50 protein-coding genes and 2 tRNA genes (1 of these 52 running past the window's edge) are annotated in these 57671 nt (G+C 69.8%); 37 read left to right on the top strand and 15 right to left on the bottom strand.

What is annotated here, in order from left to right; genetic code table 11:
• From ligA to NE236_RS21105, 8 genes are all read left to right on the top strand, one after another.
• Positions 1-1025 carry the final stretch of an NAD-dependent DNA ligase LigA gene (gene ligA / locus NE236_RS21140; protein ID WP_252843778.1) on the top strand. The gene continues 1141 nt to the left of window position 1, outside the view, so only the last 1025 of its 2166 coding nucleotides appear in the window; its start codon lies beyond the left edge, outside the window; the stop codon is at positions 1023-1025.
• A 226-nt stretch (positions 1026-1251) separates the two neighbouring features.
• Entirely contained in the window at positions 1252-3348 is a 2097-nt protein-coding gene (locus NE236_RS21135; RefSeq protein ID WP_252843777.1) for a putative bifunctional diguanylate cyclase/phosphodiesterase, read from the top strand.
• A gap of 433 nt (positions 3349-3781) precedes the next feature.
• Positions 3782-4135 carry an Asp-tRNA(Asn)/Glu-tRNA(Gln) amidotransferase subunit GatC gene (gatC, locus tag NE236_RS21130; RefSeq protein ID WP_252843776.1) on the top strand — a complete coding sequence of 118 codons (354 nt, stop codon included), beginning with the start codon at positions 3782-3784 and terminating at the stop codon, positions 4133-4135.
• A 7-nt stretch (positions 4136-4142) separates the two neighbouring features.
• Positions 4143-5633: an Asp-tRNA(Asn)/Glu-tRNA(Gln) amidotransferase subunit GatA gene (gatA, locus tag NE236_RS21125; RefSeq protein ID WP_252843775.1), complete on the top strand. Its 1491-nt coding sequence runs from the start codon at positions 4143-4145 to the stop codon at positions 5631-5633.
• A gap of 24 nt (positions 5634-5657) precedes the next feature.
• Positions 5658-7157 carry an Asp-tRNA(Asn)/Glu-tRNA(Gln) amidotransferase subunit GatB gene (gene gatB, locus NE236_RS21120; protein WP_252843774.1) on the top strand — a complete coding sequence of 500 codons (1500 nt, stop codon included), beginning with the start codon at positions 5658-5660 and terminating at the stop codon, positions 7155-7157.
• 374 nt (positions 7158-7531) lie between these two features.
• The gene (locus NE236_RS21115) at positions 7532-8440 is read left to right on the top strand and encodes a 2-hydroxyacid dehydrogenase (protein WP_252843773.1); all 909 of its coding nucleotides are present in this window, start codon (positions 7532-7534) and stop codon (positions 8438-8440) included.
• A gap of 443 nt (positions 8441-8883) precedes the next feature.
• Positions 8884-11598 carry a putative bifunctional diguanylate cyclase/phosphodiesterase gene (locus tag NE236_RS21110; protein ID WP_252843772.1) on the top strand — a complete coding sequence of 905 codons (2715 nt, stop codon included), beginning with the start codon at positions 8884-8886 and terminating at the stop codon, positions 11596-11598.
• A gap of 254 nt (positions 11599-11852) precedes the next feature.
• The gene (locus tag NE236_RS21105; RefSeq protein WP_252843771.1) at positions 11853-13763 is read left to right on the top strand and encodes an N-acetylmuramoyl-L-alanine amidase; all 1911 of its coding nucleotides are present in this window, start codon (positions 11853-11855) and stop codon (positions 13761-13763) included.
• 67 nt (positions 13764-13830) lie between these two features.
• Here NE236_RS21105 and NE236_RS21100 read toward each other — a convergent pair whose 3' ends face one another.
• Positions 13831-14268, bottom strand: coding sequence for a hypothetical protein (locus NE236_RS21100; protein ID WP_252843770.1), 438 nt, complete (start codon positions 14266-14268; stop codon positions 13831-13833).
• A gap of 143 nt (positions 14269-14411) precedes the next feature.
• Between NE236_RS21100 and NE236_RS45110 the strand changes: the two genes are divergently transcribed.
• Positions 14412-14864, top strand: a complete 453-nt coding sequence (locus tag NE236_RS45110) for a transposase (RefSeq protein ID WP_372494399.1) — start codon at positions 14412-14414, stop codon at positions 14862-14864.
• Between the two features lie 25 nt (positions 14865-14889).
• Here the strand turns inward: NE236_RS45110 and NE236_RS21095 are convergent, their stop codons facing one another.
• Complete coding sequence (locus tag NE236_RS21095) at positions 14890-15792, bottom strand: LysR family transcriptional regulator (protein WP_252843769.1); 903 nt, start codon at positions 15790-15792, stop codon at positions 14890-14892.
• Between the two features lie 107 nt (positions 15793-15899).
• Between NE236_RS21095 and NE236_RS21090 the strand changes: the two genes are divergently transcribed.
• The 7 genes from NE236_RS21090 (at position 15900) to NE236_RS21060 (ending at position 23081) form a co-directional block, all read left to right on the top strand.
• Positions 15900-16742 carry an LLM class F420-dependent oxidoreductase gene (locus NE236_RS21090; protein WP_252843768.1) on the top strand — a complete coding sequence of 281 codons (843 nt, stop codon included), beginning with the start codon at positions 15900-15902 and terminating at the stop codon, positions 16740-16742.
• Positions 16743-16759: 17 nt separating this feature from the next.
• A complete protein-coding gene (locus NE236_RS21085) occupies positions 16760-17713 on the top strand; it encodes a zinc-binding dehydrogenase (protein WP_252843767.1) in 954 nt (317 codons plus the stop codon).
• Positions 17714-18039: 326 nt separating this feature from the next.
• Positions 18040-19887, top strand: coding sequence for an acetolactate synthase large subunit (locus NE236_RS21080; protein ID WP_308209133.1), 1848 nt, complete (start codon positions 18040-18042; stop codon positions 19885-19887).
• Between the two features lie 3 nt (positions 19888-19890).
• The gene (ilvN, locus tag NE236_RS21075; protein ID WP_252843765.1) at positions 19891-20415 is read left to right on the top strand and encodes an acetolactate synthase small subunit; all 525 of its coding nucleotides are present in this window, start codon (positions 19891-19893) and stop codon (positions 20413-20415) included.
• A gap of 30 nt (positions 20416-20445) precedes the next feature.
• Positions 20446-21429, top strand: a complete 984-nt coding sequence (gene ilvC, locus NE236_RS21070; RefSeq protein WP_252844004.1) for a ketol-acid reductoisomerase — start codon at positions 20446-20448, stop codon at positions 21427-21429.
• Between the two features lie 315 nt (positions 21430-21744).
• Entirely contained in the window at positions 21745-22452 is a 708-nt protein-coding gene (locus NE236_RS21065) for a hypothetical protein (protein ID WP_252843764.1), read from the top strand.
• A gap of 2 nt (positions 22453-22454) precedes the next feature.
• Complete coding sequence (locus NE236_RS21060; RefSeq protein ID WP_252843763.1) at positions 22455-23081, top strand: thymidylate synthase family protein; 627 nt, start codon at positions 22455-22457, stop codon at positions 23079-23081.
• Positions 23082-23160: 79 nt separating this feature from the next.
• Here NE236_RS21060 and NE236_RS21055 read toward each other — a convergent pair whose 3' ends face one another.
• Entirely contained in the window at positions 23161-23835 is a 675-nt protein-coding gene (locus tag NE236_RS21055) for a hypothetical protein (protein WP_252843762.1), read from the bottom strand.
• Between the two features lie 187 nt (positions 23836-24022).
• Between NE236_RS21055 and serA the strand changes: the two genes are divergently transcribed.
• Positions 24023-25606: a phosphoglycerate dehydrogenase gene (gene serA / locus NE236_RS21050; protein ID WP_252843761.1), complete on the top strand. Its 1584-nt coding sequence runs from the start codon at positions 24023-24025 to the stop codon at positions 25604-25606.
• 497 nt (positions 25607-26103) lie between these two features.
• On the opposite strand, the gene NE236_RS21045 is transcribed toward serA, so the two are convergent.
• Positions 26104-27000, bottom strand: a complete 897-nt coding sequence (locus NE236_RS21045; RefSeq protein WP_252843760.1) for an ROK family protein — start codon at positions 26998-27000, stop codon at positions 26104-26106.
• Positions 26997-28394, bottom strand: a complete 1398-nt coding sequence (locus tag NE236_RS21040) for an APC family permease (protein ID WP_252843759.1) — start codon at positions 28392-28394, stop codon at positions 26997-26999. Before NE236_RS21040 ends, NE236_RS21045 begins: the two co-directional genes overlap by 4 nt.
• A 138-nt stretch (positions 28395-28532) precedes the next feature.
• Here NE236_RS21040 and NE236_RS21035 point away from each other — a divergent pair, with 138 nt between their 5' ends.
• From NE236_RS21035 to NE236_RS21025, 3 genes are all read left to right on the top strand, one after another.
• Entirely contained in the window at positions 28533-29765 is a 1233-nt protein-coding gene (locus NE236_RS21035; RefSeq protein ID WP_252843758.1) for an ROK family transcriptional regulator, read from the top strand.
• Between the two features lie 47 nt (positions 29766-29812).
• Complete coding sequence (locus tag NE236_RS21030) at positions 29813-30859, top strand: 3-isopropylmalate dehydrogenase (RefSeq protein WP_252843757.1); 1047 nt, start codon at positions 29813-29815, stop codon at positions 30857-30859.
• Positions 30860-31004: 145 nt separating this feature from the next.
• On the top strand, positions 31005-32108 hold the full coding sequence (locus NE236_RS21025) for a branched-chain amino acid aminotransferase (protein WP_252843756.1): 1104 nt from the start codon (positions 31005-31007) through the stop codon (positions 32106-32108).
• Positions 32109-32183: 75 nt separating this feature from the next.
• Here the strand turns inward: NE236_RS21025 and NE236_RS21020 are convergent, their stop codons facing one another.
• Positions 32184-32768: a Uma2 family endonuclease gene (locus tag NE236_RS21020; RefSeq protein ID WP_252843755.1), complete on the bottom strand. Its 585-nt coding sequence runs from the start codon at positions 32766-32768 to the stop codon at positions 32184-32186.
• 357 nt (positions 32769-33125) lie between these two features.
• On the opposite strand from NE236_RS21020, the gene cimA reads away from it, so the two are divergent.
• Positions 33126-34697: a citramalate synthase gene (cimA, locus tag NE236_RS21015; RefSeq protein ID WP_252843754.1), complete on the top strand. Its 1572-nt coding sequence runs from the start codon at positions 33126-33128 to the stop codon at positions 34695-34697.
• A gap of 16 nt (positions 34698-34713) precedes the next feature.
• Here cimA and NE236_RS21010 read toward each other — a convergent pair whose 3' ends face one another.
• Positions 34714-35076: an antibiotic biosynthesis monooxygenase family protein gene (locus NE236_RS21010; protein ID WP_252843753.1), complete on the bottom strand. Its 363-nt coding sequence runs from the start codon at positions 35074-35076 to the stop codon at positions 34714-34716.
• 487 nt (positions 35077-35563) lie between these two features.
• Here NE236_RS21010 and NE236_RS21005 point away from each other — a divergent pair, with 487 nt between their 5' ends.
• The 6 genes from NE236_RS21005 to NE236_RS20980 all read left to right on the top strand — a co-directional run bounded on the left by NE236_RS21005 (position 35564) and on the right by NE236_RS20980 (position 39833).
• Positions 35564-35812: a hypothetical protein gene (locus NE236_RS21005; protein WP_252843752.1), complete on the top strand. Its 249-nt coding sequence runs from the start codon at positions 35564-35566 to the stop codon at positions 35810-35812.
• Positions 35813-35820: 8 nt separating this feature from the next.
• Entirely contained in the window at positions 35821-36021 is a 201-nt protein-coding gene (locus NE236_RS21000) for a hypothetical protein (RefSeq protein ID WP_252843751.1), read from the top strand.
• Positions 36022-36133: 112 nt separating this feature from the next.
• On the top strand, positions 36134-37105 hold the full coding sequence (locus NE236_RS20995; protein WP_252843750.1) for a cellulose binding domain-containing protein: 972 nt from the start codon (positions 36134-36136) through the stop codon (positions 37103-37105).
• 75 nt (positions 37106-37180) lie between these two features.
• Positions 37181-37945: a fumarylacetoacetate hydrolase family protein gene (locus NE236_RS20990; RefSeq protein WP_252843749.1), complete on the top strand. Its 765-nt coding sequence runs from the start codon at positions 37181-37183 to the stop codon at positions 37943-37945.
• Between the two features lie 31 nt (positions 37946-37976).
• Entirely contained in the window at positions 37977-39371 is a 1395-nt protein-coding gene (gene gltX, locus NE236_RS20985) for a glutamate--tRNA ligase (protein ID WP_308209138.1), read from the top strand.
• A gap of 78 nt (positions 39372-39449) precedes the next feature.
• Positions 39450-39833 carry a VOC family protein gene (locus tag NE236_RS20980; RefSeq protein WP_252843748.1) on the top strand — a complete coding sequence of 128 codons (384 nt, stop codon included), beginning with the start codon at positions 39450-39452 and terminating at the stop codon, positions 39831-39833.
• A 3-nt stretch (positions 39834-39836) separates the two neighbouring features.
• Here the strand turns inward: NE236_RS20980 and NE236_RS20975 are convergent, their stop codons facing one another.
• Entirely contained in the window at positions 39837-40979 is a 1143-nt protein-coding gene (locus NE236_RS20975; RefSeq protein WP_252843747.1) for an MFS transporter, read from the bottom strand.
• Positions 40980-41139: 160 nt separating this feature from the next.
• On the opposite strand from NE236_RS20975, the gene NE236_RS20970 reads away from it, so the two are divergent.
• A tRNA-Gln gene (locus NE236_RS20970) sits at positions 41140-41211 on the top strand.
• A gap of 186 nt (positions 41212-41397) precedes the next feature.
• Positions 41398-42048 carry a hypothetical protein gene (locus NE236_RS20965; RefSeq protein WP_252843746.1) on the top strand — a complete coding sequence of 217 codons (651 nt, stop codon included), beginning with the start codon at positions 41398-41400 and terminating at the stop codon, positions 42046-42048.
• Positions 42049-42139: 91 nt separating this feature from the next.
• Here NE236_RS20965 and NE236_RS44570 read toward each other — a convergent pair whose 3' ends face one another.
• The 5 genes from NE236_RS44570 to NE236_RS20940 form a co-directional block, all read right to left on the bottom strand.
• Entirely contained in the window at positions 42140-44134 is a 1995-nt protein-coding gene (locus NE236_RS44570) for a DNA/RNA helicase domain-containing protein (protein WP_252843744.1), read from the bottom strand.
• Positions 44135-44555: 421 nt separating this feature from the next.
• Entirely contained in the window at positions 44556-47300 is a 2745-nt protein-coding gene (locus tag NE236_RS20955) for a bifunctional YncE family protein/alkaline phosphatase family protein (RefSeq protein WP_252843743.1), read from the bottom strand.
• Between the two features lie 3 nt (positions 47301-47303).
• Positions 47304-48659 carry an ABC transporter permease gene (locus NE236_RS20950; protein WP_252843742.1) on the bottom strand — a complete coding sequence of 452 codons (1356 nt, stop codon included), beginning with the start codon at positions 48657-48659 and terminating at the stop codon, positions 47304-47306.
• Between the two features lie 65 nt (positions 48660-48724).
• The gene (locus tag NE236_RS20945; protein WP_252843741.1) at positions 48725-49687 is read right to left on the bottom strand and encodes an ABC transporter ATP-binding protein; all 963 of its coding nucleotides are present in this window, start codon (positions 49685-49687) and stop codon (positions 48725-48727) included.
• A 364-nt stretch (positions 49688-50051) separates the two neighbouring features.
• Positions 50052-51215 carry a membrane-associated oxidoreductase gene (locus NE236_RS20940; RefSeq protein ID WP_252843740.1) on the bottom strand — a complete coding sequence of 388 codons (1164 nt, stop codon included), beginning with the start codon at positions 51213-51215 and terminating at the stop codon, positions 50052-50054.
• A gap of 667 nt (positions 51216-51882) precedes the next feature.
• On the opposite strand from NE236_RS20940, the gene NE236_RS20935 reads away from it, so the two are divergent.
• The 4 genes from NE236_RS20935 to NE236_RS20920 all read left to right on the top strand — a co-directional run bounded on the left by NE236_RS20935 (position 51883) and on the right by NE236_RS20920 (position 53499).
• On the top strand, positions 51883-52239 hold the full coding sequence (locus NE236_RS20935) for a hypothetical protein (RefSeq protein WP_252843739.1): 357 nt from the start codon (positions 51883-51885) through the stop codon (positions 52237-52239).
• Positions 52240-52344: 105 nt separating this feature from the next.
• A complete protein-coding gene (locus NE236_RS20930) occupies positions 52345-52608 on the top strand; it encodes a DUF7161 family protein (RefSeq protein WP_252843738.1) in 264 nt (87 codons plus the stop codon).
• Positions 52605-52853: a hypothetical protein gene (locus NE236_RS20925; protein ID WP_252843737.1), complete on the top strand. Its 249-nt coding sequence runs from the start codon at positions 52605-52607 to the stop codon at positions 52851-52853. The genes NE236_RS20930 and NE236_RS20925 overlap by 4 nt, the downstream gene beginning before the upstream one ends.
• 418 nt (positions 52854-53271) lie before the next feature.
• Positions 53272-53499 (top strand): hypothetical protein, encoded by a 228-nt coding sequence (locus NE236_RS20920; RefSeq protein WP_252843736.1) that lies wholly within the window; start codon positions 53272-53274, stop codon positions 53497-53499.
• A gap of 138 nt (positions 53500-53637) precedes the next feature.
• On the opposite strand, the gene NE236_RS20915 is transcribed toward NE236_RS20920, so the two are convergent.
• The gene (locus NE236_RS20915; protein ID WP_252843735.1) at positions 53638-54093 is read right to left on the bottom strand and encodes a peptidoglycan-binding domain-containing protein; all 456 of its coding nucleotides are present in this window, start codon (positions 54091-54093) and stop codon (positions 53638-53640) included.
• Between the two features lie 267 nt (positions 54094-54360).
• On the opposite strand from NE236_RS20915, the gene NE236_RS20910 reads away from it, so the two are divergent.
• The 4 genes from NE236_RS20910 to NE236_RS20895 all read left to right on the top strand — a co-directional run bounded on the left by NE236_RS20910 (position 54361) and on the right by NE236_RS20895 (position 57424).
• Complete coding sequence (locus tag NE236_RS20910; RefSeq protein WP_252843734.1) at positions 54361-54642, top strand: hypothetical protein; 282 nt, start codon at positions 54361-54363, stop codon at positions 54640-54642.
• Positions 54643-54746: 104 nt separating this feature from the next.
• Entirely contained in the window at positions 54747-56720 is a 1974-nt protein-coding gene (locus NE236_RS20905; RefSeq protein ID WP_252843733.1) for a DUF4132 domain-containing protein, read from the top strand.
• Positions 56720-57112 (top strand): alkaline phosphatase family protein, encoded by a 393-nt coding sequence (locus NE236_RS20900; protein ID WP_252843732.1) that lies wholly within the window; start codon positions 56720-56722, stop codon positions 57110-57112. Before NE236_RS20905 ends, NE236_RS20900 begins: the two co-directional genes overlap by 1 nt.
• Before the next feature lie 239 nt (positions 57113-57351).
• Positions 57352-57424 (top strand) — tRNA-Glu (locus tag NE236_RS20895).
• A 33-nt stretch (positions 57425-57457) separates the two neighbouring features.
• Here the strand turns inward: NE236_RS20895 and NE236_RS20890 are convergent.
• A partial coding sequence (locus tag NE236_RS20890; RefSeq protein WP_252843731.1) for a hypothetical protein occupies positions 57458-57671 on the bottom strand: 214 nt, incomplete at its 5' end.

The following is a 57671-nucleotide window of genomic DNA, read 5'->3' as shown; positions in this document are numbered from 1 at the left end:
GCAAGGCGGGCGACGTCATCCCGGAGATCGTCGGGCCGGTCGTCGCCCTGCGCGACGGCGCGGAGCAGGAGTTCGTCATGCCGAGCCGGTGCCCGGAGTGCGGCACCGAGCTGCGGGCGCAGAAGGAGGGCGACGTCGACATCCGCTGCCCCAATGCGCAGAAGTGCCCGGCGCAGCTGCGGGAGCGGCTCTACTTCGTGGCGAGCCGCAACGCCCTGGACATCGAGGCCCTGGGATACGTCGCGGCGACCGCGCTGACCCAGCCGCTGGAGCCGGAGGACCCGCCGGTCAAGAACGAGGGCGACCTGTTCCACCTGACGGTCGAGCAGCTTCTGCCGATCAAGTCGGTGGTCCGCGAGCAGCGCACCGGTCTGCCGAAGATCGACCCGAAGACGGGCGAGGAGAAGGTCGTCACGTTCTTCGCGAACAAGGCCGGTGAGCCGAAGAAGACGGTCGAGAAGCTCTTCGAGGAGCTGGAGAAGGCCAAGAAGCAGCCGTTGTGGCGGGTCCTGGTCGCGCTGTCGATCCGGCACGTCGGGCCGACGGCGGCCCAGGCGCTGGCGCGGGAGTTCCGCTCGCTCGACCGCATCGTCGCCGCGTCGGAGGAGGAGCTGACGGCGGTGGAGGACGTCGGCCCGACGATCGCCGCGTCGGTGACGGAGTGGTTCACCGTCGACTGGCACCGCGAGATCGTCGAGAAGTGGCGCGCGGCGGGCGTTCGGATGGAGGACGAGGGCGCGGCCGAGGGGCCCCGGCCGCTGGAGGGTGTCACCGTCGTCATCACCGGGTCGCTGGAGGGCTTCAGCCGCGACTCCGCGACCGAGGCCGTGCAGAACCTCGGTGGCAAGGTGTCCAGCTCGGTTTCCAAGAAGACCGGGTTCGTCGTCCATGGCGAGAGCCCGGGGTCGAAGTACGACAAGGCGGTGAAGCTGGGGGTCCCGTTGCTCGATGAGGCGGGGTTCCAGGTGCTGCTGGAGAAGGGGCCGGATGCGGCCACGGAGATCGCGGTCGTCGGCGAGGAGTGATTACCGAAGAAGGTGGTCATGCTGACCTGCAAGGCGATACTGTACGGTATCGATTGATTACCGAGGGGGTTCTCGACGTTCGGGTGCAGGCGTAACGCAACGTGCGCAATCGGTTCCGCGAAGTTGCTTGGACGTCGTAGTCTCCCCTCAGTACTACATGTGTCCGTCCAAACACCATCGCCTCCCCCCAAAGCGCAAGGTTTGGGTGTAACCCCCCGAGGACGTGATGAAGGACCCGAACAACACGCGGGACACGATCCCCCGGCATGGCTCTCCTCTGTGGAGCTACGTCGTCTGTGTCACGGTGGTCGGCGTCGCGGCCCTTGCCACCTCGCTCGCCTTCCTGAGCGTCGGCGACCTTCGGGCGCTGGTCGGCGCCCCACTCTTCTGGATCCTGGCCTGTCTGATCGTGTGCGGTGAGCTCAAGCCGATCATCACGCCGGGCTCGACCGAGACCACCGGCGCGACGGTCTCCACCGCCTTCACCTTCGCCACCATGATCTACGCGGGCCTGCCCACGGCGCTGCTGCTGCAGGCCATCGCCACGGTGGCGACCGGGATGCTGCGCCGGCGCGCGCTGCACCGCACCGCCTTCAACGTCGGCCAGTACACCCTGAGCTTCACCGCGTCGGGCCTGGTGCTGCTGATGTTCGGCATCACGGCGTCGCCCTCGCACCCCTGGACCCCCCACGGCCGGGACCTGCCGATCATGCTGCTGGCCGGCGTCGCGTACTTCGTCGTCAACCTCGCGCTGGTCAACGCCGCGATCGGATTGCACGAGCGCACGTCCGTCCTGAAGGCCATGCGCTGGAACCTCGGCCTGCAGCTCCTCGTGCACAGCGCCCTGCTCGGGCTGGCGCCGCTCGTGGTGGTGGCGATGAGCTGGTCGGCGGCGTTCGTCCCGCTGTTCGTCCTGCCGTTCATCGCGGTGTACATCAACGCCTCGGTCTCGGTCAGCCGCGAGCACCAGGCCCTGCACGACGGCCTCACCGGCCTGCCGAACCGCAAGCTCCTGATCATGCGGACCGAGGAAGCGCTTGCACAGGCGCGACACCACGCCGAACGGGCCCTCACCGCGCGCGACGGGGACGGCGAGCCGCCCCGGCGCGTCGGCCTGTTCCTGCTCGACCTGGACCGCTTCAAGGAGGTCAACGACACGCTCGGGCACCCCACGGGCGACCGCCTCCTGCAGCTCGTCGCGCACCGTCTCACCCACAGCGTGCGGCCCGGCGACCTGGTCGCACGGCTCGGCGGGGACGAGTTCGCGATCCTGCTGCCGACCGTGCGCGACACGCGCGGCGCCCGCGAGGTGGCGGCCCGGCTCCGCGCGGCGCTGAACGAGCCGGCGCGCCTCGACGGGATGTCGTTCGATCTTGAGGCCAGCGTCGGCATCGCCCTCCATCCCGACCACGCGCCCGACTTCGAACTGCTGCTGCAGCGCGCCGACGTCGCGATGTACGTGGCTAAGGAAAATCGCACCGGGGTAGAGATTTATTCACCGGACCGCGATCGCAACTCGCCGGAGCGCCTCGGCCGCCAAGGGCAGCTGCGGCGCGCCATCGACCGCCGCGAGCTGGAGCTGTTCTTCCAGCCCAAGCTGTTCCTCGGCAACGGCCAGCCGGTGGGCATGGAGGCGCTGCTGCGCTGGCGGCATCCGCAGAAGGGGCTGCTCACCCCGGAGCAGTTCCTGCCGATCGCCGAGCAGACCTACCTCATGCGTGGCATCACCGATTTCGTGGTCGACGCCGCGCTCGCCCAGGTGGCGCGATGGTGGAAGGCCGGGTTCCGCGTCCAGGTCGCCATCAACGCCGCCGGCCGTGACCTGCTCGACTCGGCGCTCACCGAGATGATCGCGTCGGGGCTGCTCCGGCACGAGATGCCGCCGCGGGCCCTCCAGCTGGAGATCACCGAGCGGATCCTGATGAACGAGCCCGCCTACGCGTCCGACACCGTCGAGGCGCTGGCCGCTCTGGGCATCCCGCTCAGCCTCGACGACTTCGGCACCGGCTACTCCTCGCTCGTCCGGCTGAAGAGCCTGCCGGTCGAGGAGATCAAGATCGACGCTTCCTTCATCAGCCGGCTCCGGGAGGCGGGCGACGACGCCGTCATCGTCCGGTCGATCATCGATCTGGCGCGCACACTGGGCCTGCGCTCGGTCGCCGAGGGCGTCGAGAACGCCGAGACGGAGCACCTCCTGCGCAACCTCGGCTGCGACGCCGCCCAGGGCTACCACTTCCAGCCGCCGATGACCGCGGCCGAGGCGACCGCCTGGCTGCGCGAGCACTTCTCCCAGCTCCAGGCGCCGGAGGGAGCCGCCCTCTGAGGGCGCCTCCGAGCGGGAACATCCACGGTTGCGGGCGCCGACGATGCCGCCCCCCGACGAGATGCCCGAGCGACGATGTCCCAGGCCGCGGACGCCGACGATGCCGTCCTCCGGTGAGACGCCGAGCGATGATGTCTCAGGTCGCGGGCGCCGACGATGCCGCCCCCCGACGAGATGCCCGAGCGACGATGTCCCAGGCCGCGGACGCCGACGATGCCGTCCTCCGGTGAGACGCCGAGCGAGGACGTCTCAGGTCGCGGGCGCCGACGATGCCGCCCCCCGGCCCCGCTCGTGCCCATGGAGCGGCGCTGTGATCACCTGGGTAACGATCCTGCGATCATGCCTGGGTAAACCGCCCGTTAACCGGTCGTGGCCGGTTTCCCGCGCCCTCTAGGATGGCTGGGAACCCATCGATCGCAGAAACGGTTTCGACATGCTTAACGAGCACGCCGCCCATGGCACCGCCGCCGCGGGCCAGGCCCGCGGCGGCGGAGCCATCACCCGCGAGGAGGTCGCCCACCTCGCCCGGCTGTCCCGGCTGGCGCTGCGCGAGGATGAGCTCGACCACCTCGCCACCCAGCTCGATGACATCATCTCCGCGGTCGCGCGCATCCAGGAGGTCGCGGCGGAGGACATCCCGCCCACCTCGCACGCGCTGCCGCTGACCAACGTTTTCCGCACCGACGAGGTACGGCCCTCTCTCGCGCCCGACCAGGCGCTCTCCGGCGCGCCCGCCGCCGAGGAACAGCGTTTCAGGGTCCCGCGGATTCTGGACGAGGAGGCCTGAGCGACCGATGACCATCATCAAGAAGACCGCGGCCGAGCTGGCCGCGCTGATCGCCTCCGGTGAGGCGTCGGCGGTCGAGGTCGCCCAGGCGCACCTGGACCGCATCGCCGCCGTCGAGGGCTCCGTCAAGGCGTTCGTGCACGTCGAACCCGAGACGACGCTCGCGCAGGCGCGCGCGGTCGACGACCGCCGCGCGGCGGGGGAGACGCTCGGCCCGCTGGCCGGCGTCCCGATCGCGCACAAGGACGTCTTCACGACGTCCGACATGCCGACGACCTGCTCCTCCAAGATCTTGGAGGGCTGGCGCCCGCCGTACGACGCGACCGTCACGCGGCGGCTGCGCGAGGCCGGGCTGGTCATCCTCGGCAAGACGAACATGGACGAGTTCGCGATGGGCTCCTCGACGGAGAACAGCGCGTACGGCCCGTCGCACAACCCGTGGGATCTCGGCAAGATCCCCGGTGGCTCGTCCGGCGGCTCCTCCGCGGCGGTCGCCGCGTACGAGGCGCCCCTGGCGACCGGCACCGACACCGGCGGCTCGATCCGCCAGCCCGCCGCCGTCACCGGCCTCGTCGGCATGAAGCCGACCTACGGCGGCTCCTCGCGGTACGGCCTGATCGCGTTCGCGTCCTCGCTCGACACGCCGGGCCCGCTGGCCCGTACGGTTCTGGACGCCGCGCTCCTGCACGAGGCGTTCTCCGGGCACGACCCGATGGACTCCACCTCGATCGACCAGCAGGTGCCGCCCGTCGTCGAGGCCGCGCGTCGCGCCGACGTCGCCGGCCTGCGGGTCGGCGTCGTCAAGGAGTTCGGCGGCGAGGGCTATCAGCCGGGCGTGCTGGCCCGCTTCCACGAGGCGGTGGAGGTGCTGGAGTCGCTCGGCGCCAAGGTCGTCGAGGTCTCCTGCCCGCACTTCACGTACGCGCTGCCGGCGTACTACCTGATCGCGCCGTCGGAGTGCTCGTCCAACCTGGCCCGCTTCGACGGCATGCGCTACGGCCTGCGCGTCGGCGACGACGGCACCCGCTCGGCCGAGGAGGTCATGGCGCTGACCCGCGCCGAGGGCTTCGGGGACGAGGTCAAGCGCCGGATCATGCTCGGCACCTACGCCCTGTCCAGCGGCTACTACGACGCCTACTACGGCAAGGCGCAGCAGGTCCGCACGCTGATCACCCGCGACTTCGACGCCGCGTTCGAGCAGGTCGACGTCCTCGTCTCGCCGACGACGCCGACCACGGCGTTCCCGATCGGCGAGCGCGCCGACGACCCGATGGCGATGTACCTCGCCGACCTGTGCACGATCCCGTCCAACCTCGCCGGCAACGCCGCCATCTCGGTGCCCTGCGGCCTGGCCGACGAGGACTCCCTGCCGGTCGGCCTGCAGATCATGGCACCGGTCCTCGCGGACGAGCGGGTCTACCGCGTCGGCGCCGCCGTCGAGCGCGCCCTGCAGGACCGCTGGGGCGGCCCGCTCCTGGCCAAGGCCCCCCAACTCTGAGGGCTGGAAGGGACTGAACGACCGATGAGCACGGAAACGCTCGTGCCGTACGACGAGGCGCTGGCGAGATACGAGCCGGTGCTGGGCATCGAGACCCACATCGAGCTGGGCACGACGACGAAGATGTTCTGCGGGTGCGCGACCGAGTTCGGTGCGGAGCCCAACACCCAGGTCTGCCCCGTCTGTCTGGGCATGCCGGGTTCGCTGCCGGTGACGAACCGCGCCGCGATCGAGGGCATCATCAAGATCGGCCTGGCGCTGAACTGCACGATTGTCGAATGGTGCCGGTTCGCCCGGAAGAACTACTTCTATCCGGACATGCCGAAGAACTTCCAGATCTCGCAGTACGACGAGCCGTTGTGCATCGACGGGTACCTCGACGTCGAGGTCGAGGGGGAGACGTACCGCGTCGAGATCGAGCGGGTCCACATGGAGGAGGACACCGGCAAGTCGCTGCACGTCGGCGGCGCCACCGGCCGGATCCACGGCGCCGACTTCTCGCTCGTCGACTACAACCGGGCCGGCATCCCGCTCGTCGAGATCGTGACCAAGCCGATCGTCGCGACCGGCGACAAGGCGCCGCTGGTCGCTCGGGCGTACGCCACCGAGCTGCGCGAGCTCGTCCGGGCGCTGGGCGTCTCCGACGTTCGCATGGAGCAGGGCTCGATGCGCTGCGACGTGAACGTCTCGCTCATGCCCAAGGGTGCGTCCGAGTGGGGCACCCGCTCCGAGACCAAGAACGTCAACTCGCTCCGCTCGGTCGAGCGCGCCGTACGGTTCGAGATCGAGCGTCAGGCCGGAGTGCTCGACGCGGGCGGCCGGGTGATCCAGGAGACCCGCCACTTCCAGGAGAACACCGGCAGCACGACGAGCGGGCGCAGCAAGGAAGAGGCGCAGGACTACCGCTACTTCCCCGAGCCCGACCTGGTGCCGATGGCGCCATCGCGCGAGTGGGTGGAGCAGTTGCGCGCCGGGCAGCCGGAACTGCCCGCCGCCCGCCGCGCCCGGGTGACCGAGGAGTGGGGTCTCGCCGAGAAGGAACTGCGCGACATCGTCAACGCCGGGGCGCTCGACCTGATCGAGGACACGATCCGGGAGGGCGCCGACCCGGCCGCGGCCCGCAAGTGGTGGATGAACGAGCTGTCGCGGCGGGCCACCGAGCAGGGCGCCGACCTGGCCGAGCTGCCGGTGACCCCGGCCGACGTCGCGCGGGTGAGCGGGCTGGTCGCCGAGGGCACCATCAACGACAAGCTCGCCCGGCAGGTGTTCGACGGCGTGCTCGCCGGCGAGGGCTCCCCGGACGAGGTCGTCGAGAAGCGCGGCTTGAAGGTCGTCAGCGACGAGGGTCAGCTGGGCACGGTCATCGACGAGGTCATCGCCGCCAACCCGGACGTCGCGGACAAGATCCGTGGCGGCAAGGTCGCGGCGGCGGGCGCGCTGGTCGGCGCGGTCATGAAGGCGACCCGTGGCCAGGCCGACGCGGGCCGGGCCCGCGAGCTGATCATCCAGAAGCTCACGAGCTGACCGTTCAGAGAGCTCACGAGTCGGTCATCGGGGAACTCGCGAGCTGACACACCGACGGCGGGGGAAGAACGGCACCAGAGCAGCACGCGCAGCTCGCCCGCGTTGATCTTGGGGTTATCGCCCTTCCCGAGGCGCGCGAATGGGCGACAATCCCAAAGTCAACGGCGCCCGGGAGCTGGGACTCAGTCCTCGGCGGTCTCCTTCAAGATCCGGGCCGCTTCGTGGCGACGGCAGGGTGACGGCTGCGAACGGTCGGCCTCCGCCAGGACCAGAGCCCGGCAGGACCACCGCCGACGGTCATGTCGGGCATCCGGCCGTGGGTGCGGCATCGGGGCGGGTCGTACGATCTGTTCCGATGGCCAGGGAGGCGCGTGGTGAAGGTTTGGGTCCCGGACAAGGAGATGGCCGAGGCGATGGCGGACGTCGCCGGAGCCGAGGTGGACGTCTACCCGGGCGGGGACGACCTTCCGGGCGATCCCGCGGAGGTGGAGTTCTACGTCCCGCCGTTCGTCCCCACCCCGCAGAGCCGCGCCGTCCTGGCCCGGATGCGGAGTCTGAAGGTCCTCCAACTGCAGGTCGCCGGCGTCGACACCTTCCTGCCACATGTGCCGCCCGGCGCGGTGCTGTGCAACGGCCGGGGCGTGCACGACGCGAGCACCGCCGAGTGGACGGTCGGGGCGATCATCGCCGCCCAGCGCGACTTCCCGCGGTTCGCCGGCGCGCAGCGCGACGGCCGCTGGGACTGGCACATGACCGACGCGCTGGCCGACCGCTCCGTGCTCATCGTGGGGTACGGCTCGGTCGGCGCGGCGATCGAGCGGCGCCTGCTCCCGTTCGAGACCGAGGTCACCCGCGTGGCGAGAACGGCGCGGGACGGCGTCCACCCGGTCGGGGCGCTCCCGGAACTGCTTCCCCAGGCCGACATCGTGGTCCTGATCGTGCCGTTCACCGAGGAGACGACCGGCCTGTTCGACGCGGACCTCCTCGCGCGGATGAAGGACGGCGCCCTCCTCGTGAACGCCGCCCGCGGTCCGGTGGTCGACACCGGCGCGCTGCTCGCCGAGCTGTCCCGGGGACGGCTGCGCGCGGTGCTCGACGTGACCGACCCGGAGCCGCTGCCCGCCGGTCACCCCCTCTGGTCCGCACCGGGGGTCTTCATCACGCCGCACGTCGGAGGGTCGACGCCGGCCTCGCGGCGGCGCGCCGTCGCCCTGGTGCGCGAACAGCTCGAACGCCACGTCCGGGACGAGCCGCTGCGCAACGTGATCACCGACACCTACTGATCTCGTAAAGGCTTCTGTCCCGGTCTTTTGGACGATCCGCTGTGTGCGGCGGCCGGAGCTTTACCCATTCGGTCGATCGCGCCGACAAAGCGCTATGAAGCGCTCGATGACCGGTTACGCAACGTTGCGATTTGTCGCCGGGTGGACGCTCAGCCTCAATCGCGCCGTGACCTACGGACCGTACATTGAGCAACGAGGCTGACCAGAGTGACCGCCGCGCGGGCGCTGCCGGAGATCCCGGCGGGCGCGCGTTCGGCTTGATCTCCACCAGTGACGTCCCGTCCGCGGGTCATCACCCGTACCGGATGACACGGCATTCGACAGGCAGGTTTACGCCGCACCTGAGACGGCCGCAGGCCGTCGTCCCGGAAAGTCATGCGTTCGGCACCCGGTGCGCGCCGTGCTCCGGAAGAATTCGATTAAAACCAGAGAGCGAGTAAGTGATGACCGGCGAGCGGACGAAGCGGCGACGCTGGGGGATACCGGCGGCCGCGCGGCCGTTCGGTCCCGTCGTCGCACTCGCCGTCATCCACGCGGTCGCCTTCCTGTCCGGCAGGGGGACCGACGGCGCCGGCGCCTGGCTCACCGCCTGGGCGGCGGCGGTCGCCGCGACGTCGTTCCTGTTCGCCCTGTGGCGGGCGCCCCAGGGCGCCGCCGGGAAGGTCGACCGGGACACCTGGCGCTGGTTCGGCCTGGCCGCGGTGGCCTGGTCCGCCGGCGCGGCGGTCAACGCGATCTCCCGGATCGTCTTCAGCCGGTCGGCGGTGGCGGTCTCCCCGGCCGACCTGTTGTTCCTCATCGCGCTGGGCACGTTGACGGCGGGGTTCGTCGCGCCGATCGGCCTGCCGCGCAGCGCCCGTCCGTGGCTGCGCTACCTCGCCGACACCTACGTCTGTGCCTGCGCGCTGTTCGTCGTCGGGTGGGTCGCGGTCTTCGACCGGCTGTACCGGCTGTCGGGAGAGGGCTGGGGAGAGTTCCTCACCGAGCTGCGCTATCCGCTGCTCGACGCGCTGCTGATCTGCGGGCTGCTGCCGATGGCGGTGGGCGCGGTGCGCGGGCGCCGCCGGTCCGCCATGGTCGCCTACGGCGCGCTGCTCGTGCTCACCGCGGCCGACGTCCTGTACGTCGTGGGCCGGCTGAACGGCCAAGGCCCGTACGGCTCCGCCGCGGACCTGGCGCGCCTGGCCGGGCTGCTCCTCCTCGGCGCGGCCCCGTGGGTCCTGCGCGGGGGGCACGACGACGCGACCCGGCGCCGCCTCGTGGGCCCCGGCATCGCGCCGGCCGCCACGGCCGCCGCCGCGGCGATCTTCGTGGCCGGCCACACGCTGACCGGCGCGCACGGCCTGCGGCCGGTCGTCCCGGTCATCGCCGGGTCCGCCGTCCTCGTCGTCCTCGCCCGGCTCGGTGAGCTGGTCCACGACAACGACCGGCTGCGGCGCGCCGTGAAGACCAGTGAGAAGCACTTCCGCGCGCTCACCGAGAGCATCAACGACGTCGTCGTCATCTGCGGGCTCGACGGTGTGATCGAGTACGTCAGTTCCGGGGCCCATCCCTCGTACCACTACACGGCCGAGGACCTGCTCGGCCGGTCGGTGAACGATATCGTCCACCCGGAGGACCTGCCGAGGGTGGCGGCGGCGGTACGCCGGTTCCTCCGCGAGTGCGACGACGACGTCGTCCGTCTCGCCTGCCGGGTCCGCGCGGCCGACGGCACCTGGCTGCCGACCGAGTCCACGATCTGCCGGTACGGCTCGTCCGGGGACGGCGCCGCGGACCGGCTGCTGGTCACCGTCCGCGACTTCAGCGAGCAGGCCGCGCTGCAGCGTCAGGTCACCCACCTGACCTTCCACGACGGCCTGACCGGGCTGCCGAACCGCGCGTACTTCGAGGAACGTGCCCGCGAGGTCGTGGAGCGCTGCCTGGGCACCGTCTCGGTGATCTTCGTGGACCTCGACGGCTTCACCGCCGTCAACGACTCCATCGGCCACGCCGGTGGCGACCAGGTGCTGGCGCAGGCCGCGCGGCGGCTGCGTGCGGGCGTCCTGGCCGACGACACCGTCGCCCGCTGGGGAAGCGACGAGTTCGCCGTGTTCGTGGAGAACGCCACGGAGGTGCAGACGGCCGTCGACCTCGGTGAGCGGCTCGTCCGCGCCCTGGCCGGCGAGCCCTACCGCGTCGGCGATCGCAGCATCGTGCTCACGGCCAGCGTCGGCATCGCCTTCACCGAGGACGGCATCGGCGCTCCCGAGCTCATCCGCAACGCCGACGTCGCGCTGTCCCGGGCCAAGGATCTCGGCGGGGGCCGGGTCGAGGTGTTCGCCGCCAAGATGCACGCCGACGTGGTCCGCCGGCTCGAGCTCGGCGGCGAGCTGCAGCGCGCGCTCACCGAGCAGCAGTTCGCGGTGGAGTTCCAGCCGGTCGTCGAGCTCGCCACGTCGCGTGTCACCGGCGTCGAGGCGCTGGTGCGGTGGTGGCGCGACGGCGTGTTCGTGCCGCCGGAGGAGTTCATCGGCACCGCCGAGGAGTCGGGTCTGATGATCCCGCTCGGCAACTGGGTGCTGCGCGAGGCGTGCTGCGAGGTGGCCCGCTGGCGCGCGTCCGACTGGGACATCGGACTGTCGATCAACCTCCGGCCCCGGGAGATCGCCGCTCCGCGGTTCGTCGAGTCGGTGGCGACCGCGCTGGAGGACAGTGGCCTGTCTCCGGAGATGCTCACCCTGGAGGTCCAGGAGGAGGTTCTGGTCGACGGCGGCGACGAGCTGATCGCCCGGCTGTCCGCGCTGCGCGATCTGGGAGTGCGGCTGGCCATCGACGACTTCGGCACCGGGTACGCCTCCCTGGCCTTCCTGCGGCAGTTGCCGGTGGACGTCATCAAGATCGATCCTTCGTTCGTCGCCGGGCTCGGCCGGGACGAGACCCTGACGCTGCTGACCCGCACGATCGTCCGGGTCGGCCGCGACCTCGGGCTGGTCGTCGTCGCGGAGGGGATCGAGCGCCCGGAGCAGCTCGAGCTCCTTCGCGAGATGGGCTGCCCGCGCGGCCAGGGCTTCCTTGTCGCCCGCCCGATGGCGCCCCGCAGCGTCGAGGCGCTCATCCGGACCAATCCGCGCGGAGAGGCGTCCATCCCGCTGCACGGCTCGGCGCTCTCCGCCGGCTGACCCGAACGTCCCGCGCGTCCTGTACGTCGCGCATGTGCGCAGGTCCCGCAGGTCCCGCACGTCGCGCAGGTCCCGCACGTCGCGCAGGTCCCGCACGTCCCGCAGTCCCGCATGTCCCGCGCGCCGCCGCCCGGCCCGTGCGGGCCCGTGGTGGTAGAAATTCTTCGCTTTGATCACGGTTCCCGTAGGTTCTTGTCTCCGCTACGGGCCTCTGAGATCGTTACGGCGATTCCCCCGTAGCGCGGAGGCTGCCGATGAGCCTGCGAGGTCGTACCCTCGTCGCGGCGACCATGGTGCTGACCGGTCTCGGAACGACCGCTCAGGCCCATGCCCAGCAACACGCCGGTCCTGTCCCCTCCCCCCGCCAGCAGGTCTACGCCCAGGCGGCGCAGGCCTACCACGTCCCCGACAACCTGCTGCTCGCCGTGTCGTACCTGGAGTCCCGCTGGGACGCCAACAAGGGCACGCCGAGCACCAGCGGGGGCTTCGGACCCATGCACCTCGTCGACGGAACGCTCGTCCCGAGCGGCGAGCACTTCGCCGACGGCGACGAGGACCCCCGCGGCGACACCTCACGCCCGGCCCTGCACCCCAAGGCCCCGGCGAACACGGCACGGACCGCCGCGCCGAACACCGCGACGCTGCAGGAGGCCGCACGGCTCACCGGCGACGCGCCCACCGCGCTGCGCACCGATCCGGCGGCCAACATCCGGGGCGGCGCGGCGCTGCTCGCCCGCTACCAGCAGGACCTCGGCAAGCCGCTCAGCGGCGACCCGGCCGACTGGTACGCGGCGACCGTCCGCTACGGCGGCACCGACTGGTTCGCCGGCCAGGTCTACGACCTGATCCGCACCGGCGCCTCCCGGACCATCGACGACGGCCGGCAGATCGCCCTCGCCGCGGATCCGGGCGTACGGACGGCCGCGCGGGCCGCCAATGACCCCGAGACCGAGTGCCCCCGAGATCTCGGCTGTGAATGGATCCCCGCGCCGTACCAGCAGATCAGCCCGTACGGCCCGACGGACTACGGCAACCACGACCTGGGCGACCGGCCGAAGAGCCAGAAGATCGACTTCATCGTCATCCACGACACCGAGGGCTACTACCCCAACGACGTCAAGATGGTGCAGGACCCGACGTACCTGGGGTGGAACTACACGGTCCGCTCCGCCGACGGGCACGTCGCCCAGCACCTCAAGGCCAGGGACGTGGGTTGGCAGGCCGGTAACTGGTACATCAACTCCAAGTCCCTCGGAATCGAGCACGAGGGCTTCCTGGCCCAGGGCGGCACCTGGTACACCGAGGCGATGTACCGCAGCTCGTCCGAGCTGGTGCGCTACCTCGCGCGCAGGTTCCACGTCCCCCTCGACCGGGCGCACATCCTCGGCCACGACAACGTCCCGGCGACCACCCCGGCCGGGGTGGTGAACATGCACGAGGACCCGGGCCCGTACTGGGACTGGGCGCACTACTTCGACCTGCTGCACCGGCCGCTGCACGCCAGTGCGGGCCGCCACTCCGGCGAGGTCATGATCCTTCCCGACTACGACAAGAACGTCGTGCCGTACACCGGCTGCGACGCCAAGAACCCCTCGGTGCTCTGCCCGCCGCACGGCGGCGGCTCGATCATGCTGCGGACCGAGCCCCGTGATGACGCGCCGCTGGTCAAGGACATCGGCAAGCACCCGACGACCGGCGGAACCGCCACGATGAGCGTGTACGACCACAGCGCCCGCGCGGCCACCGGCCAGACGTACGCCGTGGCCGACCGGCAGGGCGACTGGACGGCGATCTGGTACCTCGGCCAGAAGGCCTGGTTCCACGACCCGAGGACGCAGCCGGCCGCCGTCGGCGCCCGCGGCCTCGTCGCGGTGGCCAAGCCCGGCGCGGCGTCCGTCCCGGTCTACGGCCGCGCCTACCCGGAGGCGGAGGCCTATCCGGCGAGCGTGCCCGTGCAGGACCTCGTGCCGATGCAGTACACCTTCGCGGCCGGGCAGGCGTACGCCGTCGTCGGCTCCGAGCGGGGGGAGTACTACTACACCAAGAGGTTCGACCGGACCGGCGCGACCGTCGTCAAGGGCCGCTTGAAGTACTACGAGATCCAGTTCGGCCACCGCGTCTACTTCGTCAAGGCCGACGACGTGGACCTCAAGCCGGCCTGGTAGCGGTCAAAGGTCGAGGTTCCCGCGCGCCCGCCGCGCGGGAACCTCGCACGGGGGGTGCTTGGCGATGTCAGCCGCAGTGCGAGAAGGGATCGGTCCAGATGGTGAAGTCCCCGTTGATCGGTACGCCGCCACCCCAATCGATGCATGTTCCTGGAGCGTTTATCTTCACCGGACCAGCATAAAAGGCGTAGTTCTTATCATCATATATATAACCAGTAATAACTCCTGACGAGTTTTCTTTCGCGATGAAGGCTTGCGTGCGGGTGGTGGTTCCCGCGTATGGGGGGTTCTTCCAGGTGACCACGCAGTCGGTGGTGCCGTTGTACAACAGGTGGATGGTCGCGACCGCGCCGAGGTTGTGATGGTCGATTTCGTGGTAACTGCCGCCACCGCACGCCGCGATCGGTGACGATGCCGCCTCCGCTGGACTACTCACGGCCACCGACCCGGCAAGCACTGCCGCGGCGGCAACGGTGAGTACCGCTCCCTGCTTGAACTTTCGCACTGTTACATCCGTTCCGTATGTGATTTTTGGGACATGGGAAGCATAAGGGACGATTATGGCCTGTCGGGAGACCGAATCACTCGGGCCAGACCAAATCAAGGTGTTCTGCTTTGCCGGGTGTGAGTGAGCGGTAACACGGTGGCGTGACGCGTGGTGATCTGACCGATGATGAGTGGGCTCTGGTTGAGCCGTATCTCCCGCTGGGGGCCTGCGGGCCGATCCCTGACCTGCGTAATCAGTTCAATGCGGTGATGTGGAGGTTCCGGACCGGCAGTCCCTGGCGGAGTGGCGGCGGAAAAGGGGCTTCACCAAAGGGGCAAGCCGGGCCTGCGGACGGCCCCGTAGACACCGCTCCCGGCGCCGGCCACGGCGACGGCCCCCGCCCCGCCCCCGACCCTGACCATGAGGAGCGCCGCCGGGTACGCCGACGCCACAAGGCCCGCTACGAGCGCCCGAGCCGCGATCGCGGTGGCAGGAATCCTGCTGCCGTGGCACATGCGCGGGACGCTGAGGCCGACCGCGAGCCTTGCCGCCACGGTCGACGTCGCGAACCCGGCGGTCCGGACGGTATGGCGTCCACGGTGACGGCAAGGTGACAACGACGACGGCAAGGCGGCTCGGTCAGCCGGTGGCCGTCGCGGCGTCCGTGCAGAGGCAGCAGGCCTCGGCGAAGACGCGTACGGCCTCGCGGTCGTCGCCGGTGCGCCAGGCGACCGCGAGCTCGCTGGGGGACAGGCCGCTGACCGGCCGGTAGACGAGGTCGTCCCGCCGATAGATCTCGGCGTTGCCGGCGGCGAGGAGGACGACGCCGAGGCCCGAGGCGACCGCCTCGAACGTCTCGTCGGCGGTCTCCGCGACCGCGGCGACCCGGGCGGGCACGTCGCGGTGGTCGTCGGCGAGCCAGAAGTCGCGGAGGGCCCTGGCCTCGGGAGGGAGGGCGATGAACGGCTCGTCGGCGAGTTCGGCGAACGGCACGACGTCCAGTGCGGCGAGGCGGTGACCGGCGGGCAGCGCCACCCACCGATCCTCGCGTGTGATCACCTTCCATGAGAAGCCGTCGTCGGGCACCGGAAGCCACGCGACGGCGACGTCGACATCGCCGTTCGCCAGCCCAGCCGTCGGATCGGTCCAGGAGACCTGGCGGAACCGGAGCCGCCGACCGGGCAGCAGCCGCCCCATCGTGGCCGTCACGGCGGGAATGAGCCCGCGGCCGATGCTCGTCTGGAAGCCGACCGTCAGGACGGCCTCCTGCGCCGAGGCGGCCTCGGCCACCGCGCGCCGTGCCTGTTTCCACTCCTCGATGAGCCGCCGGGCATGCGGGAGGAGGGCGCTGCCCGCCGGGGTCAGGGCGACCGTACGCCGGTCGCGGACGAACAGCGGAGTATGGAACTCGAGCTCGAGTCGGCGGATCTGTTTGCTCAACGCCGGCTGGGAGATGAAGAGCCGGTCGGCCGCGGCCCGGGTGAAGCTGAGCTCTTCCGCCACGGCGACGAAGTACCGCAGATCCCGCAGGTGGGCGTCCATAGCCGAAGGTTATGACAACAGGTCTTGGACGGACTCCGGCGTGTTGCCCGAGGCTTGGCGTACGGAGGCATGGCGCCAGGGCCACGCCGTCGACGGGAGGAGACACCGTGGAGCTCGGGGTCACGGGACTGAACGCCAAGGCGACGCTCGGCCCGGCGGAGACCGTACGGCTGGCGCGGCGTGCCGAGGAACTCGGATACCGCTCGTGGTGGGCGGGGGAGCACGTCGTGCTGCCGAGCCCGCGGACACCGGACTCCCCGATGGAGCCGACGGATCCGATCCTCGACCCGCTCGTGCACCTGGCCTATGTCGCGGCCGTCACCGAGCGGCTGGAACTCGGGACCGGCATCGTGATCCTGCCGCAGCGCAATCCGGTGGTGCTCGCCAAGCAGGTCGCTAGCCTCGACGTGCTCAGCGGCGGCCGGCTGCACCTCGGGGTCGGGGCCGGCTATCTCGAACCGGAGATGACCGCGGTGGGCGTGCCGTTCGCCGAGCGCGGTGCCCGGACCGACGAGTACCTGGACGCGATGCGGGCGCTGTGGACCCAGGCGGCACCGTCCTACCAGGGACGGTACGTCGCCTTTGACAAGGTCGACGCCCATCCGCGACCGATGCGGACCGACGGGCCGCGGATCGTGATCGGCGGCCACAGCCCGGCGGCCTTCCGGCGGGCGGTCGCCCGAGGAGACGCCTGGTTCGGAAACGGCGACAGCCCCGACGACCTGGTCCGGCATCTGGCCGGGCTGGAGAAGGCGGCGGCCGAGGTGGAGCGCCCGGCTCGGCTGGGACGCCTGGAGATCAATTTCCTGCAGCTCTCTCCCGTCGACGCCGCGGCCGCCCGACGCTACGCCGAACTCGGCGTCGACCGGCTCATCGTCTACCCGCTGCCGCTGGAGGATCCAGGCGACGTCGAGAGATTCCTCGAGCGGCACGCCGACCTGCCCCGCTGACCACCGACAGGAGTGACATGCGCGCGTTGATCCATGACCCCGGCGCACCCGCGGGCCTGCGCCTGGGCGACGTTCCCGAACCCGTTCCGCGCGCCGACCAGGCCCTCATCCAGGTCCACGCGGCCTCGCTGAACTTCGTGGACGTGGCGTTCATGGCCGAACGGGCGCGGCCGGGAGCCGTGCCCGGGATGGACGCCGCCGGTGTCGTCGTCGAGGCGGCGGCCGACGGCTCCGGGCCGCCACCTGGTACTCGTGTTGTGAGCTTTGGGTGGGCGGCGGGCGCGTGGGCCGAGTACCGCGCCGCCGACACGGCAGAGCTGGCCGTCGTGCCCGATTCCGTCGATCTCGGGGCGGCGAGCGCGCTCCCGGCCGCGGGCGTCACCGCCCTGCGCGCGCTGCGGAGGCTCGGCCCGGTGATCGGCCGGCGAGTCCTCGTCACGGGAGCGTCCGGCGGCGTCGGACGCTTCGCCGTCCAGCTCGCCGCCCGCGCCGGCGCGTACGTCATCGCGGCTGTGGGCGGCCCGGACCGGGCCGAAGGGCTCCGCGAACTCGGCGCCGACGAGGTCGTCGTCGACCTGGGAGACATCGCCGCACCCGTCTTCGGCGTGCTCGACAACGTGGGCGGGGCGGTGCTGGCCGAGGCGTTCGGCCTCCTTGAAGACGGGGGCTGCGCCCAGAGCATCGGCATGGCCTCACGCGCGCCGACGACCATCGACTTCGAGAAGGAACGGCTGGCCGGAGTCCGCAAACGCCTGGAGCCCTTCGTCGTCGGGGGCCCCGGGGCGGGTTCGGCGTTCGGTCCGGATCTGGGGCATCTGGTCGACCTCCTCGCGCAGGGGGCCCTGGATCCGCAGATCGGCTGGCGCGGCTCCTGGGATCGCGCGCCGGAGGCCGCCGAGGCACTCCTCGCCCGCCGCGTCCGCGGCAAGGCCGTGCTCGATATCAGCCAGCATCCGGACAGCTCAGACTGAACAGTCCAAACTGGACAGCCCGACCAGTGGGCGTCGGCCCTCGGGTGACGTCCGGCGCGGACCGCGTGGCACTCATCGAGCGCCGGCGGTCCGAGGACGCCGCGGCCACCCGGCCGAGGCCCGGCCGGGTGGCCGCAGGGTGGCGTAATCGGGATAATTATCTCGTATGCTGAGACGTACCGTCCATAAATTTGACGCGGGCCGCGAAACTCGCCATGGTTGACACCATGAACCGCAACCTGATTCTCGTACTTGGTCGGCGCGCAAGCTGACCAAGTAGATCGCTTGCGCGCTCCCCTCGACCGCCATCCGGCGCGAGGGGTTTTTTGTTGGCCATAACCCCGGCCCCGCGCATCGCGTACGGACGGCACGGCCGGCCCGGACGCCCCAAGGGGCAGAGCCCAGCGCTCGAGAGCACAAGGATGAAGCAGATGACCGAACGGATGACCGGATCCCAGGCGCTCATCAGAGCCCTGGAGGAGGTCGGCGTCGACACCGTGTTCGGGATCCCGGGCGGGGCCATCCTCCCGGCCTACGACCCCCTCTTCGACTCGCAGAAGATCCGCCACATCCTTGTCCGGCACGAGCAGGGTGCTGGCCACGCCGCTCAGGGGTACGCGCAGGCGACGGGCCGGGTGGGCGTGTGCATGGCGACCAGCGGTCCCGGCGCCACCAACCTCGTGACGCCGATCGCCGACGCCTACATGGACTCGGTGCCGATCGTCGCGATCACCGGGCAGGTGCCCAGCGGCGCCATCGGCACGGACGCCTTCCAGGAAGCGGACATCTCCGGCATCACGATGCCGATCACCAAGCACAACTTCCTCGTCACCGACCCGGCCGACATCGGCCGTACGATCGCCGAGGCGTTCCACATCGCCTCGACCGGCCGGCCGGGTCCCGTCCTCGTCGACATCGCCAAGGACGCGCTGCAGAACGAGGTCGACTTCGTCTGGCCGCAGCCGATGCAGCTGCCCGGGTACCGCCCGGTGACGCGCCCGCACGCCAAGCAGGTGCGCGAGGCCGCCCGTCTCCTCACCGAAGCGCAACGGCCGGTGCTGTACGTCGGCGGGGGCGTGCTGAAGGCGCGGGCCGCCGCCGAGCTGCGTACCCTCGCCGAGCTGACCGGCGCCCCGGTGGTGACCACGCTGATGGCCAAGGGCGCGCTGCCCGACAGCCACCCGCTCCACATGGGCATGCCCGGCATGCACGGCAGCGTCGGAGCCGTCGGCGCGCTGCAGCGCTCGGACCTGCTGGTCGCGCTGGGCGCGCGGTTCGACGACCGGGTGACCGGCCGCCTCGACAGCTTCGCCAGCGGCGCCAAGGTCGTGCACGCCGACATCGACCCGGCCGAGATCTCCAAGAATCGCCACGCCGACGTCCCGATCGTCGGCGACTGCCGCGACGTCCTCACCGACCTGATCAACGCCGTGCGCGCCGAGCACTCCGCGGGACGCAAGGGCGACTACGAGGCCTGGTGGCGCCAGCTGAACTCCTGGCGAGAGACCTACCCGCTGGGCTATGACCAGCCCGAGGACGGGAGCCTGGCGCCGCAGTACGCGATCGAGCGCATCGGCAAGGTCGTCGGCCCGGACGCCCTGTACGTCGCCGGCGTGGGCCAGCACCAGATGTGGACCGCCCAGTTCATCGGGTACGAGAACCCCGGCTCGTTCATCAACTCGGGCGGGCTCGGCACGATGGGGTACGCCGTGCCTGCCGCGATGGGCGCCAAGAAGGGCCGGCCCGACACGGCCGTCTGGGCGATCGACGGCGACGGATGCTTCCAGATGACCAACCAGGAGCTGGCCACCTGCGCCATCGAGGGCATCCCGATCAAGGTCGCCGTCATCAACAACGGTAACCTCGGCATGATCCGGCAGTGGCAGACCCTCTTCTACGAGGGGCGCTACTCCAACAGCGACCTGCAGTCCCGCCGGATCCCCGACTTCGTCAAGCTGGCAGAGGCGTACGGCTGCGTGGGGCTGCGCTGCGACAACGTCGCCGACGTGGACGCCACGATCGCCAAGGCCATGGAGATCAACGACGTCCCGGTCGTCATCGACTTCATCGTGCACGCGGACGCGATGGTGTGGCCGATGGTCGCGGCCGGCGCCGACAACGACGAGATCAAGATCGCCCGGGACATGGCGCCCGACTGGGAGAACGGTGACTGAGGGATGAGCAGGCACACGCTATCGGTGCTGGTCGAGAACAAGCCCGGCATCCTCGCCAGGGTCGCATCCCTGTTCTCCCGGCGCGGCTTCAACATCGACTCGCTCGCCGTCGGGACGACGGAGCACCCGGACATCTCCCGGATGACGATCGTCGTCAACGTCGAGGAGCTCCCGCTGGAGCAGGTGACGAAGCAGCTGAACAAGCTGGTCAACGTCATCAAGATCGTCGAGCTGGACTCGTCGGCGTCGGTGCAGCGCGAGCTGATACTGATCAAGGTCCGGGCCGACGCCGAGACCCGCTCCCAGGTCCTGGAGACCGTCCAGCTGTTCCGCGCGAAGGTCGTCGACGTGGCCACGGACGCGGTCACGATCGAGGCGACCGGAAGCAGGGACAAGCTGGAGGCCCTGATCAGGATTCTGGAACCCTTCGGTATCAAGGAACTGGTGCAGTCGGGCATGGTGGCCATCGGCCGTGGCGCCCGCTCCATCACCGACCGATCGCTGCGCGCCATCGAGCGCAGCGCGTGAATTTCAGAGAGGCAAACGCAAGTGGCTGAGATCTACTACGACAACGACGCCGACCTGAGCGTCATCCAGGACCGTCACGTGGCGGTGCTCGGATACGGCAGCCAGGGGCACGCGCACGCGCTCTCGCTGCGCGACTCCGGGGTCGACGTTCGCGTCGGCCTGCCGAAGGACTCCAAGAGCCGGGAGAAGGCCGAGAACGACGGCCTGCGCGTCGTCACCCCGGAGGAGGCCTGTGAGGAGGCCGACCTCACGATGGTGCTGATCCCGGACCACCTGCAGCGCGCCGTCTACACCGAGGCCATCGCGCCGTCGCTCGTCGAGGGCGACGCCCTCTTCTTCGGCCACGGCCTCAACATCCGCTTCAACCTCATCGAGCCGCCGGAGGGCGTCGACGTCGCCATGGTCGCCCCGAAGGGCCCGGGCCACCTCGTGCGCCGCCAGTACACCGAGGGCCGCGGCGTGCCGGTGCTCGTCGCCGTGGAGCGGGACGCCACCGGCAACGCCTGGCCGCTCACCCTCTCGTACGCGAAGGCCATCGGCGGCACGCGGCCGGGCGCGCTGAAGACCACCTTCAAGGAGGAGACCGAGACCGACCTGTTCGGCGAGCAGGCCGTGCTCTGCGGTGGCGTCTCCGAGCTCATCAAGGCGGGCTTCCAGACCCTCGTCGAGGCGGGCTACCAGCCGGAGGCCGCCTACTTCGAGTGCCTGCACGAGATGAAGCTCATCGTCGACCTCATGTACGAGGGCGGCCTGTCGAAGATGCGTTACTCGATCTCCGACACCGCGGAGTTCGGCGACTACACCCGCGGCCGGCGCATCATCACCGACCAGACCCGTGAGGAGATGCGCAAGATCCTCAAGGAGGTCCAGGACGGCACCTTCGTCAAGGAGCTCGTGGAGGAGTTCGACGGCGGCCGGTCGAACTTCCTCAAGCGTCGCGAGGAGGAGCAGAACTCCCCGATCGAGCAGACCGGCGCCAAGCTCCGCCCGATGATGTCCTGGCTCCAGGACTGACCCGGGCCGACAGGTCCGCCGGTACGCCCCGGCGTGTGCGATCGCACACGCCGGGGCGTTCTTCGTCCGCCGCCGGGGCCGCGGAGCTCACGGCAGGCGGGGCTGAAATTCGGCAACCGCCGAGGCCTTGTGCGCGGTCAATAACACCTTGTAAATCTATGCTTGGAATCCCGGTTCAGGGTGCGCCTAAATCAGATTTCGGCGCGGACCGGCTCCGGGAAGGAGGATACTTAAGACGGCGGAATGGGCGGTTTCGACTCCGGTGGCCGCGGTGGCCCGGAGCCGTCCCATGAGGCGCGAGAGTGGAGCGTGCTCATGCGTAAGACAGTCTTAGGAACACCGAGGGACGACCGCCGGGAACCCGACGAGGGCCGCGCCGAGATCGACCCCACGCAGTTCATCCAACTCCTGGCGACCGACTTCGGTGGCATCTACCAGGTCTACCTCGCCGCCTCGGACGAACGCCTGAAGACGCTCAGGCTCGCCATGAGCCTGCTGGCCGCGCCGTTCGTCGCGGTGGTCGCGCTGGCGAGCGCGAAGGTGCTCGACGCGGCCGCGCTGACGGCCTGGCACCGCATCCCCCCGTACGTCTTCGCCCTGACGGCGATCTTCGGGGCGATGGGCGTCCTGCCGTACCTCCGCCTCATCGAGGCGACCTCCCGGCACCTGCGCACGGCGCGCGCGGTCAACAACTTCCGGCTGCTGTACGTCGAGGAGCTCCGCGACCACTTCCGAGAGGTGGGCTGGGCGCCGAACCTGCCGGTGGACCCGAACTATCCGGAGGCGTTCGCGCCGACGTCCGGGGCCGGACTGACGGCGATCGGGCTGGCGATCGTCGACGCGGCGTACATCTCCGTCGGGCTGCTCGGACTGTCGGGAGCCCGGCCGACCGGGATCGTGGTGACCGTCTGGATCGCGGTCACCACCACGTTGCTTCTCCTGATCTACTACGTCCGCCTGGGCACGGCACGGCGCCGCCGCGGGCCGGCCAACCCGTTCGGCTTCCCGTCGGTGGAGTCCTGAGAATGGAGCGCTGGCACACCTGCGGAGAGGCGTGGATCGGCCTGATGCGGCATGTGTGGACGACGGGCGAGGCCGGCCTCGACGACCGGGGCCCGATCATCGAGGCGCCGCCACGGCTGTTCGAGATAGCGACGCTGGGATGGGACGATCCGATCGTCCGCGCGTACGGTGACGCGGACGCCGTCGCCCGCTACACGGCGAAGTTCACCAGAACCGACATCGTGCCGCCGTTCAAGTACAGCTATGGCGCGCGGCTGCGCGATCTCCGCGGCGTCGACCAGCTCGACTGGGTGACCGGGCTGCTGCTGTCCCGCCCGTGGACCAAGAGCGGATGGATCTCGCTGACGGTCCCGGGCGAGCGGCGGGACGCCGTGCCCTGCCTGGCCGCGCTGGCCTTCCGGATCAGGTCCCGCCGGGTGGCGATGACCGCGACCTTCCGTTCTCAGAACGCCTACACGAGCTACCTCAACTACCTCCCTCTGCGCGCGGTCCAGCTGGAGGTGGCAGAGGCGGTGGGCCTTCCGGCGGGGACGATGCGGGTGTTCGTGGACGTGCCCCACGTTTACATCGCCGACACCGGCGCGGTCACCGCCGTGCTCGCCTGGGCGGGGACGCGGACCGCGGCCTGAGGCCGACCAGGCGGTGACGGCAGGCGGGGAAGGGCGGCCGGTCGGGCCGTGATGCCGACCGGCGGCCCGCGAAACGGGTTCAGCGACGGACGACGGCGGCGTCCATCTCGGCGAGGAACTCCTCGCTCTCGTCGTCGGCGACGTGGGCGAACACGGGAACGTCACTGCTCGGCAGTTTCTCCATCGTCGCCTGGAGCAGTTCGTTGGCCACCTGAGGGTCGCCGCCCTCGGAGACCACGACGTGCAGCATGATGCCCTCCACGCCGCTCGGCATCCGCACGTCGGAGATCCACACGCGCTCGACGGCCGGGTAGTCCGGCAGCCGCTCGGCGACGCCCTCCTTGAGGTGCGGGACCAGCTCGTGCTCACTGGCGCGGAACGCCACCTCGACGTCATCGTCGACACCCATTCCCTGGGTGACGAGGAACCCCTGCACGTCGCTGAACGGGATCAGGGCGGCGTCGTCGCTCTCCGGGTCGATCACCAGGGCCTGAACCTCGCCGCTGCGAGCGATCTCCAGCAGCAGGGCCGCGTCGGCGTGCTGGAACTCCTCGCTGTCGGACTTCTCGCTGTACGCCTCCGGGCGGGTGAACGCGGCCAGCGCGACGGTCTCGTCCTCCAGCTGCCCCACCAGCACGGAGCCGTCGGGGTTGCTCACAATGAGGATCCCGCCGTCGATGAGCGCGCGCAGGATCTCCTCGGGTTCACCGCGCTGGGCGAGCACGTCGGCCAGCTTCGGGTTTCCGTTAGCCATGCGCCCGACACTAGTGCGTACGGCACACCGGATGGGCCGATCCCGGCCAACGCCGTATCTGTTCGTGTCATCTCACGACGACGTTCACCGGACCTTACTAAAATCGTGAAGGGCGAGGTCGCGCCGAGGGCACTCGGACTGGATCACATGGCCCCATACCGTGCAGCCACACGTAGGGGGTCGTGCCGTGAGAAGGCCTGTGGTCCTCATCGCCGAAGAGCTCTCGCCCGCCGGTCTGGCGCTCCTCGAGCCCGACTTCGAGATCCGCCGCGTCGACGGCGCCGACCGTACCGCGCTGGTCGCCGCGGTGGCCGACGCGGACGCCCTGATCGTCCGCAGCGCGACCACGGTCGACGCCGCGGTCCTCGCCGCCGCGCCGCGGCTGAGCGTCGTCGCCCGCGCGGGCGTCGGCCTCGACAACGTCGACGTCGAGGCGGCGACCAGGGCCGGGGTCATGGTCGTCAACGCGCCGACCTCCAACATCGTGACCGCCGCCGAGCACGCGATCGCGCTGCTGATGGCGACCGCCCGGAACGTCCCGCAGGCCCACTCCGCGCTCAAGCGCGGCGAGTGGCGCCGCGCCGCGTACACCGGGGTCGAGCTGCAGGACAAGACCCTCGGCGTGCTCGGTCTCGGTCGCATCGGCGTGCTCGTCGCGCAGCGGCTCGCCGCGTTCGGCATGCGGGTCATCGCCTTCGACCCGTACGTCCAGGCGGCACGGGCGGCGCAGCTCGGCGCGCGGCTCGTCCCGCTCGACGAGCTGCTGGCCGCCAGCGACTTCATCACCGTGCACCTGCCGAAGACCCCCGAGACGCTCGGCCTCGTCGGCGACCGGGAGCTGCGGCTCGTCAAGCCGTCGGTGCGGATCGTCAACGCCGCGCGCGGCGGCCTCATCGACGAGGACGCCCTCGACCTGGCGCTGAAGGAGGGGCGCGTCGCGGGTGCGGGCATCGACGTGTTCCGCACCGAGCCGTGCACGGACAGCCCGCTGTTCTGCCACGACAACGTCGTGGTCACCCCGCATCTGGGGGCGAGCACGCACGAGGCCCAGGAGAAGGCGGGCACCCAGGTCGCGCGCTCGGTGCGGCTGGCGCTCGCCGGCGAGTTCGTGCCGGACGCGGTCAACGTGCGCGGCGGCGTCGTCGCCGAGGACGTCAAGCCAGGGCTGCCGCTGGCGGAGAAGCTGGGGCGGATCTTCACCGCGCTCGCCGGCGGGCTGCCCGTACGCCTCGAGGTCGAAGTACGCGGAGAGATCACCGTCCACGACATGAAGGTCCTGGAGCTGGCCGCGCTGAAGGGCGCGTTCACCGACGTGGTCGAAGAGGCGGTGACGTACGTCAACGCGCCCCTGCTGTCGCGGGCTCGTGGCGTCGAGGTGACGCTGACCACCAGCGAGGAGAGCCCTGACTGGCGCAATCTCCTGATGGTGCGCGGCACGATGCCCGACGGCGTCACAGTCTCGGTGGCGGGGACGCTGACCGGGCCGCGGCACGCCGAGCGGATCGTCGAGGTGAACGGCTACGCGATGGAGATCGCGCCCGCGGCGCACATGGGCTTCTTCACCTACACCGACCGGCCCGGCATGGTCGGCGTGGTGGGCCGGCTGCTCGGCGACGCGGGGGTCAACATCGCCGGAATGCAGGTGGGCCGGCACGAGAAGGGCGGCAGGGCGCTGATCGCGCTGACCGTCGACTCGGCGCTCACACCGGAGCTCGTCGACGCGATCACCGAGGAGATCGGGGCCGACCAGGGTCGGCGCGTGGACCTGTGAAGGAAGATTCACGGTCACGAGGAGGGGCGGAGAGTCTCTGGTCGGCAGCGGTTCCCCCGGCCGTGCGTCTTGGGATGTGAGATTCCTGGCCGAGCGGCGAGACAGGCCGCGGTGCAACGGGTAGCGTCGAAAGGGTCATGCGGCGCTTCGTACTCATTCTTCGCTGCCGCGGCGGGGCCTGATCATGGGGCAGGCCGGCGACCCGTCGCGGAGTCCGCCGCTGGCCGTGAGTCCCAAATGATCCGTTCACCCCTGATGACATTCACGGAGACGAATCCCATGGACGCCACTCCCACCTGGGCCCCCGCCGACGAGACCGCCGAAGAGGCGGCCCGAGCCGTTCAGACCGCCCTGGACCGCCGCGACAACGGCGGCGCCGCCGGCCGTTAGGGGCTCTGTTTCACGAGCCCGCCGCCCGGCGGCGCGGCGCCGCCGAGACAGTCCTGATCACGTCGCGTACGGGTGTCCGACCGACACCCGTACGCGATCGGCGGCCGTCAGGCCGCCTGGACGCCGAGTGCCACCGCGCCGATGAGCGCGGCGTCGTCCACGAAACGCGCCGCCTCGACCTGCGGCGGGAACGGCACCGCGCGGGCAATGGCCGCGCGCAGGGCCGGGAGGAACACCTCGGCCATCCCTCCGCCGACGACGACGCGTTCGGGATCGAGGAAGGTCGTCAGGTTGGCGACCGCCATCCCCACCGCCGCCGCGGCGTCGTCGAGCAGCGCCGCCACCGCCGGCTCGTCCCGCCGGGCGAACAGCTCTTCGGCCGTGACCCGCTCACCGAGCAGCGCGGAACCGCGGGCGGCCAGCCCGCTGCCGGAGGTGTACTCCTCCAGCGGCGCGAGCCCGTCCGCGTACCCCGGCTCGGCCGGGTCGCGCAGCAGGTAGCCGATCTCGCCGGCCGCGCCGTGGGTGCCGGGCACGACCCGGCCGCCGACCACGAGCGCCGCGCCGGTTCCGGTTCCCAGATTCACGTAGAGACCCACGTCGGTCCCCTTGAGCCGGCCCCAGCGCAGCTCCGCCGCTGCCGCCGCGTTGACGTCGTTGTCGACGCGCACCGCGGGCACGCCGAGCCCGTCCCGCAGCAGGGCGGGCAGCGGCAGGTCGTCCCAGCCGGGCACGTTCGGAGCGAGGCGGACCCGGCCGTCGCGGATCACCCCGAACGTCGACACCCCGGCCGCGACCAGGCGGCCGGGCGTACCGGCGGCGAGGTCGTGCGCCGCGTCCAGGACCCGGCGCACCACCTCCTTCGCGCCGTCGGCGGCACGTGTCGCCAGGCGCGTACCGTGCAGCCGCTCCCCGGTGACGCTCGCCGTCGCGAGCGCCACCTTGGTCCCCCCGAAGTCGATCCCGAGAACGAACTCGCCGACCGACGTTTCCCCCGTCGTCATGCGGCGGCCTGCCCGGGATGCTCGACGAAGGACTCCTGGATCTCCTTGGGGCCGAACGGCCAGGTCTGCTCGGCGCGGGCCCAGGCCAGGTAGGCGACGACGCCCGCGGCGAGCCAGGCCAGCGACAGCAGGATCGGCTTGAGGCCGGCCGCCTGGTAGATGTAGATCCAGCCGACCAGCGCGACGATGCTGGGCAGCGGGTAGAGCCACATCTTGTACGGGCGGGGCAGGTTCGGCTGGCGGATGCGCAGCACGGTGACGGCGACGACCTGGGCCACCGACTGCACCAGGACGAAGACCGTCGTGAGCATGCTGATCACGTCGGTGAGGGTGAAGAGCGAACCGATCGCCGTGACGACGCCCATCGCGTACAGGCCGGCGGTGGGGAAGTGCAGGCGCGGGTGCAGCCGCCCGAACCACGGGAGGAACACCTTGTCGCGCGCCGCGTTGTAGGGCACCCGCGATCCGCCGAGGAGCCCGGCGAAGACCGACGCGAACGCCGTGATGATGATCCCGACGGTGAACACCTGGGCGACGCCCTTGCCCCAGGAGCGTTCGAGCACCAGCGAGGCGACCGAGCTGGAGTCCTTGGCCTCCTGCCACGGCACGACGCCGAGCACGCCGAGCTGGAGCAGGAAGTACAGCCCCATGATGCCGAGGATGGCGTAGACGATCGAGCGCGGGATCACCCGTCCCGGGTTGCGCACCTCCGCGCCGAGGTAGGCGCTGGTGTTGTAGCCGAGGTAGTCGTAGATCGCGATGACCAGGCCCGCGCCCAGTCCGCTGAAGAACTTCGAGCCCGCGTCGTGAGGGAACCCGAAGGCCAGGCTCGAGTGGAAGTGGGTGAAGGCCGCGACGATCACGCCGAGCACCGAGACCAGCATGACGACGAAGAAGACCGTCGTGATCCGGCCGATGTCGCCGATCCGCCGGTAGAGCGCGAGGATCACCAGGCCGACGACGCCGATCGCGACGACGTGGCCGAGGGTCGACAGTCCCTTGCCGTGGACCAGCGCGGGCCACAGGTATCCGCCGTACTGCACGAGGCCGATCACACCGGTCGACATGATCAGAGGGATGAACAGCACCGCCGACCAGACGAACAGGAAGGGCATCAGGCGGCCCGTACGGTACTGGAACGCCTCCCGGAGATAGAGGTACGTCCCGCCCGCGCCGGGCATCGCGGCGCCGAGCTCGGCCCACACCAGCCCGTCCGCGACCGCGATGAGCGCACCGATGACCCAGCCGAACATGGCCTGCGGGCCCTGCAAGGCGGTGACCATGGCGGGGATGGTGACGAACGGCCCGATGCCGCACATCTGTGTCATATTTACGGTGGTGGCCTGGAACAGTCCGAGGCGTCGTTCGAACCCCGGAGCCGTGGGAGACGACATGACTCCCCACTCCCTTTCATGGCGCGGTTTCCGCGTCCTCGCTGGTGAGCGGCGTTGGGGAGAATGTAAGAGAGCCTCCCTAACAAATCAAGCCCTCAGTGACATGGGACACTCTGGTGAGCAGCCTACGGGGAGAGGATGAACGTGCCGAGCGGCGGGGAGACGGCCAACACCACGAGCGTGTTGCGCATCATGAACGAACGGGCCGTGTACGAACGCATCCGGCTGCTCGGCCCGGTGTCACGGCCTCAGCTCGCCGAGGCGACCGGGCTCTCAAAGCCCACCATCTCGCTGGCCCTCGCCGATCTGGAGCGGGCCGGGCTGGTCCGCCCCGTCGGGCACCGGACCGGCAACGCGGGGCGCGCGGCCCTGCTGTACGAGATCCGCCCGGAGGCCGGCTGGGTGATCGGCCTGGACGTCGGCCGTCAGTGGGTGCGCGCCGCCCTGGTCGACCTCGGCGGCGAGATCGTCGTACGGAAGGACGTCCCCGCGCGTTCCGGCGACGCCGGTGAGCTGATCCGCCAGCTCAGTGAGGTCGTCGACGGTCTCGCGGCGGCGGCCGGCGGGCAGGTCACCAACATCGTCCTCGGCACGCCCGGCGTGCACGACGTCGAGAACGAACGGCTCCACCTCGCGCCCAACATCCCGGGATGGAACGCTCCGGGCGTCACCGCGAAGCTCGCCGAGCGGCTGCCCGCGCCGTTCGCGATCGAGAACGACATCGCCCTGGCCGCGCTCGGCGAGCAGGGTTACGGCCTCGGCTCCGGCCTCCGGCACTTCGTCTACGTGTCGATCGGCACCGGCATCGGCATGGGGATCATCGTCGACGGCCGCCTGTACCGCGGGGCGCGCGGCGCGGCCGGGGAGATCGCGTTCCTGCCGATGGGGGAGGCCGACCCGCTCGCGCACGCCCCGGACTCCCGGAGGCACGGCATGCTCGAGTCGGTCGCCTCGGCGACGGGGGTGGTCGCCACCGCGCGGCGGCTGGGCATGCCCGGGGAGATCACCGCCAAGCGCGTCTTCGACGAGGCGCGCGACGGCGATCCGGTGGCGCTGCGGACGGTGGCGCGGGAGGCGGACCACGTCGCCCACGCGCTGGCCGGCGTGATCGCGTTGCTCGACCCCGAGCTCATCGTCCTCGGCGGCGGCATCGGCGGGCACGGCGCCGACGTCCTGCTCGACGAGGTGCGCGACCGGCTCGAGACCATGACCCCGCTGGGGCCGCCGCGCGTCGAGGTGTCGCCGCTCGGCGACGACGCGGTGGTCCTGGGCGCGCTGGCGACCGGCCTGGCGACCGCCCGCGCCCTGGTGTTCGACCGGGCCATCGCCGGCGCCGGCGGCGTCCACGGCACGGCCATAAATCGCCCATAGTGTGAGACGACTTCTCAGGCACTGAGACGACCCGGTAAGGTACGTGCATGGCTTCCCGCAGCATTCGGCTGGCCGTCGTTCCGGGCGACGGCATCGGCCCCGAGGTCGTCGCCGAGGGCCTGAAGGTCCTCGGCGCCCTCGGCCTGAAGATCGAGCAGACGGCGTACGACCTGGGCGCGGCCCGCTGGCACAGGACCGGTGAGACGCTTCCCGACTCCGTGCTCGAGGAGGTCCGCGAGCACGACGCGATCCTGTTGGGAGCCGTCGGCGACCCGACCGTGCCGAGCGGCGTGCTGGAGCGCGGCCTGCTGCTCCGCCTGCGCTTCGAGCTCGACCACTACGTCAACCTGCGGCCGGTTCGGCTCTACCCCGGCGTGGCCACCCCGCTCGCCGACACCCGGCCCGAGGACATCGACATGCTGGTCGTGCGGGAGGGCACCGAAAGCCTCTACGCCGGCGCCGGCGGCGTCCTCCGCAAGGGCACGCCGCACGAGGTCGCGACGCAGGAGAGCCTCAACACCGCCTTCGGCGTCGAGCGCGTCGTGCGCTACGCCTTCGAGCAGGCGGCCCGCCGCCCGCGCAAGAAGCTCACCCTCGTGCACAAGAACAACGTTCTGGTCTATGCGGGCGACCTGTGGTCGCGTACGGTCGACGCCGTGGCCCAGGAGTACCCGGACATCGAGGTCGACTACTCCCACGTCGACGCCGCGACGATGTTCTTCGTCACCCAGCCGCAGCGCTACGACGTGATCGTCACCGACAACCTCTTCGGCGACATCATCACCGACCTGGGTGCGGCGGTGGCCGGCGGCATCGGGCTGGCCGCCAGCGGCAACATCAACCCCACCGGCGCGGCGCCGAGCATGTTCGAGCCGGTCCACGGCAGCGCCCCCGACATCGCCGGGGAGGGCAAGGCCGACCCGACCGCCACGATCCTCTCCGTGGCGCTGCTCCTCGACCACCTCGACCTGACCGCCGAGGCCCGCAAGGTCGAGCAGGCCGTCGCGGACGACGTCATCGAGCGCCAGGGCGCCTGGGCCGCGCGGTCCACCCGTGAAGCCGGCGACGACATCGCCGAGCGAGTATCCGGCTAGGGCGCGCCTTTCCATAGGGAAAACTCTCCGGGCGCGCCCCACGGCGCGCCCGTTCGGGCTGCCGTGACAAAGGAGACTTGAACGCGACAAAAGGCGACAATGAGTACGGGAGCGGCGACGAGGCCGCACCGCGAGAGGACCTGAGATGAGCATCGAGTTCGACATCCGGCTCTCCGACCACCGCACGCCGGCGGACGAGCGCGAACGACTGCTGGAGGACCCGGGCTTCGGCCGGCTCTTCACGGACCACATGATCACCATCAGGTGGGATACGGAGAACGGCTGGCACGACGCGCGCCTCGAGGCGTACGCGCCATTGACGCTGGACCCGGCGACGGCGGTGTTGCATTACGCCCAGGAACTGTTCGAGGGCCTGAAGGCCTATCGCCGGGCCGACGGATCGATCGTGGCCTTCCGCCCGTACGCCAACGCCGCGCGTTTCAACGCCTCCTGCGACCGGATGGCGATGCCGCCGCTTCCCGAGGAGACGTTCGTCCGGTCCTTGGAACTGCTGGTCGACGCCGACCGCGACTGGGTCCCCTCTCAGGAGGGACACAGCCTCTACCTGCGTCCCTTCATCATCGCCACCGAGCGCGGCCTCGGCGTGAACCGCCCGTCGTCCTCCTACCTGTTCATCGTCATCGCGTCGCCGTCGGCGTCGTACTTCACCGGCGGGACCGGGATCAAGCCCGTCTCGGTGTGGCTGTCGGAGGACTACACCCGGGCCGCGCCCGGCGGCACCGGTGCGGCCAAGTGCGGCGGCAACTACGCCGCCGCGTTCGTCGCCCAGGCCCAGGCCGTCCGCGAGGGCTGCGACCAGGTCGTGTGGCTCGACGCGAACGAGCACCGCTGGGTCGAGGAGATGGGCGGCATGAACCTCTTCTTCGTGTACGGCTCCGGCGCGGACGCCCGCGTCATGACCCCCGCGCTCACCGGCAGCCTCCTGCCCGGCATCACCCGCGACTCCCTGCTCAAGCTCGCCCCCGACCTCGGCGTCCCCGCCTCCGAGGACCGCATCTCCACCGACCAGTGGCGCGAGGGCAACGCCTCCGGCGAGCTCACCGAGGTCTTCGCCTGCGGCACCGCCGCGGTGATCACCCCGGTCGGCCGGGTCAAGAGCGCCAAGGACGAGTGGCTCGTCGGCTCCGGTGAGCCCGGCCCGGTCACGATGCGCCTGCGTGAGGAGCTCGTCGGCGTCCAGTACGGCGAGCGCCCCGACCCGTACGGCTGGATCCACAAGCTCGCCTGACGCGGACACGGCGAGGGCGCGCCTCCCCGTGGGAGGCGCGCCCGTACGAGTCGTCCGTACGCGGACGGGGCGGGATCAGGCGGTCAGCCGGCCGGTGTCGAGGGTGAGGTCCCAGGGGGCCGGCAGGTCCAGCGGCTCGCCGAGCTTCACGTCCACCTCGTGCACGTAGCCGTCCTTGCCGGGGTGGCTGAGCAGCCGGGCCTTGCCCGCGAAGGTGTCGACCACCAGATAGAGCGGGACCCCGCCGCGCGCGCAGGTTCTCGGCTTGACCTCGTGGTCGTCGCGGACGCTGCTCTTGGAGACGACCTCGACGACGAGGTGCGTGGCGTTCCCGAAAACGTGGTCGTCACCCCATTTGGGGGGATCCTGCGGCACGGCCAGCAGATCCGGCCGGTACCGGTCCACCTGCGGACCGAGGAACAGCGCGACGTCCTGCCAGATCTTCCAGCCGCGTTTGGCCACGTACGGCATGAGCTGGAGCAGCAGCCCGAAGATGACGTCGGCGTGATCAGTGGTGGGCACCTCTCTCACCACGATCCGGCCGTCGATGATCTCGACCTTGCGGTCCGGCCAGCGCTCGCCGAGCTCGTCGTAGCGGCGCTCGATGTCGGTGCGCTCGTCGGTCTCCACGTCGATCGGCTTCTCCAGCACGTGGGACATGGTCCCATCATCCCCTCCCGTCGTCCAGAACGTAAAGTGCATGACAAGTCACGGAAGGTAGTCGATGGGCGGGGTGGTGCGCAGGGCAATCGACCGATCGCCAGTTCGATTCGTGTGCTGTACGTCGGCGGACGGTGCAGGCGGACGGGGTGCGTCTCGGATCGTGAGATGGATGTGTCCGTCGCGGCAGGGGTGTGGCAGACTCGGTGTCATCATGCGCTACAGCCTGGTGATTATCGGCTGGCGCGCCGGCATCTAGACGACACCCGCCGGCGCGCAGACCTCTCACGTCCCGTGAGGGGTCATTTTGTTTTCCGGCGCCGACGCACATCCGGGACTATCAAGGGGACACGACCCATGCGTGATGACGGCTTCCACGTCTACGACACGACGTTGCGCGACGGGGCCCAGCAGGAGGGCCTCAACCTCACCGTTGCGGACAAGCTGCTCATCGCGCGCAGCCTCGACGAACTCGGGGTCGGGTTCATCGAGGGCGGCTGGCCCGGATCCAATCCCAAGGACACCGAGTTCTTCCGGCTTGCCCGGACCGAGCTCGGTTTGAAGCACGCGCAGCTCGCCGCGTTCGGCGCGACCCGCCGGGCCGGCGCGAAGGCCGCGGACGACCCTCTTGTGGCCGCCCTGCGCGAGTCCGGCGCGCCGGTCGTGACTCTTGTCGCCAAGAGCCACGACCGGCACGTCGAGCTGGCCCTCCGCACGACGCTCGAGGAGAACCTCGCGATGATCCGCGACACCGTCTCCCATCTGCGTGCGGAGGGCCAGAGGGTCTTCCTCGACGCCGAGCACTTCTTCGACGGCTACCGGTCGAACCCGAAGTACGCCCTCGAGGTCGTCCGTACCGCCGCCGAGGCGGGCGCCGACGTCATCGCCCTGTGCGACACCAACGGCGGGATGCTGCCCGACGAGCTGGCCGACGTCGTCGCCGAGGTCGCGTCCGCGGGGGCGCGCTTGGGCATCCACTGCCACGACGACAGCGGCTGCGCCGTGGCCAACACCCTCGCCGCCGTACGCGCGGGCGTCACCCACGTCCAGGGCTGTGCGAACGGGTACGGCGAGCGCAGCGGCAACGCGAACCTGTTCACGGTGGTCGGCAACCTTCAGCTCAAGCGCGGGCACGAGCTCGGCGTCGACCTGCGGGAGATGACGCGGATCGCGCACGCCGTCTCCGAGGTGACGAACATCGCGCCGAGCTCCCAGCAGCCGTACGTCGGCATGTCGGCGTTCGCCCACAAGGCGGGCCTGCACGCCTCGGCGGTCAAGGTCGACCCGATGCTCTACCAGCACATCGACCCGGAGCTGGTCGGCAACGACATGCGCATGCTGATCTCCAGCATGGCCGGCCGGGCGTCGGTGGAGCTGAAGGGCCGGGAGCTCGGCTACGAGCTCACCGGTGACAAGGCCCGGCAGGTCGTGGACCGGGTCAAGGAGCTGGAGTCGGCCGGCTATACCTTCGAGGCGGCGGACGCGTCGTTCGAGCTGCTGCTGCGCGAACAGCTCGACGGCGAGCGCGCCCGCTACTTCGACGTGGAGTCCTGGCGCACGATCGTGGAGCGCAGGCCCGACGGCACGATGGTGAGCGAGGCGACGGTCAAGCTGCACGCCAAGGGCGAGCGGATCGTCGCCACCGGTGAGGGAAACGGCCCGGTCAACGCCCTGGACCGCGCTCTGCGGCTGGCCCTGGAGCAGATCTACCCCGAGCTGTCGGCTCTCGAGCTCGTCGACTACAAGGTGCGGATCCTGGAGGGCGCGCACGGCACCGACGCGCGGACGCGGGTGCTCATCGAGTCCAGCGACGCGACCGGCGAGTGGGGCACGGTCGGTGTCGAGGACAACGTCATCGCCGCCTCGTGGGAGGCCCTCGCGGAGTCGGTGACCTACTGCCTGCTCCGCGCGGGACACACGCCCTCCTGACGCGCGAACGGGCGGGTCAGCCCTTCGGGTCGGCCCGCTCGACCACCTCGAATGACCAGAGCTCGGAGCCACTCGCCGCCGGGCCGCCGTGCCCATGGCCGTGTCCGTGTCCGTGCCCCTGTCCGCGCTCCGCGTCGGCCGCGGCCTGCGCGTGTCCCTCCCCGAACGCCCGGCTCTCCGTCCACCGCTGGAAGTCCTCCTCGCTGCGCCAGCGGGTGTAGACGAGATAGCGGTCCGTTCCCTCGACCGGGCGGAGCAGCTCGAAGCCCTCGAAGCCGTCGGCCTGCTCGACCAGCCCGGCGCGTCCGGCGAACCGGCGCTCCAGCTCCGCCTTCATCGGCTCGGGCACGGTCAGCACGTTGATCTTCACGACGCTCATGAGGCGATCCTCTCGCGGCGCGCCCGCCGAACCTCGCCCGGGGGCCACGAGGGCGCGCCCGGCGTGTCGTCGGCGCCAGTCGCATGCGTGGGTACAAATAGGAACGTGCTTCTGCACGTGCAAATGAACGGCCAAATAGGGCGTGCACTCTGTCGGTATGTCGGGATTTAGCCTCTTCGTGGGGCGGCGTCATGATCATAAAGAGTGTTCGCTCTCGGCGATGAAACCGTTCGGAATCGAATTCTGTTTCATTAAGATCATCCCAGGTGGAGGCGTTGTTCCGACCGTCGCGTGGAGGTGATCATGCTTCTCTCGGCGCAGGAACTTTTCGCGAGGTTGGAGAATCGGTGGCGGACGAAGGTCATTAAGCGCCACACTTCTCCCCGTACGGCCAGGGTCGTCGCCGCAGAAAAGGCGACGGCCCCCTGCTGGAACAGGAGGCCGTCGGCATTCACAAAGTCCAACCTTCGGAGAGGTTCAGACCTTCATGACTGTACGTGTCTTCGGCCGCAGTGGCCAGAGGAACGAGCCGATGGAGCCCGGTGAATCGGAGGCTCCGCGCGGCTCGCACTTCTCGCTGCGGACCGGCCTGATCGCCCTTTACGCCGTCGTCATCGCCGTGCTCGCCGGCACGCTCACCTTCATCGGTGACCGCCGGCCGGCGGCGTCGGTGGCGGCGGGAGGAGTCGCCTTCGTCAGCGCCTTCATGTTCTTCGACAAGATCATCGGAGATTGAGAGGTCGCATGCCCCCCAAGCGAGGTACGTCGAGCGCGCTGCGCTATGACCGCGACGCCGAGCTCCGGCTGATCGCCGAGGCCGGCCACTGGCTGGCGGACGCCAGCCGGACCCGGCGGCCTGAGGCCGTCCGATCGATCACGGCGATGCTGGACCGGCAGCAGCGGCTCGCCGCCTGCCGCGCCCTCGGCCGGCCGTTCGAATCCTGACACCCATCCACTGAGCGCCCGCGCGGAATCCACCCGCGCGGGCGCTCGAACGTTTCCGAACCAACCCGGCCCGCCGTTCGTCGGAACAGGTAGGCGAGCGAGGAAGGACGCCATGGCGACGGGCACGGCGGGCGAACGGGGCGACGAGGACGTTCCCGCGCATCTGCGGGTGACCGACGAGATCCGGGTCGACGCTCCGGCGCGCCCGGAAGTCGACGCTCAGCCGGCGGACGCCTCCTCGGCGGAAGCCTCTTGGACGGAGGTCTCTTCGGCTGACGACTCTTCCGCTGACGACTCCTCGGCGGAGGTCCCGACGAAGGTCGCCTCAGGCGGGTTCACGGGGGAGGACGCTTCCGGCGGGTTCACCGGGGAGGGTGCCTCCGGCGGGTTCACGGGGGAGGCCGACGTGCCGGCGGTGTCCCGGCCTCCGGCCGGCGCGCGTCCCGTCGCGGCCACGGATGTGCAGTTGCGGCCGGTGGTCCCACCGCCCGAGCCGCCGCCACGGCCGTACGCCCCGCCGGCGACCGTGCAGGACAGCGTGCCCTTCCCGCCGATCGTGCCCCCGCGACCGCCGGGTTCGACGCGGTCCAGGACACGCCTCCCACGGGTGCTCGGCGTGAGCGCCGCCGTCCTCGGCGCCCTGTTCATGGGCATCGGGTTCGTGCTGGTGTACGGCCTCTTCGCCGGAACCGGCGGTCCGGGGCCGTCCGCCGGCCCCTGCGGACACCGGCCGTGCGCGGCCAGGCCCTCCTCCCGGGACGCCGTCTCGGGCGCCCAGATCGCGTACCGCACCGTCGAGCGCGACGTCGGCTACTTCGAGGGCACCGTCACGATCACCAACCACGGGGCTCAGCCGATGCCGTCGTGGACGCTGTCCTTCCGGTATCCGGGCGCCGACATCCACAACACCTGGGACGCCGTGCTGCAGCGAGGGGGAGCGGAGACGGTCCTCACGGGCACGGCGACGTCACGTCCGATCGCGCCCGGCGCGACGCGCGAGGTCCGGTTCGGTGGTTCCGGATCGCCCTCGATGCCGACCGACTGCCGTCTCAACGGAGCACCCTGCGCGTTCGTCGCCCGCTGAGCCGCACGGTGACCGGCCGTGGTCAGACGGAGGCCGGGGGCGGTGGCAGTATCGCGGGGTCGATAGCCTCGTATGGTGCGTATCGCGAGGTTCACCAAAGACGGCGGCCTGTCCTTCGGCGTGGTCGAGGATGACGAGACCATCGCCACCATCGCCGCCCACCCGTTCGGAGAGATCCAGCTCACCGGGGAGCGTCAGCCGCTGGCCGACGTGCGGTTGACGGCGCCGATCCTGCCGAGCAAGGTCGTCGCGATCGGCAAGAACTACGCCGAGCATGCCCGTGAGATGGGCGGCGAACCGCCCGCCGAGCCGGTGCTCTTCATGAAGCCGTCGACGGCCGTGATCGGCCACCGCGAGACGATCGCCTACCCGAGTCTGTCCGAGCGGGTCGACTTCGAGGGCGAGCTCGCCGTCGTCATCGGCCGGCTGTGCCGCGACGTCCCGGCGTCCCGCGCCGCGGACGTCATCCTCGGCTACACCTGCGCCAACGACGTCACGGCACGCGACCTGCAGCAGCGCGACGGGCAGTGGACGCGGGGCAAGGGCTTCGACACCTTCTGCCCGCTCGGCCCGTGGATCGAGACCGACCTCGACCCGTCCGACCTGGCCATCACCACCACGGTGAACGGCGAGACCCGGCAGTCGTCCCGCACCAAGGAGCTCCTGCACGGCGTCCCGACGCTGATCGAGTACGTCACCCAGGTCATGACGCTGCTCCCCGGCGACGTCATCCTCACCGGCACCCCGGAGGGCGTCGGGCCGCTGGAGGTGGACGACGAGGTGTCCGTGACGATCGAGAACATCGGCACGCTCAGCAATACAGTGGTGTCCCGTGACTGACCCTTCTTCCCCGGAGCGCGCCTCCGGCACCATCAGAGCGCGGTTCGCGCCGTCGCCCACCGGCATGTTCCACGTCGGGGGAGCGCGCTCGGCGCTGTTCAACTGGGTCTTCGCCAAGCAGGCGGGCGGCACGCTGGTCCTGCGCATCGAGGACACCGACACCTCGCGCAACCGGCCGGAGTGGACCGAGGGGATCATCCGCGCCCTCGCCTGGCTCGGCATCGACGAGGACGAGTACGAAGGCCCGTACTTCCAGTCGGCCAACGCCGACCAGCACCGGGACGCCGTCGAGCGGTTGCGCGCCGCCGGCCGCGCGTACTTCTGCGACTGCACGCGTGACGACGTGATCGCGCGGACCGGCGACTCCCACCGCGGCTACGACGGCTTCTGCCGCGACCGAGGCCTGGAGCCCGGCTCTGGGCGTGCCCTGCGCTTCCGTACGCCGGACGAGGGCACGACGATCGTCGTCGACCTGATCCGCGGCAAGCCGGCGTTCGAGAACGCCACGATCGAGGACTTCGTCATCGCCCGCGCGGACGGGTCGGTGCTGTTCATGCTCGCCAACGTGGTCGACGACATGATCCAGGGCATCACCCACGTCATCCGCGGCGACGAGCACCTGTCCAACACGCCCAAGCAGCAACTGCTGTGGGAGGCGCTCGGCGCGCAGCCGCCGACGTGGGCGCACGTCCCCGTCATCGTGAACGAGAAGCGGCAGAAGCTCTCCAAGCGCCGTGACAAGGTCGCGCTGGAGGACTACCAGGCCGAGGGGTTCCTCGCCGAGGCGATGCGCAACTACCTCATGCTGCTGGGCTGGGCGCCCTCCGGCGACCGCGAGATCGTCCCGTGGAGCGTGGTCGAGGAGGAGTTCCGGCTGGAGGACGTCAACACCTCCCCGGCCTTCTTCGACGTCAAGAAGCTTCGTGCGTTCAACGGCGAGTACATCCGGGCGCTGCCGGTCGAGGACTTCACCACGCGGTGCGCGCCCTGGCTCCGGGAGCCGTACACCCCGTGGTCACCTGAGCAGTACGACCCGGAGGTCTTCGCCAGGCTCGCGCCGCTGGCCCAGACGCGCGTCGCGGTGCTGTCGGAGATCACGGCCATGGTCGACTTCGCGTTCCTCGACGAGCCTGTGATCGACGAGGCGTCCTGGAACAAGGCGATGAAGGAGCCCGCCGCGGACATCCTCCGGGGCGCGCTCGAGGCGTACCAGGACACGGAGTGGACGGCCGAGGAGCTCAAGGCGCGGGCCGAGGAGATCGGCGGCCGCCACGGGCTGAAGCTCGGCAAAGCCCAGGCCCCGATCCGCGTCGCCGTGACGGGCCGTACGGTCGGCCTTCCGCTGTTCGAGTCCCTGCAGATCATCGGCCGCGACCGCACGCTCGCCCGCATCCGTACGGCACTCGACAGGCTGACGGCGGAGTAGCCCGGCGCCGACGGGGCATGGACGGTCTCGCCCTGATGATCGTCCACGCCCCGGGCCGGCCGCCGATCGAGGAGTGACATGAACGACAGACCGCGGCTGACGCTGTCCGGAATCGTGCTGGAATCGCCCGACGCCCGTGAGCTCGCCGGCTTCTACCGGCGGCTGCTCGGCTGGGAGGTCGAGCACGACGAGCCCGACTGGGTGAAACTGGCCGCCCCCGACGGCGGTCCCGGTCTGTCCTTCCAGACCGAGACGGACTACGTCCGGCCGGTGTGGCCCGCCGACGCCGGCCACCAGCAGATGATGGTCCACCTGGACATCCTGGTGGACGACCTCGACGCCGCGGTCGAGCACGCGGTCGCCGCGGGCGCGGTCGTCGCGGAGCATCAGCCTCTGAAGGACGTACGGGTCTGCCTCGACTCCGCCGGGCACCCGTTCTGCCTGTTCCTGCCCGGCGCCTGAGCCCTATGCGCGGGCCGTCACGGAGCGCACCGCGAGGGCGATCAGCAGTGCCGGAACGATCAGATACGCCGTGCGCAGACTGACCGTGTCGGAGAGCCGCGCGAGAAGGAACGGCGCGCCGCCGATCGCCACCCCGGAGGCCATGGCGGCCCGTGCCGCCGCCTTGTCCGGGGCGTGCGGCCAGGCGGCGACCGTACGGCTCACGGTGGTCGGGTAGAGCAGCGCGACGCCCAGCCCGGCCACGGCGAGCCCGACGCCGGCCAACGGCAGCGTCGGAGCCGCCCAGAACAGCGCGAAGCCGCCGGCGGCGACCGCTATACAGATGAGCAGCAGCGTCCGATGCCCGGGCACCCGCCGGGTGACCGGCACCGCGAAGGAGCGCCCCGCGGCCATGCCGACCAGGAACAGAGAGGCGATCGCCGGAGCCAGCCCCGCCGACGCGTGATGCCAGTCGCCGACCGCCGACGCGGCCCAGAACACCATGCAGAACTCCACGCTCACCGCGAGCACCACCTCGATCCACGGCCCGATCAGCGCGGCCCTCGACCCCGTCGGCGTGTCATCGTGAGGTTCGGAGGCGTCCGGCATTGGAACGTGCCAAGCAAGGAGCGCGACGACGGCGAGCAGCACCAGCGGGGCTACGAGATAACCGGCCCGCCAGCCCAGACCGGCCGCCAGCGCACCGGCCACCGCCAGCGGCGCCAGCACGGACGCGGCGCTCGCCAGCCCGTTCGCCTCGCCGACCGCGGCCGCCGGGGCGTGCGGGTGCAGCGCGCCCAGGAGCGCCGGGATCAGCTGGATGAGCAGTGCCCCGCCGATCCCGAGAAGCAGAGCGCCGACCAGCGTCAGGAACCGCGTGGGCGTCGCCAGCAGCAGCCCGCCACCGATCATCCCGGCGATCGACGCGCGCAACGTCACCGCCCGGCCGACTCGGCTCACCAGCGGAGCGCCCACCAGCCCGATCAGCAGTAGCCCGGCCGCGAAGAGGGTGGGGTAGAAGGCCACCTGGGCCCGGTCCACCCCGAGGTCCTTCTGCAGCGGCGCCAGCACCGCCCCCATACCGTTGAGCAGGAACCCCAGACAGCTCAGCACCGTGTACAGCACCCACGTCGAGGTGCCGCGCGTCAACCCGCCCGTTCGATCCACATCGGGAGACTAACCGCGCCGCCCGCCCCTGGGACAGAACGGACACCCCACCCTCGCCGAACCGGACACGGCATCCGCCTCGCCGGATCGCGTTCGCGAGCACCCGCGAACGTCCGCTAAACTGCCTGAGGCGCTGGAGATCGGAAGGTCCACAGGCCAGTGGGGTATGGTGTAATCGGCAGCACGACTGATTCTGGTTCAGTTAGTCTAGGTTCGAGTCCTGGTACCCCAGCAAGTGCCTGACCTGGGCGGGAGTCTCACGGAGACCCCCGCTTTCGTCGTTTATGGGTCTTCCTGGGAACGCATTGGGAACAGCAGGCCATGATCGTCCTCATAGCGTCCTAATGCCGTCGTTGCATCGGCCGTCGTAGCCGTGCGGTCTCGCCGCCAGCTCGCGTCGGCCGTACGCTACGCCCCTGTGGACATGGCTTACAGCGAGCTCCCCGATGACGTCGAGATCGTCGAGAACGCGCAAGGCCGGTTCGAGCCGAGAAGCGCGGAGCGAGACGTCCGGATCGGCGTTCCCAAGACGACGCCGGAAGCGGCTCGCGTGGCCTGCCTGACGTACCTCAACGTGCGAGCGGCCATGGACCGCGTCGGCGCTGCCGTGCGCGGCACCAGCGCGTATCCGCCCACCCACTACACCCGAGAGCAGTACGAGCGCGCGTGTGACGAACTCGGCCTGATCAGGTTGCCTGACAGCGTTTGCCAGAGCTTGGGCGATGTCCGGTTCGAGCCGCCTGAGCACGATGCGGAGACGATCATCATCGGCTCACTGGCCCAGCGCCGGCGGTCGGGGCTCTTGGCGGAGGAACGCCGGCAGCGTCGGGACTTTGAGAAGGATCTCGTCCGCCTGCCTGGCTTCTACTCCCACGGATTGACCCGCGAACAGTACGAGAAGACATGCATGTGGATCGGCGCCGATCCTGCTCCCGAGAGACGGATCACGGCTCTCAAGGCCGCGTGCTACGAGCAGGAGGAGGTGGGTGACATGGTCGACCTCCCGCTGATCCTGGCAAAGTGGCGCGCCACCGGTAAGTACAAAGAGCGTCGCGGGCGCGCGCCCTAACTAGAGCGGAGCCACTGCAGGGCGGCGTCGACCACGCCCAGTGCAGCCGTCGCAGCACACCCGCAGCCCACGCCCCGCCCGCCGTAGCACTTCAGAGCTTCGGAACCCCCAGATCGGCGAAGAGCTTCCTGGTAGCAGGGTCCACGGAGTAAAGCACCGTGCCGCGGATGGAGCGTGTCATGAGGACGCCATACGCATTGCGGATGGCACGCCCCAGGTCATCATCTGAGCGGATTCGGCTGGCCTTGCTCCGCACATGCTCTCGATGCACGGCCCAGCTACCGTTGTTCCAAGTGAGGTCGGGTCCCAGAATCACTCCGCCCCACTCGTACTCGAGTCCCTGTGCCGTGTGAACGCACCCGATCTGGCCGAAGCCGCCGGGTTCTGTAGCCCAATACCTCCGCTTCGGCACTCCAGGGGTGTCATGCGCGTCTCCGGCATTCCATGGCCGCGCCCACCCAGGCTCCGGAGCCACCTCTGGGACTGTTCCGGTTGAGTCGTTCCACTCCCAGCACATGCCAGCACTCATCCTCGCGGTGGCTCCGGCCTCCTCCTTGCAACGCAGGAAGCTCTCCATCTTTGAGGCAGAGTCCGTGTAATAGAGCTTGAACGGCTCCGGATCAGTGTTGTCCCCGACGTTCCACAGCATGGGTTTGCCAGCGAGCAAATGCTTTACCCATGTGTCGTAGGTCGCACTACCGACGGCACGTAGTACGCGATCCAGGTCGATCGGCACCACCTCCGCCCCCAGGCACTGAATCTCTCGGACAAGAGCCTCCGGAGACCAGACCTCTTCGGGAAAAAGACGCTGATCTCCATCCATAAAGAAGACAGGCACCTTTGCTCGCGTGACGATCACGGAGACAGACGATTCGCCGGGACGCATGGCGAAGGACCCTGTCATCGGGCGCTCGGTCAGCCGATGTGCCTCGTCGCACAGGATGAGATCAAGCTCGTCTGTCGCGCGGTTGTTGGCGACGTTGTTCAACGAGGCGAAGGCGGCTCCTCGGCCAGCCGAGGCACGCTTGAAGTTTTCGCGTGATGCGACTCCCCCAGAGACATAGCACGCCTCGTAGCCTCCGGCCAGCGCTTGCCCCAGCAGCGTGAGTGCGACCAGCGACTTGCCGCTACCTGCACGCCCACTGACCACAAACACCTTCTTCGCGCCATTCGAGGAGGTGTTTCCGACTTCGTTCATGATGTCGGTCACCGCCCTTTGCTGGTTCTCGATCAGGCTGAACCGCGTATACCCGTTGAGAATTTCTCCGACTTCTGTCGTGAGCAGGGAGTTCGAGCGACGGCGTTCGAGCAGCGCCTGTGCCGCTTCGTCACCCGATTTTTCGTCAAAATTTTCCTTGAGGAAGCGCCGAAGGTCGGCAGGCTTGCGGGCAGTGAAGGTGGGGATTCCAGGGCGCGGAGCAACCATGCTGACCCATTGCGCCTGTGGATCCTTAAGATTGTGCAGGTATGACGCGCCGACAAGTTTGACGTAGCGGTCGTCAAACATGCTGTGGTGCTTCTTCAGTGCAACCAGATTGTCGTACACCTGCACCGCCGGGTGCTTCTTGTTCTTCTGATAGGAGGGAACATGGACCCGCTCGATGGAGCACCGTTTGCAAAGCGTTCCCGGGCCTGCCGACCTGCACGACGCACATAGCCCATTGGGGACGGATGGGTTCGGGCGGTCGAGGTCGCTCCATTGCTTCAACTCGATTGCAGCGAAGCTCAACCCGCCGGCCGGATGGCTTCCGGCGAGAACGACATCAATTGGATTCATGCCGGGATCCACCCTGTATTCCACGAACATCCACACTTGCCCAAGGTTCATATCGGAGAGAGCTGTAGCCAGTTCGTAGACGCTCTCTCGCCACGAGTCCACGTCGCTTGCGGCAGGGTCCCGACCGTTGGGGTGTGCGTCTCGATAGATCTGTTCGATCTTCGGGATCAGTCTCTCTCTGTCCCGAACCAACGCCTTGGCCTGCCAGTATGCCTCCAGCGGTGCCCATGCGCTCCCGGTTCCCATTGCCTCTGCTCCCCAGTCGAGATTTCTTGTAGGCGAGAAGTCGCAGATGTCCGCCGTCTGCACGCATGAGCTCTGTTCGCGCCCACGCGTACAAGAACTTCAGAGTGCTGCTGGCAAGTTGCGCACCTGCCCACCAGAGAAGGCGCAAGTATCTCAGCCGCTAAGGGAGGGACCAAGAGGTTTCCGCTCTCTTCAGGCGAGTAGCAGCCTCGGGGTGCTGCGTCCTCCCTGCCCCGTCACCACCGATCAAGCCGCCAACTCCCCGGCGCCCGCGCAGCCACAACCCCCACTCCCACCGGTGCCGTTGACCGTACAGTCCGCGGTCGTGATGAGGGTGTCGCAGAGCGGCCGGGCGAGGCGGGGACGCTAGCGAGGTAAAAAACGCTTCGGCACGCATTCGGAACAGGGCCGGCGTCGCGTGGCGATTCAGCGCGCCTGAGCGGCCCGCCGGGATCCCGGCGGGCCGTCGTGTGAATCGTGCGGGTCAGTCGTGGTCCGACGACGGGATGTAGGCGCCCGGCACCTGGTCCGGCGCGTAGATCTTGGTCTCACCCGGGTAGGGCTTCGTCCACCCGTGCGCCTCGTACCACGAGAAGTGGTTCATCTGCTCGGGGTTGGCGGAGTCGGCCTTGGCGTTGGGCCCGGTGAACGGCTGCTTCGCCTTCCATGCCTGCCACTTCGCCGCTACCGGCTGCTCGCCCGCGGGCACCTTCGCCGATGGCACGGCCGCGGCCCTCGTGTTCTGCGGCGCCGGGGTGTCCAGGCCGCAGCTCGGCGGGGTCGACAGACCCAAGGTCAGCGAGGTCCGGTTGGGCAGAGCGGTGAACGGCGTGTCGTCGGGCTTGTTGGTGAACGCCCCGCTCATCGGGGTCGCGGCGCTGTCCTTCTGGTTCATCGGGTGGACCCCGAGGATCTGCTCGATGGTCCGGATCATCGTGATCTGCGAGTAGTAGTGGCTGTCGACGGTGCCGTGCTTGGCCCAGGGGCTGATGATCTGGATCGGGGCACGGTGGCCGTCGACGTGGTCGGTGCCGGCCTGGGAGTCGTCCTCGACCACGAAGATCGCGGAGTCCTTCCAGTACTTGCTGTGCGAGATCGCGTCAACCACCTTGCCGGTCGCGAGGTCGTTGTCCGCGACCTGAGCGGGCCCGCTCGGCGGACCACCGGTGTGGTCGTTGGAGAACCAGAACATGTTCAGGTTCGCCGGCCCGTTCTTCTCGAAGTCCTGCTTCCAGATCTCGTACTTGTAGATGTCCGGGACGCTGGTGTCGAAGAGCGGGAAGCCGGGCACCGACACCTTGTTGAGCGAGGGGATCGCCGAGCCCGTTTGTATGGGGTAGGCGGTGTTCTGCCCGGTAGCCGCCATGTTCTTGGCGTCGCAGTACAGGTTCTGCCAGGACGCTCCGGTCGGCTTGCTCTCGAACGACTGGAACTCGCCGTAGTCCTTGACGGACTTCCCGACCGCCTGCGCACCGGTCCAGAGGAAGCCGGTCCGCTGGTGGCCGAGAGCGTCGTCCTCGGTGTCGTAGCTGCGCGTGTACTCACCGGCCGAGGACTCGGTGTACTCCGGGTCGTCGGCCTGCATGAGCCAGTTGTGACCCTCGGCGGAGTTCGTGCCGATGTCGTAGGTGTTGTCGTACAGCCCGAACTGCTTGGCCAGCGCGTGCTGGTTCGGCGTCACGTTCTCGCCGTACTGGGCCAGCGCCGGGGCGCCGTTGCCCTGCGGGATGTCACCGTAGACCTGGTCGTAGGTCCGGTTCTCCTTGACGAGCAGGAAGACGTGCTTGATCGTCGAGGGGGCGCCGAGCCGCTGCGGGACCGCCACGGCGTGCGCGGAGCGGCCCTTGGCCTGCTCGACGTCGTTCCTGCCCCAGCCGTTCTGCTCGAAGACCTTCCTCGTGTAGGACCTGATGGTTCTGTCGTCCGGCAGTTTGAACCGCTGCAGGCTCGAGGTGGTGTCGTGGGTGCCGTGCCCGGCGGCGGTGGTGGGGCGGCGGGCGTCGATACCACGGGTGTTGGAGACCAGCACGTCGTCGCCGACGGTGGTGATCTCCGCGGGGAAGTAGTCCGTCGGGAGCAGGCCGACGTAGCTGACCGGCTCCAGCGGCTTCGTGTACCGGTAGACGGCGACGGCGTTGGCGCGGCCGAGCGTCACCAGCAGGTGACCGTCGTCGGTGAGCGTCACCGCGTCGGGCTCGTAGCCCACCGACGCCTCCGGCCACGGCCGGGTGGCGATGGTCTGGACGACCTTGTTCTTGGCCGTGTCGATGACGGACACGTCGTTGGTGGCGGTGTTGGTGACGAACAGCGCCCCGTCCTTGGCGTACAGAGCGGTCGGGTGCAGACCGACGTCGATGCTCGTGGCGGCGGCAGCCGGGTTCGCCAGGTCGATGACGCTGACCGTGCCGGTGGTGGTGGCACCGGTCACCGGGTTGGCCGGCACCTGGGTGTTGTAGGAGTTGATCGTGGTGTCGCCGGGCTTCGCCGGGCGGCCGCCCTCGTTGCTGACGTAGAGCTTGTTGCCGACCAGCGCCACACCACGCGGGGCGTTGCCCACGGCCCAGCTCTGCTGGATGGTCCCGGTCGCCGCGTCGATGGCGACCACGCGGTTCTGGCCGTTGACGGCGGAGTACACGGTCTTGCCGTCGGCCGAGAACACTGCCCGAGCCACCAGCGCGTGCTTGGGCCCGTCCACCGGGATCTTGATGGACGTCGGGTTGGCGAGGGTGCCGTCCGGGTTCACGGTGAACTTGGTGTAGCCGTCGGACTGGCCCAGCCACAGCTGCGAACCGTCGGGCGAGTACATGGGGCCTTCCTGGCCCACGTCGTTGCCGCTGATCTTCAGATCCGCAGCCTTGTTGTTGCCGACGAGCTGCTGCACCTTCCAGTTCTTCAGGTCCACGATGGCGAGCGCCATCCCACCGTCGGTGATGGAGGCCGCGACGTGGGTGCCGTCCGGGCTGACCGAGGACGACATGATCTTGCCGTTGTTGATGACGAGGCGCTCGCCGATCGGCTTGATGTACTGGTCGCTGGACACGACCAGGCCCTTTTTGGTGGTCTGGCCGACCTGATCGGTGCCGAACACCTTGGTGGAGGCGTACGAGACGCCTCCGCTGGTGATGGCGAGAGCTGCGGTGCCGGCCGCCACCAGACGGAACCGGCGGCCGGTGAGTCGACGGAAGAGCCCGAGCGGGACCTTCTCGACACGCTGGCGGGTGACGTGCATTGATCAATCCTTCGAGGTGCTTGCGAGCAGGTCGACGTTCCCGTCGAACTGCCACAGGGGGTTAGGTGCGTCCCCGGTCGGGGTGCGCACCTGGAAGTAGCCGTTCACCTCCTTCGGGCCGTCTCCGTCGGCGACGTACCGCCCGTCCGCGGTGACGTCGAGCTGGTAGATGGCGGTGCCCACGGCGGTCGCGCCGGGGAGGTGCCAGGACACGACACACCGCCAGTCGTTGCCCGGTCCCTCGTCGAGGACCCGGTCGCCGCCCTTGTCACAGGACGCGGTGGCCCGAAGCTGGGCCTCGGTGACGTCGGGGCGATGGAGCTCCCGCGTCTGCAGCCGGTAGAGGTGGGCGTACGCCGTGGCGAGCGAGTCCTGCACCTTGGCCTGCTCGATCCCGGACCCCTTGGCCGGGGTCGCGACGCTGACCACGACGGCGGTGAGGGCGACCAGGCCGGCCAGCGGCAGCGCCCCCGCCACGAGGACGCGCCGGCCCGACCCGTCGTACGCGAGGTCGGTGAAGTCGCGGCGCAGGAACAGACGGTAGGCCAGCGCGGTGGCGACGCCCGCCCACGCCAGGCTCACCGCGAGGCCGATGAGGAGGGGGCCCGCCTGCACCGGGCTGGTGAAGAGCCCCCGCCAGGCGAGGAAGGCGTGGCTCGGCAGGGCCAGCCGCACGGCCACCGGCAGCGGGAGCAACTGCGCGAGCTGCAGCGCGAACGCGAGGAGCGCGGGTACCAGCAGCCCCATCGTGGAGCGGCCGAGGGCCACCGAGCCGAGGAGGCCGATCGCGGCGAACGCCAGCGTCGGCGCCAGCACGCAGGCCCACGCGAGCAGGACCGTCCCGGCCGCGCCCGCCGGGGTGAGGAGATGGCCGTCCAGGCCGACGAGCGGTCGGTCGCCGACCGCGGCCAGGCCGCCGGCGATGCCCGATCCGGTCAGTCCGGCCACCAGCAGCAGGAGCACGGTGAGGGTGGCGAGGCCCTTCGCCACGAAGATCCGCCTCGGCGAGCGGACCGCCACGAGGAGGTGGCGCCAGGTGCCCAGCCGGTCCTCGGCCGCGAAGACGTCGCCGGCGACCAGCGCCGTCAGCAGTGGGAGCGCCCAGCTGCGCGAGAAGTCCAGCACGACCAGCGCCCCCGCCCAGCCGGTCGCGTGCATCCAGCGGCCGAAGACGGTGTCGGCGGGCAGCTGGCTCTGCAGGCTCACCGCGGCCACGAAGCCCGCAGGGGCGATCCAGCAGGCGAGCAGCAGTACGCGGATCCGCCACTGGGAGAGCAGCTTGACCAGCTCGAACCGGTAGCCGCGCAGCACCGGCGCCGGCCGGGCCTCGACCGAGGATGGGGCGACGGTCGCGGTCATGAGGCCTCCTTCGTCGGCCTCATGACCAGAGGTGCTGTGCTTATCGGTTCCCTCGCTTCGCTCGGTCACGGCACGTCCTTCTCGTCGGTCTGCCCGGCCCCGGTCAGGGCCAGGAACGCGGCCTCGAGCGGCGCCACCACCGGCGCCAGTTCTCGTACCGCCACGTCGGCCCGCACCAGCCGCACCACCAGCTCCTCGATGGCCGGCACAGGCCCGCGGACCACGAGTACGTCGGCGTCCGGCCGCTCGACGCGGTCGCGACCGGTCGCGACGCGGAGCCCTGGCGTTTCCAGCGCCACCCGGTGGGCCGCTGCCGGGTCGGAGGTGAGCAGCCGATAGTCGAGCTCGCCGCTCTCGGCGGCCAGCTTGCTCACCGGCCCGGAGAAGACGACCCGCCCGGTGGCGAGGACGGTGACCTCGGAGCACAGTGCAGCGAGGTCGTCCATTCGGTGGCTGGAGAGGACCACCGCGGTCCCGTCCGCGGCGAGCTCGGTGATGACGCGGTGTACGTGGTGCTTGCCGGCAGGGTCCAGACCGTTGGCCGGCTCATCGAGCACGAGCAGTCGTGGTGTGGTGAGCAGCGCGGCGGCCAGCCCGAGCCGCTGGCGCATGCCCAGCGAGAAGCCCCGGATGCGGTCGTCGGCGACGTCGGTGAGCCCGACCTGCTCCAGTGCGTCGTCGACACCGGCGGTGCGACCGGCGTCGTACCCGCGCAGTGAGGCCAGGGCCGAGAGGTTCTGCCGCGCGGTGAGCGACGGATAGAGCCCGGGCCCGTCCACGAAGCCCGCGACGCCGTCGGCGACGGCGAGCGTCCGACCGACCGGCGTACCGAGGATCTCGAGGCGGCCGCCGTCCGCGACCGCCAGGCCCAGCAGCAGACCGAGGAGCGTCGTCTTGCCCGCGCCGTTCGGGCCGACCAGGCCGTGGACCTGCCCGCTCGCCACGTCGAGGTCGACGCCGTCGAGTGCGACCACATCACCGAAGGACTTCGTGATCCCGCGACCCCGGACTGCGGGGCTCCTGTGCATGTCGGTCTCCCTTGGCTCGATCTTCGGCAAGAGGAAACTAGAGATCGCGGTTTGCCTTGGGGAGGCGCGCAGTCGAATTTTGGGCAAATGACGCAAAACCCGCCGATATGGCGCTCAATCCGGCGATCGCACGGTCGCAAGCGTCAACGCGCTCGCGCCCTGGATCTCACCCGGTGCTGGGGCGAGGTGGCTCAGCGCGTGCCAGCAACGTTCACTTGGATACCGGGCGATTTCTGTCCGGTGTCCGTTCTACGGTCCGACTCACCACATGTCAGAACCGAACGGGAGCCTGCCGTGCATTTCGCTTCGATCCGCATCATCATCACCGACTAACGACTCCCCGAACGAGACCCTCCGGCGTCGGTCACTGGCGGCTCACGCTGCGGGTGATGCCGGCGACCACCGTCGTCGCCAGGATCCAGCCCGCGGCGATGAGCAGGTAGGCGAACCACTGGTAGGCACCGTGTGGGAGGAACGCCTTCTCCTGACCGAAGTCGATGATCGGCAGCAGCAGGTCGAGGGTGTAGACCGCCGAGTCGAAGTCCGGCGCCTTGCCCGGTTCGACGGGCCGGGGATGATGCACCCCGTAGACCACGCTCCCGAGAACGAGCAACGCCAGCAGCCAGGCCATGGCCCGTGTCGGTCGGTAGCCGTAGCCGACCGTCGCGTCCTGGACGTGGCCCCAGAGCTTGGCGTACCAGGGCAGTGTCGTGCGGTGGCGGCGCTGCTTGGCCAGTTGCACAGCGCGCGCTCGCGCGTCGTCACCGACCCGCCGATATGCGGCGGCGAGCTGTTCGTACGCGTGCGGCACATAGCCGTCCTCGTCGCGTTCGAGCAGTTCCAACCGCTGGTCGGCGGACAGAGACGGGGCGAGTGAGCTGTAGGTGAGTCCGTCGAGTTGAACGTGGGCGGGCCACGTCTCGGGAGTCGCATCGATCATGTCGAACTGGGAGCGACGAAGGTCGACCGAGCCGTCGATCGGTGCGGCGTCGTGTAGCGAGAGTTCGCCGATGGTGCAGCTGTTGACCTGCAACGCGACCCCGCTGGGGTTGGACAGGTGAGCCTCGCTGAGATCGAGTTTTCCGGGGATCTTCGCCCCACGGAGATTGACCATGCCGTCGGTGCGGAGACGCTGAGCGCTCAGGTTTGATCCGATGGTCAGAGTTTCGGCATCCAAAGCGGTGCGGCCTGGCTCGCTCAGGCGTGCGTCATCCAGGTTGATGGCTCTGGCGATCGTGGCTCCGGCCAGCCGGACCTGTCCGTCGACCCTCAGGCCAGGCCCCCATACGTCGTCACCGATGGTGGCGTGATTCAGCTGCAGAGTCGGCTTTCGCTCCAAGTCGTCGTAGGGTTCGTGGCCCAGCCAAGCATCGTTGATGAAGAACGCGCCGGAGATCCTGGCGCCCCCGAGCCGTACCTCTCCAGGGATGCGGCAGCCGGTGATCCGCAGGACGCCGTCAACGCGGATGGTCGCGGCGTCGAGGGTCGGGAGGTAACACTCGGTCAGGTTGAGCTGGCGGACTTCCATGCCGTACAGGATCGGGGCACGCTCGAAGTAACAGCCCCAGAAGCGAACGGGATGAGGGACCGTTGCGTACCTCAGCTTCAGCTGGCCGGAGATGCGCACGCCCGCCAGACGGAGTGCCGCTGTTTCCCCCTCAGCAGGGCGGCTGTTGAGAAGGAGCTTTCGGATCACCTCTGCGCGTACGGTGCGGTCCGGACCCCAGGAACGGCCTTCTTCGGCCTTTCCGTCGCCGGCGTCGGGGGACTCGACGGCTCGGCCGCGTGAGAACGCATCCCATACTTTGCGCTCGAAAGGTGTCAGATCGGGGATCTTCATCGGCCGGACCTTCTCGCGGCGACGGCCATCATGTCAACGGACCGTGCCAGTAGAACATGTGGGACAGGACCGGCACCACCCTGTGGGTGAGCACTCCTGAGCGTCCGGAAGAGCTGAGGACGAAGGTCTTCGGCGAGCGCACGATCTATGACAACCCGTGGGCCCGCCTGACCTTGGTCGATATCGAGCCGCCGGATGGCCTGCGTTTCGAGTATCACGTTGTGCGGTTTCAACCTGAGAGAGCGGCGTCAGACCGTTACGCGTATGGGCACTACGTAGCTATGTAAAAGTGCGCCCGCGCTCGGTCAGACCTCCATTCGCTGCGCGGTTCACAGGTCGGCCATATGATTCCGGGATGGCAGATGCACGAGGTGAAGCAGCCGGGCTGCTGCTGGTGACCGTCGGTGGCGTCCAGCAGGTGACGACAAGCTTCTTCGGGATGGATCTCGTGCAGGAGGTGGCCCGCCTGCTCGGCTCGGAGCACATACGATCCACCAGGCTCGGCGACGAGTTGACCCTGTGGCACGCTGAGGACCGCACTGGGCGGGCCCGTTCGGGCCAGCCCAACCCCTCGGCGAGCCGACTCGCCGCCGAGCACGGCTCGCCGCCGGTCACCGGCCCCGCCGTCATCACCGGCCCGATCCTGTACGGCAGCCCTTATCCGCTGGACGCCGATGAGGCCGAGCGGATTGCGACCCGCCTGCGCGGATAGCGGGGGGTGAGTTCCATCATCGAGACCGGCACCGACTCCTATCGGCTCGCCCACACCGCCTGTTATCGGTGAAGAGATCTCCAAGGACGAGGGAGATATCAGCGCATGAGCGAGAATCAGGGCCCCACGCCGTTGCGCTACGGCCAGAGGGGCCTGCGAGGAAAGCTCGCCCGGGTTCTCGTTGAGGAACCCACCGATGAAATCGATTGGCCTGCCGACCTACCGGCCAGGATCGAAACGGTTGTCATCGTTGATGATGAACCAAACCCACATCACACATTGCGGGTTCACCCGCCGGACGACCCCACGCGCATAGCCTTGGTCGTGTTCGACCAGTTGGCGCTCTGCGAGGATTCGTCGGAGGCGTGAGGACGATGGACCCGCGACGTATCGAGCTCAACCGTCGGCACAGCCGGGAGATGGGTTTGCTGTTCGCAGCATTCCTCGATGCCAATCCAGATGTCGAATCCGAAGTTGCCGGAGCCGAGATGACCGCAGACCAAGAGGCCGCGTGGGAGGCCTGCAGCGCCGAGCTTCTTGGTCGGCATCAGGCCGAGCGATCCGCACTTGCGGCCGAAATCGAAGCCGAGCAGCGACGGCGCGGCGGTCTGTGACTGGCGGTGATGACGAACGCACCGCAACCAGGATTTGGATCGCAGCATCCGGCGTGGTGTGCCGACTCCGGAATCGCGCTGGTCTCCTACCAGAACACCTTGTACGGGTTTCGAATGACGAAGATCGCTTGATCGGTCAGAAACCATCGTGGGCCGCGATGACCGGCATGAGGGCCTGCTGCCCACGTTTCTGATCAGGACACGAAGGGGAATTCCGATCAAAAATTGCACAGTTCTGCTGGCCGCCGCGTCTCTGGGGATCGTGACACTGGGGGCGACGGCCTGCCGCGAGGATCAATCCGCCGCAGGCTCACCGACTCCGTCCGCGTCGCCGACCGCGAGTGGAAGTGCCAGTGCCGTGACGCCCTCGCCACTCGTTACGTCCCCCCGTGCACGCCCGTCGAAGCCGGATCCCACGGTGACCGGCTCCAACGTGATCATGATCGATCCGCAGGGGAAGAAGTACACCCGCCGGACGATGGTGCAGATGGCGGCCGGAATGGCCGCAACCCAGGGGAACCTCCCCTCCAATTTCTGTGCGATCTCGTACCGGCAGGGCGTTCAGGAGGGAGGCAAGTTCCCCGCGGGCCGGCAGGCTTTCATGGAAGCGTGTCAGGAGGGCGTGCGGCTGGCCCGGCGCAACTGAGCACCACCACGGCGGCGGGCACGCGGCCGAGAGCTCAGACCTCGCGCGGATGAGGGCCTTCGGTCGGCGAGTGCCGCTGACGCGTATCGTCGAGGGTTTTCGTCGTTCTGACTCCGAAAACCCTCGACGATCACGCCATCAGCCTCCGGTGCGGGAGATGAGCTGTCTCCAGGTGTCCGGGCCCACGACGCCGTCCACCACCAGGCCCACGCGGTCCTGGAAGCGCCGCGTCGCGGTGTCGGTGTCGGCGCCGAAGATCCCGTCGACCTGGGTGGAGGACTTGAGGTCGCGGTGCTTCAGCAGCTCGGTCTGGGCCGCCTTGACGACCTCGCCCTGGTCGCCCTTGCGGACGGTGGAGCCGAACGTCGTACCGTCGGTCAGCCGCTGCCAGGTCGCCGGGCCGACGACTCCGTCGATGGTCAGGCCCGTGACGTCCTGGAATCCCCGTACGACGCTGTCCGTGGCCGGTCCGAACACCCCGTCGGCGGCGAGCGTGCGCCACTGGTCGCGGGCGCCGCGCAGCAGGTACTGCAGCGCCGTGACGTCCGGCCCCGTGTTGCCCTGTCGAAGGACCGGCCATGCCTGTTCGGTCATGCGATCCACCTCCCCATGGTGGGTTGGCCCGCTGTTTCGCGGGACATAGGGGAGACGCTCGACCGACCGGGAGAGTTTCGGGTGGCCAATGGCAAATCGCCATTCGGTCAGTAGTTCGTGGCCATTCTGGCAGGGCGGTCTCATGCGGACACGCGAGCGGGCCGATCGGTTCACGTGGGGTCCGTCTTCGGCCAGACGGAGGCGTTCTAAGTCGAATCAGCGTAGAAACGGCGTGTTGCCCCGCCTTTTACGCTTATGAGGAGACGAATGCTCAAAAGAATTGCGGTGACCGCCGCCTCGGCCGCGGTGCTGGCCGGTGGCCTCACCGCCGCCACCGGCACCGCCCAGGCGGGCATCCAGGGGTCGGGGTACGGCGTCCAGCGCTGTCACGCCCACAAGGTCTCGCACACCAAGCACTGGACCTGTGTGACCCCCGGTTCCTACTGCCCGGCCGCCGCGCACGGCCATTACGGGTATGCGGTGAAGACCAGCAGGAAGTACCGCTGTGTCCGGTATCCGAACGGCCGGTGGCGCTGGAAGCGCGCCTGAGAGCCGCGCCGCCGTACGCTCGCTCCGGCGATGCGTACGGCGGCCGTCGCCGCGTCCGGCCGCGGGCGAGGAATTCTGTCATTGCCGCATGCCAGGATCCCCTCATGTCGTTGAGAACGCTCATCTCCGTCCACGTGGGGAACGTTCCGGAATCCGGCGGTGAGGACCGCGCGCCGACCGCCGAGCCCGTCCCCACCGGGCGGGTCGTCGCGGCCGAGGACGCGCTGGCCGGGGTGCTCGACGGCGACGCGCGTGCGGCGCTGGCCCTGATCAGGGCCCGGAGTTTCGGCTCCCCACCCGACCGGGACGACTGGGAGCGGCTGGCGGACTCGGCCTACGCCGGGTTCGCGCGGGCCGTGCTGGAGACCGCCGCCGCCCGTGCCGCCGCGATCCAGGCGGGGGAGATCCCCTACGTCGCGGACAAGGCGTTCACGGCCGAGGAGGTCGCGGCGCTCGGCCGGGCGTTCCGCGTCGCCCTGCTCCGCGACGACACCTGGCTGCCGGAGCTGCTCGACCGGTTGCTGCCGGCCGTCGCGGTCGCCCCCACACCGGCCCGTACGCTGCCGTCGCAGGCGCTGGTGTTCGAACTGGCCCGGTCGGCCCAGGAGTTCCCGACGCCCGAGGCGGCCGCCGCACTGCGCGCCGTCCGGGGGATCGTCCGTCACGCGGGGGTGCCCAAGCAGCTCGACCGCAGCCTGAAACGGATCGACGCCGCCCTCGCCGACCGCACCGAGGTCGCCTTCCGGCTGCCCGACCTCGGATTCGGGCCGGACGGCGTGCACCGCCGCGTGGTCGGCGAGTACGAGGCGCGGGTCACGGCGGGCGATGACGTGACGCTGACCTGGCACCGAAGCGACGGGCAGGCCCTGCGCGGGGTGCCCGCCGCCGTCCGGCGCGACCACCCGGCACGGCTGAAGGAGCTGCGGCAGCTCGTCAAGCGGGCCCGCGCCCACCTCACCACCCTCACCCGGGCGCTGGAGGGCGCGCTGCTCGCCGAGTCCGGGCAGGCGTACGGCCGGTGGCGCGCGGAGCAGGCCGGGCACCCGCTGGGCCGGTCCCTCATCGAACGCCTGATCTGGGAGGTCGAGGTCGCGCCCGGTGAATGGCGCGCCGGCCTGCCGGTCGAGGGCGGCCGGCGCTTCCTCGACGCCGCCGGCGAGCCGTGGGCCGCGGTGGGGGAGGACTCCGCCGTCCGGTTGTGGCATCCTGTTCGCGCGGCGCCGGGTGAGATCCGGGCGTGGCGCGACGAGCTGACCGAGCGCCGGCTCCGGCAGCCGTTCAAGCAGGCGTTCCGGGAGATCTACCTGCTCACCCCGGCCGAGCGGGAGACCCGGGTGTACTCCAACCGGTTCGCCGCGCACATCCTGCGCTACCGGCGGCTGTACGCGCTGTTCAAGGCCCGCGGGTGGCAGGCGGGGATGCTCGGCCCCTGGGACGGCGGGCACGAGGGCGAGGCGACCCGCGTGCTCCCCGGGCGGCGCTGGCGGGCGCGCTTCTTCGTCGAGTACACCGACCTCACCTGGCAGGAGGAGCTCGCCGCCACCGACCAGGTCCGGTTCGAGCGCCGCACCGGCGACGGCTGGCGCGAGGCGGCCCTGGAGGACGTGCCGCCGACCGTCTTCAGCGAGGTGATGCGCGACGTGGACCTGTTCGTGGGGGTCACGTCGATCGCCGCCGACCCGGAGTGGACCGACCGGGGGGAGGACCGCTTCCGCGACTACTGGCACCGGGCCGGCTTCGGTGACCTGAGCGCCTCCGCCGAGGTCCGCCGCGACGCGCTGGCCCGGCTGTTGCCCCGCACCCGGATCGCCGACCGCGCGGAGCTGACCGGCCGGTTCCTGCGCGTACGAGGGTCGCGGCGCACGTACCGGATCCATCTCGGCTCGGCCAACATCCTCATGGAGCCGGACGACGCCTACCTGTGCGTGGTCGCCTCGTCCGGCGGCGCCGCGGACGGGCTGTTCCTTCCGTTCGAGGACGAGCGGTTGTCGCTGATCCTCAGCAAGGCGTTCCTGCTCGCCGACGACGCGGGCATCACCGACCCGGACATCCTCCGGCAGATCGAGCGGGGCGTGTGATGGCGAGCGTGACGTTCCGGGACGAGACCGCGACCGGTCGGCGGCTCGACGAGATGTCCCTGCCCGGCCTGCCGGACCGGGTCACGGTCCGCGACCTGATCCGGACGCGGGTGCGCGAGGAGGTGGCCCGGCACAACGCGCGGCCGTCACGCCACTTCCGCGGCCTCGTGCGTCCCGACGACGCGGAGGCGGAGCTTAATGGCTACCGCCTGCGCGAGCCGAGGGCGATCGACTGGGAGCGTCAGGCCGACCTCGCCGAGCGCGCGTTCCAGCGCAACGGCTTCTTCCTGCTCGTCGGCGACCGCCAGGCCGACGACCTCGACCAGGTCGTCGAGCTCGGCGTGAACACGGAGATCGTCTTCATCAGGCTCGTCTCGCTGGTCGGAGGTTGATCCCCTTCTGCCCGCCGCGTGCGGTTTGGCGTCGTTGTGATCACCCGGTACAGTTGAGGGGTCGGCAGGCAGGGACGGACCGGTCCGGACCTGACAGGTCGGCAGGGTCCTCCGGTGACATCGGAAGTGACCCGCTTCTCATGTAAGGCCCGGGTCGGCCGAAACCCGGTTCGTGCAAGAGGAGAACGTCCGCTAAGCTGGGCGTCGCCCGCGCGGGAGACCGAGCTGGCGAGACATGAGGTCCCGTCGTCTAGTGGCCTAGGACGCCGCCCTCTCAAGGCGGTAACGCCGGTTCAAATCCGGTCGGGACTACAGCAGGTCGAAGGTCTGATCACCCCAGGGTGGTCAGACCTTCGACGTTTTCCAAGGGGCCGGCGGACCAACGAAGGTCGCCGGCGGAGCGGTCGGCGCGACGAGGCCGTAGACGCCCATCCCGCAGAAGCGAGCGGCGACCACGCCGATGACCACGTCGCCCATGCCGTCCGCCCGCCGTGTGGATCGTCCGGACCACCCCAGTAGCCGGATCGGCGGGACGTCGATGACCCAAGGGGTCATCGAC

Origin of the sequence: Actinoallomurus purpureus (genome assembly GCF_024055795.1) — a bacterium.
Lineage (GTDB): Bacteria > Actinomycetota > Actinomycetes > Streptosporangiales > Streptosporangiaceae > Actinoallomurus > Actinoallomurus purpureus.
Note: the sequence above shows the minus strand (reverse complement) of the source record. Positions and strands in the feature narration are given on the sequence as shown.

What these genes read in the sequence shown, in the direction of transcription:
- NE236_RS21065 (WP_252843764.1), top strand. Translation starts at nt 21,745, where the DNA reads ATGCGTAAGACAGTCTTAGGAACACCGAGGGACGACCGCCGGGAACCC.
- NE236_RS20950 (WP_252843742.1), bottom strand. Translation starts at nt 48,659, where the DNA reads ATGACCGCGACCGTCGCCCCATCCTCGGTCGAGGCCCGGCCGGCGCCG.
- gatB (WP_252843774.1), top strand. Translation starts at nt 5,658, where the DNA reads ATGAGCACGGAAACGCTCGTGCCGTACGACGAGGCGCTGGCGAGATAC.
- NE236_RS21045 (WP_252843760.1), bottom strand. Translation starts at nt 27,000, where the DNA reads ATGACGACGGGGGAAACGTCGGTCGGCGAGTTCGTTCTCGGGATCGAC.
- NE236_RS21020 (WP_252843755.1), bottom strand. Translation starts at nt 32,768, where the DNA reads ATGTCCCACGTGCTGGAGAAGCCGATCGACGTGGAGACCGACGAGCGC.
- NE236_RS20935 (WP_252843739.1), top strand. Translation starts at nt 51,883, where the DNA reads ATGGCAGATGCACGAGGTGAAGCAGCCGGGCTGCTGCTGGTGACCGTC.
- NE236_RS21040 (WP_252843759.1), bottom strand. Translation starts at nt 28,394, where the DNA reads ATGTCGTCTCCCACGGCTCCGGGGTTCGAACGACGCCTCGGACTGTTC.
- gatA (WP_252843775.1), top strand. Translation starts at nt 4,143, where the DNA reads ATGACCATCATCAAGAAGACCGCGGCCGAGCTGGCCGCGCTGATCGCC.
- NE236_RS20945 (WP_252843741.1), bottom strand. Translation starts at nt 49,687, where the DNA reads ATGCACAGGAGCCCCGCAGTCCGGGGTCGCGGGATCACGAAGTCCTTC.
- NE236_RS21005 (WP_252843752.1), top strand. Translation starts at nt 35,564, where the DNA reads ATGACTGTACGTGTCTTCGGCCGCAGTGGCCAGAGGAACGAGCCGATG.
- NE236_RS20940 (WP_252843740.1), bottom strand. Translation starts at nt 51,215, where the DNA reads ATGGAAGTCCGCCAGCTCAACCTGACCGAGTGTTACCTCCCGACCCTC.
- NE236_RS21095 (WP_252843769.1), bottom strand. Translation starts at nt 15,792, where the DNA reads ATGGACGCCCACCTGCGGGATCTGCGGTACTTCGTCGCCGTGGCGGAA.
- NE236_RS20995 (WP_252843750.1), top strand. Translation starts at nt 36,134, where the DNA reads ATGGCGACGGGCACGGCGGGCGAACGGGGCGACGAGGACGTTCCCGCG.
- gatC (WP_252843776.1), top strand. Translation starts at nt 3,782, where the DNA reads ATGCTTAACGAGCACGCCGCCCATGGCACCGCCGCCGCGGGCCAGGCC.
- NE236_RS20915 (WP_252843735.1), bottom strand. Translation starts at nt 54,093, where the DNA reads ATGACCGAACAGGCATGGCCGGTCCTTCGACAGGGCAACACGGGGCCG.
- NE236_RS21030 (WP_252843757.1), top strand. Translation starts at nt 29,813, where the DNA reads ATGGCTTCCCGCAGCATTCGGCTGGCCGTCGTTCCGGGCGACGGCATC.
- NE236_RS20955 (WP_252843743.1), bottom strand. Translation starts at nt 47,300, where the DNA reads ATGCACGTCACCCGCCAGCGTGTCGAGAAGGTCCCGCTCGGGCTCTTC.
- NE236_RS21110 (WP_252843772.1), top strand. Translation starts at nt 8,884, where the DNA reads ATGACCGGCGAGCGGACGAAGCGGCGACGCTGGGGGATACCGGCGGCC.
- NE236_RS21060 (WP_252843763.1), top strand. Translation starts at nt 22,455, where the DNA reads ATGGAGCGCTGGCACACCTGCGGAGAGGCGTGGATCGGCCTGATGCGG.
- NE236_RS20980 (WP_252843748.1), top strand. Translation starts at nt 39,450, where the DNA reads ATGAACGACAGACCGCGGCTGACGCTGTCCGGAATCGTGCTGGAATCG.
- cimA (WP_252843754.1), top strand. Translation starts at nt 33,126, where the DNA reads ATGCGTGATGACGGCTTCCACGTCTACGACACGACGTTGCGCGACGGG.
- NE236_RS20905 (WP_252843733.1), top strand. Translation starts at nt 54,747, where the DNA reads ATGTCGTTGAGAACGCTCATCTCCGTCCACGTGGGGAACGTTCCGGAA.
- NE236_RS21000 (WP_252843751.1), top strand. Translation starts at nt 35,821, where the DNA reads ATGCCCCCCAAGCGAGGTACGTCGAGCGCGCTGCGCTATGACCGCGAC.
- NE236_RS21025 (WP_252843756.1), top strand. Translation starts at nt 31,005, where the DNA reads ATGAGCATCGAGTTCGACATCCGGCTCTCCGACCACCGCACGCCGGCG.
- NE236_RS21135 (WP_252843777.1), top strand. Translation starts at nt 1,252, where the DNA reads ATGAAGGACCCGAACAACACGCGGGACACGATCCCCCGGCATGGCTCT.
- NE236_RS20900 (WP_252843732.1), top strand. Translation starts at nt 56,720, where the DNA reads ATGGCGAGCGTGACGTTCCGGGACGAGACCGCGACCGGTCGGCGGCTC.
- ilvN (WP_252843765.1), top strand. Translation starts at nt 19,891, where the DNA reads ATGAGCAGGCACACGCTATCGGTGCTGGTCGAGAACAAGCCCGGCATC.
- NE236_RS20910 (WP_252843734.1), top strand. Translation starts at nt 54,361, where the DNA reads ATGCTCAAAAGAATTGCGGTGACCGCCGCCTCGGCCGCGGTGCTGGCC.
- NE236_RS20930 (WP_252843738.1), top strand. Translation starts at nt 52,345, where the DNA reads ATGAGCGAGAATCAGGGCCCCACGCCGTTGCGCTACGGCCAGAGGGGC.
- NE236_RS21105 (WP_252843771.1), top strand. Translation starts at nt 11,853, where the DNA reads ATGAGCCTGCGAGGTCGTACCCTCGTCGCGGCGACCATGGTGCTGACC.
- NE236_RS21055 (WP_252843762.1), bottom strand. Translation starts at nt 23,835, where the DNA reads ATGGCTAACGGAAACCCGAAGCTGGCCGACGTGCTCGCCCAGCGCGGT.
- NE236_RS21085 (WP_252843767.1), top strand. Translation starts at nt 16,760, where the DNA reads ATGCGCGCGTTGATCCATGACCCCGGCGCACCCGCGGGCCTGCGCCTG.
- NE236_RS21035 (WP_252843758.1), top strand. Translation starts at nt 28,533, where the DNA reads ATGAACGTGCCGAGCGGCGGGGAGACGGCCAACACCACGAGCGTGTTG.
- NE236_RS21010 (WP_252843753.1), bottom strand. Translation starts at nt 35,076, where the DNA reads ATGAGCGTCGTGAAGATCAACGTGCTGACCGTGCCCGAGCCGATGAAG.